This window comes from Deltaproteobacteria bacterium (assembly GCA_016210045.1).
In the GTDB taxonomy this organism is placed as follows: domain Bacteria; phylum UBA10199; class UBA10199.
The window spans coordinates 1-57,076 of the sequence record JACQUX010000004.1; the positions used below are offsets into that span (position 1 = coordinate 1).

The 57,076-nt window shown below is 60.9% G+C and carries 57 protein-coding genes (1 of these 57 cut by a window edge); 32 read left to right on the top strand and 25 right to left on the bottom strand.

Annotation, left to right across the window (positions count from 1 at the left end):
- Nucleotides 1–71: 71 nt before the first annotated feature.
- From HY696_00290 to HY696_00325, 8 genes are all read left to right on the top strand, one after another.
- Complete coding sequence (locus HY696_00290) at nt 72–341, top strand: hypothetical protein (protein ID MBI4236837.1); 270 nt, start codon at nt 72–74, stop codon at nt 339–341.
- A 208-nt stretch (nt 342–549) separates the two neighbouring features.
- Nucleotides 550–1,140, top strand: a complete 591-nt coding sequence (locus HY696_00295) for a hypothetical protein (GenBank protein MBI4236838.1) — start codon at nt 550–552, stop codon at nt 1,138–1,140.
- Nucleotides 1,137–1,397: an STAS-like domain-containing protein gene (locus HY696_00300; protein MBI4236839.1), complete on the top strand. Its 261-nt coding sequence runs from the start codon at nt 1,137–1,139 to the stop codon at nt 1,395–1,397. Before HY696_00295 ends, HY696_00300 begins: the two co-directional genes overlap by 4 nt.
- Before the next feature lie 57 nt (nt 1,398–1,454).
- A complete protein-coding gene (locus tag HY696_00305) occupies nt 1,455–3,977 on the top strand; it encodes a hypothetical protein (GenBank protein MBI4236840.1) in 2,523 nt (840 codons plus the stop codon).
- Nucleotides 3,978–3,986: 9 nt separating this feature from the next.
- Complete coding sequence (locus HY696_00310) at nt 3,987–6,134, top strand: hypothetical protein (protein ID MBI4236841.1); 2,148 nt, start codon at nt 3,987–3,989, stop codon at nt 6,132–6,134.
- 60 nt (nt 6,135–6,194) lie between these two features.
- Complete coding sequence (locus HY696_00315; GenBank protein MBI4236842.1) at nt 6,195–6,626, top strand: hypothetical protein; 432 nt, start codon at nt 6,195–6,197, stop codon at nt 6,624–6,626.
- Nucleotides 6,623–6,778 (top strand): hypothetical protein, encoded by a 156-nt coding sequence (locus tag HY696_00320; GenBank protein MBI4236843.1) that lies wholly within the window; start codon nt 6,623–6,625, stop codon nt 6,776–6,778. Before HY696_00315 ends, HY696_00320 begins: the two co-directional genes overlap by 4 nt.
- Before the next feature lie 174 nt (nt 6,779–6,952).
- The gene (locus HY696_00325; GenBank protein MBI4236844.1) at nt 6,953–7,459 is read left to right on the top strand and encodes a DNA-deoxyinosine glycosylase; all 507 of its coding nucleotides are present in this window, start codon (nt 6,953–6,955) and stop codon (nt 7,457–7,459) included.
- A gap of 12 nt (nt 7,460–7,471) precedes the next feature.
- Here HY696_00325 and HY696_00330 read toward each other — a convergent pair whose 3' ends face one another.
- The 4 genes from HY696_00330 to HY696_00345 all read right to left on the bottom strand — a co-directional run bounded on the left by HY696_00330 (nt 7,472) and on the right by HY696_00345 (nt 10,773).
- Nucleotides 7,472–8,215 carry a nucleotidyl transferase AbiEii/AbiGii toxin family protein gene (locus tag HY696_00330; GenBank protein ID MBI4236845.1) on the bottom strand — a complete coding sequence of 248 codons (744 nt, stop codon included), beginning with the start codon at nt 8,213–8,215 and terminating at the stop codon, nt 7,472–7,474.
- Nucleotides 8,193–8,822: a hypothetical protein gene (locus tag HY696_00335; protein MBI4236846.1), complete on the bottom strand. Its 630-nt coding sequence runs from the start codon at nt 8,820–8,822 to the stop codon at nt 8,193–8,195. The genes HY696_00330 and HY696_00335 overlap by 23 nt, the downstream gene beginning before the upstream one ends.
- A gap of 297 nt (nt 8,823–9,119) precedes the next feature.
- Nucleotides 9,120–9,743, bottom strand: a complete 624-nt coding sequence (gene lexA, locus HY696_00340) for a transcriptional repressor LexA (protein ID MBI4236847.1) — start codon at nt 9,741–9,743, stop codon at nt 9,120–9,122.
- Nucleotides 9,736–10,773 carry an integron integrase gene (locus HY696_00345; GenBank protein MBI4236848.1) on the bottom strand — a complete coding sequence of 346 codons (1,038 nt, stop codon included), beginning with the start codon at nt 10,771–10,773 and terminating at the stop codon, nt 9,736–9,738. The genes lexA and HY696_00345 overlap by 8 nt, the downstream gene beginning before the upstream one ends.
- Before the next feature lie 196 nt (nt 10,774–10,969).
- Between HY696_00345 and HY696_00350 the strand changes: the two genes are divergently transcribed.
- The 5 genes from HY696_00350 to HY696_00370 all read left to right on the top strand — a co-directional run bounded on the left by HY696_00350 (nt 10,970) and on the right by HY696_00370 (nt 13,060).
- On the top strand, nt 10,970–11,416 hold the full coding sequence (locus tag HY696_00350; GenBank protein ID MBI4236849.1) for a hypothetical protein: 447 nt from the start codon (nt 10,970–10,972) through the stop codon (nt 11,414–11,416).
- A gap of 103 nt (nt 11,417–11,519) precedes the next feature.
- On the top strand, nt 11,520–11,885 hold the full coding sequence (locus HY696_00355; GenBank protein MBI4236850.1) for a VOC family protein: 366 nt from the start codon (nt 11,520–11,522) through the stop codon (nt 11,883–11,885).
- Nucleotides 11,886–11,954: 69 nt separating this feature from the next.
- Nucleotides 11,955–12,272 (top strand): hypothetical protein, encoded by a 318-nt coding sequence (locus HY696_00360; GenBank protein MBI4236851.1) that lies wholly within the window; start codon nt 11,955–11,957, stop codon nt 12,270–12,272.
- Between the two features lie 291 nt (nt 12,273–12,563).
- On the top strand, nt 12,564–12,788 hold the full coding sequence (locus HY696_00365) for a hypothetical protein (protein ID MBI4236852.1): 225 nt from the start codon (nt 12,564–12,566) through the stop codon (nt 12,786–12,788).
- Nucleotides 12,788–13,060 (top strand): type II toxin-antitoxin system RelE/ParE family toxin, encoded by a 273-nt coding sequence (locus tag HY696_00370; GenBank protein MBI4236853.1) that lies wholly within the window; start codon nt 12,788–12,790, stop codon nt 13,058–13,060. Before HY696_00365 ends, HY696_00370 begins: the two co-directional genes overlap by 1 nt.
- Before the next feature lie 72 nt (nt 13,061–13,132).
- On the opposite strand, the gene HY696_00375 is transcribed toward HY696_00370, so the two are convergent.
- The 4 genes from HY696_00375 to HY696_00390 form a co-directional block, all read right to left on the bottom strand.
- Nucleotides 13,133–13,462 (bottom strand): hypothetical protein, encoded by a 330-nt coding sequence (locus tag HY696_00375; GenBank protein ID MBI4236854.1) that lies wholly within the window; start codon nt 13,460–13,462, stop codon nt 13,133–13,135.
- 166 nt (nt 13,463–13,628) lie between these two features.
- Entirely contained in the window at nt 13,629–14,075 is a 447-nt protein-coding gene (locus HY696_00380; GenBank protein ID MBI4236855.1) for a ribbon-helix-helix protein, CopG family, read from the bottom strand.
- A gap of 35 nt (nt 14,076–14,110) precedes the next feature.
- Complete coding sequence (locus HY696_00385) at nt 14,111–14,602, bottom strand: hypothetical protein (protein ID MBI4236856.1); 492 nt, start codon at nt 14,600–14,602, stop codon at nt 14,111–14,113.
- Nucleotides 14,603–14,901: 299 nt separating this feature from the next.
- Nucleotides 14,902–15,144, bottom strand: a complete 243-nt coding sequence (locus HY696_00390) for a hypothetical protein (protein MBI4236857.1) — start codon at nt 15,142–15,144, stop codon at nt 14,902–14,904.
- 132 nt (nt 15,145–15,276) lie between these two features.
- Here HY696_00390 and HY696_00395 point away from each other — a divergent pair, with 132 nt between their 5' ends.
- The 9 genes from HY696_00395 (at nt 15,277) to HY696_00435 (ending at nt 30,630) form a co-directional block, all read left to right on the top strand.
- Complete coding sequence (locus tag HY696_00395; GenBank protein ID MBI4236858.1) at nt 15,277–16,518, top strand: hypothetical protein; 1,242 nt, start codon at nt 15,277–15,279, stop codon at nt 16,516–16,518.
- A 157-nt stretch (nt 16,519–16,675) separates the two neighbouring features.
- Complete coding sequence (locus HY696_00400; protein MBI4236859.1) at nt 16,676–17,032, top strand: hypothetical protein; 357 nt, start codon at nt 16,676–16,678, stop codon at nt 17,030–17,032.
- A gap of 99 nt (nt 17,033–17,131) precedes the next feature.
- Entirely contained in the window at nt 17,132–20,821 is a 3,690-nt protein-coding gene (locus HY696_00405) for a hypothetical protein (protein ID MBI4236860.1), read from the top strand.
- Nucleotides 20,822–20,909: 88 nt separating this feature from the next.
- Nucleotides 20,910–23,480 carry a hypothetical protein gene (locus tag HY696_00410; protein ID MBI4236861.1) on the top strand — a complete coding sequence of 857 codons (2,571 nt, stop codon included), beginning with the start codon at nt 20,910–20,912 and terminating at the stop codon, nt 23,478–23,480.
- A gap of 79 nt (nt 23,481–23,559) precedes the next feature.
- Nucleotides 23,560–27,024 (top strand): DNA polymerase III subunit alpha, encoded by a 3,465-nt coding sequence (gene dnaE / locus HY696_00415; GenBank protein ID MBI4236862.1) that lies wholly within the window; start codon nt 23,560–23,562, stop codon nt 27,022–27,024.
- Nucleotides 27,021–28,256 (top strand): GTPase HflX, encoded by a 1,236-nt coding sequence (hflX, locus tag HY696_00420; protein ID MBI4236863.1) that lies wholly within the window; start codon nt 27,021–27,023, stop codon nt 28,254–28,256. Before dnaE ends, hflX begins: the two co-directional genes overlap by 4 nt.
- Nucleotides 28,257–28,328: 72 nt before the next feature.
- Nucleotides 28,329–29,912, top strand: coding sequence for a PAS domain S-box protein (locus HY696_00425; protein ID MBI4236864.1), 1,584 nt, complete (start codon nt 28,329–28,331; stop codon nt 29,910–29,912).
- On the top strand, nt 29,909–30,301 hold the full coding sequence (locus HY696_00430; GenBank protein ID MBI4236865.1) for a response regulator: 393 nt from the start codon (nt 29,909–29,911) through the stop codon (nt 30,299–30,301). The genes HY696_00425 and HY696_00430 overlap by 4 nt, the downstream gene beginning before the upstream one ends.
- A 53-nt stretch (nt 30,302–30,354) precedes the next feature.
- On the top strand, nt 30,355–30,630 hold the full coding sequence (locus HY696_00435; GenBank protein MBI4236866.1) for a hypothetical protein: 276 nt from the start codon (nt 30,355–30,357) through the stop codon (nt 30,628–30,630).
- Between the two features lie 24 nt (nt 30,631–30,654).
- Here the strand turns inward: HY696_00435 and HY696_00440 are convergent, their stop codons facing one another.
- Genes HY696_00440 through HY696_00460 form a run of 5 tightly spaced genes read right to left on the bottom strand, consistent with a single transcriptional unit; the run spans nt 30,655 to nt 34,694 of the window.
- Nucleotides 30,655–31,020, bottom strand: a complete 366-nt coding sequence (locus HY696_00440; GenBank protein MBI4236867.1) for a hypothetical protein — start codon at nt 31,018–31,020, stop codon at nt 30,655–30,657.
- A complete protein-coding gene (locus HY696_00445; protein ID MBI4236868.1) occupies nt 31,004–31,738 on the bottom strand; it encodes a hypothetical protein in 735 nt (244 codons plus the stop codon). Before HY696_00445 ends, HY696_00440 begins: the two co-directional genes overlap by 17 nt.
- Nucleotides 31,735–32,754, bottom strand: coding sequence for an NAD-dependent epimerase/dehydratase family protein (locus HY696_00450; protein MBI4236869.1), 1,020 nt, complete (start codon nt 32,752–32,754; stop codon nt 31,735–31,737). Before HY696_00450 ends, HY696_00445 begins: the two co-directional genes overlap by 4 nt.
- Entirely contained in the window at nt 32,751–33,947 is a 1,197-nt protein-coding gene (locus HY696_00455) for a nucleotide sugar dehydrogenase (GenBank protein ID MBI4236870.1), read from the bottom strand. Before HY696_00455 ends, HY696_00450 begins: the two co-directional genes overlap by 4 nt.
- A gap of 6 nt (nt 33,948–33,953) precedes the next feature.
- A complete protein-coding gene (locus HY696_00460; protein MBI4236871.1) occupies nt 33,954–34,694 on the bottom strand; it encodes a hypothetical protein in 741 nt (246 codons plus the stop codon).
- 75 nt (nt 34,695–34,769) lie between these two features.
- On the opposite strand from HY696_00460, the gene HY696_00465 reads away from it, so the two are divergent.
- From HY696_00465 to HY696_00485, 5 genes are all read left to right on the top strand, one after another.
- Nucleotides 34,770–36,176 (top strand): DUF342 domain-containing protein, encoded by a 1,407-nt coding sequence (locus tag HY696_00465; protein MBI4236872.1) that lies wholly within the window; start codon nt 34,770–34,772, stop codon nt 36,174–36,176.
- A 13-nt stretch (nt 36,177–36,189) separates the two neighbouring features.
- Nucleotides 36,190–36,594 (top strand): CBS domain-containing protein, encoded by a 405-nt coding sequence (locus tag HY696_00470; protein ID MBI4236873.1) that lies wholly within the window; start codon nt 36,190–36,192, stop codon nt 36,592–36,594.
- Nucleotides 36,595–36,738: 144 nt separating this feature from the next.
- Nucleotides 36,739–37,104 carry an RNA-binding protein gene (locus HY696_00475; GenBank protein ID MBI4236874.1) on the top strand — a complete coding sequence of 122 codons (366 nt, stop codon included), beginning with the start codon at nt 36,739–36,741 and terminating at the stop codon, nt 37,102–37,104.
- 41 nt (nt 37,105–37,145) lie between these two features.
- Complete coding sequence (locus tag HY696_00480) at nt 37,146–38,174, top strand: hypothetical protein (GenBank protein ID MBI4236875.1); 1,029 nt, start codon at nt 37,146–37,148, stop codon at nt 38,172–38,174.
- A gap of 83 nt (nt 38,175–38,257) precedes the next feature.
- The gene (locus tag HY696_00485; protein ID MBI4236876.1) at nt 38,258–40,342 is read left to right on the top strand and encodes an elongation factor G; all 2,085 of its coding nucleotides are present in this window, start codon (nt 38,258–38,260) and stop codon (nt 40,340–40,342) included.
- 74 nt (nt 40,343–40,416) lie between these two features.
- Here HY696_00485 and HY696_00490 read toward each other — a convergent pair whose 3' ends face one another.
- Entirely contained in the window at nt 40,417–42,093 is a 1,677-nt protein-coding gene (locus HY696_00490) for a hypothetical protein (protein MBI4236877.1), read from the bottom strand.
- A 292-nt stretch (nt 42,094–42,385) separates the two neighbouring features.
- Here HY696_00490 and HY696_00495 point away from each other — a divergent pair, with 292 nt between their 5' ends.
- Nucleotides 42,386–42,562: a hypothetical protein gene (locus HY696_00495; GenBank protein MBI4236878.1), complete on the top strand. Its 177-nt coding sequence runs from the start codon at nt 42,386–42,388 to the stop codon at nt 42,560–42,562.
- Here the strand turns inward: HY696_00495 and HY696_00500 are convergent.
- A complete protein-coding gene (locus tag HY696_00500; GenBank protein ID MBI4236879.1) occupies nt 42,549–43,868 on the bottom strand; it encodes a 2-oxoacid:acceptor oxidoreductase family protein in 1,320 nt (439 codons plus the stop codon). The genes HY696_00495 and HY696_00500 overlap by 14 nt on opposite strands.
- Complete coding sequence (locus HY696_00505) at nt 43,868–44,980, bottom strand: pyruvate flavodoxin/ferredoxin oxidoreductase (protein MBI4236880.1); 1,113 nt, start codon at nt 44,978–44,980, stop codon at nt 43,868–43,870. The genes HY696_00500 and HY696_00505 overlap by 1 nt, the downstream gene beginning before the upstream one ends.
- A 36-nt stretch (nt 44,981–45,016) precedes the next feature.
- On the opposite strand from HY696_00505, the gene HY696_00510 reads away from it, so the two are divergent.
- Together HY696_00510 and HY696_00515 are read left to right on the top strand one after the other, a co-directional pair.
- On the top strand, nt 45,017–45,367 hold the full coding sequence (locus HY696_00510; protein ID MBI4236881.1) for an SWIB/MDM2 domain-containing protein: 351 nt from the start codon (nt 45,017–45,019) through the stop codon (nt 45,365–45,367).
- A 29-nt stretch (nt 45,368–45,396) separates the two neighbouring features.
- Complete coding sequence (locus tag HY696_00515; protein MBI4236882.1) at nt 45,397–45,726, top strand: hypothetical protein; 330 nt, start codon at nt 45,397–45,399, stop codon at nt 45,724–45,726.
- A gap of 8 nt (nt 45,727–45,734) precedes the next feature.
- Here the strand turns inward: HY696_00515 and HY696_00520 are convergent, their stop codons facing one another.
- The 3 genes from HY696_00520 to HY696_00530 all read right to left on the bottom strand — a co-directional run bounded on the left by HY696_00520 (nt 45,735) and on the right by HY696_00530 (nt 50,139).
- Entirely contained in the window at nt 45,735–46,625 is an 891-nt protein-coding gene (locus HY696_00520; GenBank protein MBI4236883.1) for a hypothetical protein, read from the bottom strand.
- 254 nt (nt 46,626–46,879) lie between these two features.
- Nucleotides 46,880–48,496, bottom strand: a complete 1,617-nt coding sequence (locus HY696_00525; protein MBI4236884.1) for a ChaN family lipoprotein — start codon at nt 48,494–48,496, stop codon at nt 46,880–46,882.
- Nucleotides 48,493–50,139, bottom strand: coding sequence for a hypothetical protein (locus HY696_00530; GenBank protein ID MBI4236885.1), 1,647 nt, complete (start codon nt 50,137–50,139; stop codon nt 48,493–48,495). The genes HY696_00525 and HY696_00530 overlap by 4 nt, the downstream gene beginning before the upstream one ends.
- Nucleotides 50,140–50,299: 160 nt before the next feature.
- Here HY696_00530 and HY696_00535 point away from each other — a divergent pair, with 160 nt between their 5' ends.
- Nucleotides 50,300–51,034 (top strand): RluA family pseudouridine synthase, encoded by a 735-nt coding sequence (locus tag HY696_00535; GenBank protein ID MBI4236886.1) that lies wholly within the window; start codon nt 50,300–50,302, stop codon nt 51,032–51,034.
- 27 nt (nt 51,035–51,061) lie between these two features.
- Here HY696_00535 and HY696_00540 read toward each other — a convergent pair whose 3' ends face one another.
- The 4 genes from HY696_00540 to HY696_00555 all read right to left on the bottom strand — a co-directional run bounded on the left by HY696_00540 (nt 51,062) and on the right by HY696_00555 (nt 54,037).
- Nucleotides 51,062–52,315 (bottom strand): SUMF1/EgtB/PvdO family nonheme iron enzyme, encoded by a 1,254-nt coding sequence (locus HY696_00540; protein ID MBI4236887.1) that lies wholly within the window; start codon nt 52,313–52,315, stop codon nt 51,062–51,064.
- Between the two features lie 146 nt (nt 52,316–52,461).
- A complete protein-coding gene (locus HY696_00545; GenBank protein MBI4236888.1) occupies nt 52,462–53,160 on the bottom strand; it encodes a nucleotidyl transferase AbiEii/AbiGii toxin family protein in 699 nt (232 codons plus the stop codon).
- Nucleotides 53,129–53,530, bottom strand: a complete 402-nt coding sequence (locus tag HY696_00550) for a hypothetical protein (protein MBI4236889.1) — start codon at nt 53,528–53,530, stop codon at nt 53,129–53,131. Before HY696_00550 ends, HY696_00545 begins: the two co-directional genes overlap by 32 nt.
- 132 nt (nt 53,531–53,662) lie before the next feature.
- Complete coding sequence (locus tag HY696_00555; GenBank protein MBI4236890.1) at nt 53,663–54,037, bottom strand: YraN family protein; 375 nt, start codon at nt 54,035–54,037, stop codon at nt 53,663–53,665.
- A 77-nt stretch (nt 54,038–54,114) separates the two neighbouring features.
- Here HY696_00555 and HY696_00560 point away from each other — a divergent pair, with 77 nt between their 5' ends.
- Complete coding sequence (locus tag HY696_00560) at nt 54,115–54,306, top strand: 50S ribosomal protein L28 (protein MBI4236891.1); 192 nt, start codon at nt 54,115–54,117, stop codon at nt 54,304–54,306.
- A 154-nt stretch (nt 54,307–54,460) separates the two neighbouring features.
- On the opposite strand, the gene HY696_00565 is transcribed toward HY696_00560, so the two are convergent.
- Nucleotides 54,461–56,635, bottom strand: coding sequence for a bifunctional (p)ppGpp synthetase/guanosine-3',5'-bis(diphosphate) 3'-pyrophosphohydrolase (locus tag HY696_00565; protein ID MBI4236892.1), 2,175 nt, complete (start codon nt 56,633–56,635; stop codon nt 54,461–54,463).
- Nucleotides 56,632–57,076 carry the 3' portion of a guanylate kinase gene (gmk, locus tag HY696_00570; GenBank protein ID MBI4236893.1) on the bottom strand. It continues 128 nt past the right edge of the window, so only the last 445 of its 573 coding nucleotides appear in the window; the start codon falls outside the window, past its right edge; its stop codon occupies nt 56,632–56,634. The genes HY696_00565 and gmk overlap by 4 nt, the downstream gene beginning before the upstream one ends.

Here is a 57,076-nt window from a genome sequence, read left to right on the forward strand (position 1 = left end):
CATGCCCTAGCCAAGCAACATTTCGGCAGCGATTTGAAAAGCTAGCGGAGACTTCCCCGCTGGGGCATATCATGGCGGCTACGCCGCTTGTCGAGCGACGCGCTCACGTCGCGACCGATGAGGCCCGCTTCCTCGCGACGGCGCGGACGGTGGCCGCGTCGCTCACAACGGCGCGAAGTCGGCGGGCCTTTGCGGATGCCGTGTGGACGGCCTACTGTGAGGGCCTTGAGCCGGCGGCATGCCCTAGCCAAGCAACATTTCGGCAGCGATTTGAAAAGGTAGCGGAGACTTCCCCGCTGGGGCAGATCCTGGCGGCAACGCCGTTCGCAATCAAGAAATGACGTGCGGTGTCCCCGAATCGACTGTCGCAGCTCGTCACGCAATGCTGGCGTTTCTGCAGTGCGCGCTGAGGCGGTAATAATTTACGTATCGGCGCGGCGCGGCAAGGAGGATCATTCCCCATCCGTCCGCGCACAACCCGCCCCCACACCGCACGGCAGCAACGGCTAGCCACTAGTTTTTTCGCACGAGGGCTGATAGGGTAGCTTTGTGCATGACGTGATTCAGCAAGGTCTTGATTGGTACCTCTCGCCCACCAGCACCGCTGAGGTCGATTGCTGTCCAACGCGGGATGTCTTTCAGGCGCGGCTCGACAGTTATTACCGATCGCTGCAGCACGCGCAGCAAATTGAAGCAGCGGCACTGCTGATCGCGACCATCGGAGAAATTGGGAACAATGCGTTCGACCACAACTTGGGGCAATGGAGAGATCAACCAGGCTGCTGGTTCGCCCACACGCACGATGCGGATATCGAGTGGATCGTCCTCGCGGACCGCGGACAAGGGATCTTGGCGTCGCTGCATCGAGTCGATCCCACGCTCAACACTCATCAAGCGGCCCTAGAAGCCGCATTCGAACGACAAATCTCGGGACGCGCCCCGGAACAGCGAGGGAACGGATTGAAATTCGTCCGACGCATCATCAGCGGCCACGCGCAGCGCGGATTGAGCTGTATGAGTGGCGACGGCCTGCTGAGCTTCGGAGAACAAACGTCCGTCCTTCAGGCAGCACTGCAATCGACGGATCAATCCACAGCGCACACCGGCACCTTGACGATGATCGCATGGGGGACACGATGAAGATCACACTGGTCAAGTTCGGCGATTTGCTAATCTCTCGTCCGGCGGGGCGAGAGGCGGCACTCGTCGTCCAAGCGTATTTCCAACCGGCAACGCCGGACGAACCGATCGAACTCGATTTCACAGGGGTCCAGGTTGTGGCACCCTCCTGGCTCGACGAATTTCTCCAGGGATTGCGACGCCAGTTCGGCAATCGGGTTCATTGTCTCCCGTCGAACAACCCGACCGTCATTGAATCCCTCGCGGTCATGCAGTAACGAACGCGATCTCATTTTTTCCGCAACCTTTTCTGCGCATCCGTCGATAGTAGATCTATGGACACCGTCCGCAAAATCGCGTTTGTGATCAATGGAGATACCGAAGCGCGGCATCTAGAAAACGTGGACCGGAGCGTGCGAGAGCTGAAACGCATGGGCTATACGGTCTATGTCGCCAGCCCGGAGGCCCCGAGTACCGCACCCGACCGCTACGTCCCCGCGACGCACACGGCGATCCAGGCCTTGCTCGCCGACGTCGCGACCGATGCGAACGACGACGTCGTCCTCTACACCACCGGACATGGTGACCAGCAGGGCAAGCGCGGCACCCTCTGCCTGGGCCACGATTGTCGCACTACCGACTTGCTAGCACTGTTCGACGGCAAGGCCTATGGCTCCCGCGTCGTGGTGATGGATCAATGTTTCGCCGGCAATGAACAAAGTCGCTTCACCGACGATCCGAAGACACTGTTCATCACCGCCGGCGGCACCGGCGAGACCGTGTGTTGCGGCTTGTTCGCGCCGAAATTCTGGAGCGATCAGGTCCCCGATCCCGGCCATGACGGCGTCAGTTGGGATGACCGCTATGCGTTCGCCGTCGCCAGCGGACACGAACGCACCTCGACGCCGCAACGCATTCCCACGCTCGGCTACCGTTCCAGTGACACGCCGCCGTTCCCGGCGACGGTCCAAGCCATCGCCGATGGCACCGCGCTCGACGCGCAGTTGCGGCGCTTGCGCCCGGGGCAGTACGCATTCATCACCTTTTCGGCCACATGGTGCGAGCCCTGTAAACGGTATGCCCCGCATTTCGATGCACTGGCCGCTGAAGGGGACGGACAGGTGTTGTTTCTCCGCACCGAAAACGAGGACCTCGCTCGCGCATTCGATGTGACCGGCTATCCCACCGTGATGCTCGTCACCGGGCAGGGCCAACGGTATGTAGTGCCCAATGCCAACCGCGATGAGCTCTTCACTGAGTTGGCCGCCTTTTCGGTGCCGGTCGAGACCCGGATTCGCCGGCTGCGAGCCCGACTCGACAACACGGAGGCCGAGTGGACCGAAGTCGCAGACGTCTACGGCACGTACTCCGACTTGATTGCGGCGCTCCCTCCCCGGCAACGCAAGGCCGCACACACGACGTTTCATGCGCGCTTCGACGAAGACGTGCAGCAACTCGGCACGTTGATTCGCACGGACCCATGGATCTTAGAAGAAGACATTCAGGCCTATCTCACGATGTGGCGCAATCCCCATTGCGGGATGTCGCTGTCACAACGCGAATTGGCCGCATTCCGCACCACCATCTCCACCGCCACCGATGAAAAACAGCGGCAGCGCCTCTTGTCCCTCTGGGGTGGAACCGACGGCGGACTGGTCGCGATGCTACCGCCCGCCCGCCAACAGCGACTGTTGCGCGACCTGTCGGGCGAGCTGCTCCGCGCGGGTCAACGGGTCATCGCCGGCGCACGTCAGTCCTCCGCGGCTCCCCTCCTCGACACGACCGATGCACTGCCGGAGATCGTGGCCGCGACACTGCAATCCATCAACATCTCGAACGCCCCGGAAGTTCCCCCGTGCGCGGAATACACCGCAACGATCTATTTACGACTCCTCCGCCACGCCACCGGCAAACTGCGCCGCGACTTGCTGCACACGTTGCCGGCCGTCGCAGTTGAAGTCGGCCCACAGACCGCGCAGCGCCTCGAACGGATCGCGCTGACCGCGATCGAAACCTCGCCCAGCGACCAGGACGTCTTTGCCGCCGCCATTGCGACGTTGAGTAACGTAGCCTGGTATCAACTCGCGGACCCACGCTCCAGCGCATTGCTCCGAACCCGGGCGTTGGAAATCTTTCACCATCCGCCGATCCCCGGCACGACGCATTTGCAGTGGCTGTTCCGCCACGTCACCACCTCCAGCGACGCGGGGCAACGCAACGCGATCGCCGACGCGTGGATCACGGCCTACCAACAATGCCTCGTGGTCCCGGAGCAAGCCGAGGCAGTCTACGTAGACCTGATGCGCGCGATGTCCTGGGAGGATCAGCTCCGCCAATACGAGCGTCTCGTGGCCGCAACGCCCGGCGCCCTCGGCTACGCGATTCCCGCCGCACTCGTCATCGCCGATGTCTTCACCGCCGAAACGGTCGACACGAGTCCACTGACCACGACATCGCTGACCGAACAGTTGGGACTTGCGCTCGGCGAAACGCCCACCACCGCCGAAGAGATGCGCACCCGCGTCGCCCGCGCCCTCGAACCGCTGTTCGACGACGCCGGCTCGGGCCTCGCCCTGGATGCCGTCCATACGGCCATCACCCTCGCCGGCACCGATCAAAGCGTGGCCACGCGACAGCGCGCGATGCCAGCCGTGCTGACCTCTCTGGAAGATCCGGAGCTGCACGATCGGGCACTGGCGACGTACTCGTTGCTGCTCCAACACCTGAAGCCATCCGAATGCCGTGCTGCGCAGGACGCCCTCATCGCCAGCGGCCAATTTTTTCGACCCGACACGCCGCTCGACCTTGCGCTGTTTGCCCTGCCCTGCGACGCAACGCCGTCCGTCGATCCCCGATAAGGACGCTCCATGAACGACACGATCCGAGGACCGTTGATTGGGCGATTGAATACGCTACTGCAGGATCCGGCGCAGCGGATCACCGCGGAACAATATCGACAACTCGAACAAGCACTGTTTGCGGATGGCGTCGTCGAAGAAGTGGAAGTGGAACTCGTGCGTCCACTCCTCGAAAACCGCGGCCGCCGCTTGGTCGACGCGACCGATCGACAACGGTTCACGATCCTGCTCGAGGAGTCGGCGTTCAATTGGACACGCTATCAATCCAGCTTGGCCGCGCAGCGCCTCGCGCCGCGGACCGATACCGCGACGATGACTGCACTGCAGCGTGATGGATTGCCGGATATCCGAGCGCAGCTGAAAGCACTCGCAGCCCACACGGACGGCTCGTTCACGCTGACGCTCGAAAAAAACGGACGACCCGTGACCTGGCACTATCGCGGCGAAGAAACTTCGCCCGAACAACTCGATGCGCAACTCCGGCCCTGCAGTCTCTTCGAACTCTTTCTGGTGCTGGAAGACTATCGACATACGGTGCCCGAGGGTCCAACGCGAGAGGCGGCGACACAAGTGCTCAGCACGATCGGACGTTGGTTTCGCCACACACACACCTGGCGCGATTTCTATCGCCGCTATTACGCCGCCGGCCGTCGCAACAACGATCATGTCGAGGCGCTCGTCCAACAACAGCGCTCCACGCATCGCGTGGCGATCGGCGATTATCCCTACTTTTGGGGTGCCGAGCCGTCTGACGAGACGCGCGCCGTGTTGCAGTCGACGCTGGATCATCTCTTCGCGCAATATCCCGGCATACCGACCGTGCTGCGCGACTATCACGTTTCAATCGAGCTCTATTCGTGGGACGCGTTGATGCGCACGACGACCGAATTTCCGCAACCGCCACGCCGCACCAGCGGCGCCTCATACGCCACAGATCGTATCCAGCTCAACATCGACGCCGATCCGCAGACACTCGCGTATATCCTGACACACGAGATCGGGCATCGCGTCTATACGGCGCTGCTGGACCAATTCCACGCCGTCGACGCCGAATCGATCGGCGCGACGATCGAGCATCATTGGACCCATCTGGAGCAACAGACCGAGTCGGGGCTGCAACATCGCTTTCCCACCCACTACATGGCCACCGCGGCGCACGAATGGTTTGCCGAGGCCTTTGCGATCATCGCGTTGGGGACCACCGGATGGACGTTGCGGCAGAATCTACACAGCCTCATCGCCGGCCGCGCGATCGGCTACGCCGGGCTGTATCACGATTTTCAAATCTGGGACCCGGTCGGCTTTACGCTGATGGGCGGTGTCATGGCGGCCGTGCGCGATCCATTGCTGCGCCCGATCCTCGATCTCAACGAGACGGCCTTGAGTCGTTTGATGGACACGCCGCACGAGGCGACGTTCCTCGCAGAACGAGCCCAATGGCGCCACGACCCGCGCGCGGCGCTGACCGACCTCGATCACTTTTGCGCGCGACTGCTGGAGCACGCCACGGATCGGATCATGCGCTATGTGCTGGAGCGATTAATTGGCGACGCCGCACTCTCGACGACACAGCAACAACAGCTTCTTGAAACGACGACTCGGTTACATCGCTATTACGAAAATGATGATGAGCTCGTGCGTCTCCACGCGCGACTGACCCATCGACTCGGCCGTTCACAAGCCGCCTATGCGCTGTTGCATCGCTTCGAACAACGGTATCACGTCGATCTCGACCCGATCCGTGAAGAGATCGCGATCGACATCATCCTCCGGCCCGAGAGCGCTGCCAAAGATCGCCGCTTCATGTTGCAACACGCCGCGCCGCAATTGCTCCATCGGTTGCTCCAACATGTCGAAGCCGCGAATCGCGTCCCACGCACGCGTCCTGCATCCGCCCGGCCGGGTCGTCCGGCCTCCCCGACCCGCCCCTCTGCCCCCGATCCGCGCGACGCCGCCATTACACAACTCTTGGCGCTCGACCGCGCACTGCCATACGATTTCCCCGCCCGCGCGCGCCGTTTCGCAGAATGGCCGCAGTTCCACGCCGCCCTCCAACAACTCGTCACTCGCCTCGCCACCGATCCCCGTTTCACCGGAATCGCCACCGCTTTGCAACGCCGCTATCGGCTGACGGATCATGCCCGTATGCCGCGATAGTGAAAGTCGCTTGCGGCAGGTCGTCACCCGGTGATAGGGCGCAGCAATGGGAGGTCAGCGATGATGCGAACCATTGGCATAAAGCGCACGGCGGTATTGGTGACGGCCCTGTTGATCGGCGTAGGCTTGTGCTACGGCGGCGGCGCGTTTGGTGGCGGCAGCGCACCGACGCCGCAAATGCCGACCCATTGGAAAGTGATCTCCGACCATCCGGCGCCGGCGGCGGAAGTCAAAACCATCGGCCTGCAACTACATGCCGCCCTCCGTAGTGTGCGCAATACCATCTATGAAGTGAACGGCCGGCGCGTGCAGCTGAACGTCATTGTCGCCGCCGATACTGGAAACGCTGAGAAACTGCTGACGACGCTGAAAACCATGAAGACCGCCGACAGCCTATTACGAAAAGGTGGCACGGTGTATGAGTTTGTCGGTCCCAATGACGTGTTGCCGCTGATCCTGGAAGGCCGCAAACATCTCGAGGCGATTCCATGAGCACTGCAGAAGGCTTCCCGGTCAAACGGGCGCTCTTCTCCGCCCCCTACTGCTTGCAGCTCGCTGTCTCCGCTGCGGTCTTTTCTGTGGCCTGCGCGCATCTGTCGTTGTTGTCCCTGGCGCGACTGATGGCTTCAATCTGTAGAAAATAAAATGAAAGATCCCTCGTCAGATTCGTTATTCTATTCCCCTCATCCATTTTTAAATAAAAGAAATGACGATCAAAAAGAGTAAATCAAGGCCGCAGTCCGCGCCGAAAACGCCGCACGACGAAAACCCAGGGCATCAAATATTTAGGATTGATTGCGGGAGGAGGGGGGCGAGTTATGAAATCTCTGCCGCATGTCTGCTGCTTTGCCCCGATTGCCGATGCGTATGCGACCACGCTGATCCTCGGCAGTATGCCGGGGAAGGAGTCGTTGCGGGCGGGACAGTATTACGCGCATCCGCGGAATGCGTTTTGGCCGATCTTGGGAGAACTCGTCGGCGCCGCGCCCGCCCTGCCCTACGCCGAACGGGCGCACGTATTGCGCGCGGCCGGCCTCGCATTGTGGGATGTGCTCGCGTCGTGCGCACGCCCGACGAGTTTGGACTCCGATATCGACAACGGCACACTCGTCGCTAACGAGTTCGCCGCGTTCTTCGCGTGTCATCAGAATATCACGCGGGTCTTTTTCAATGGGACGAAGGCCGACGAGTGCTATCGGCGGCATGTGCTGCCGAATCTGCACGCTGTCGCGGTGCGCTACGCCCGCTTGCCCTCGACCAGTCCAGCGAACGCGTCGATTCCGTATTCGCAAAAGCTCGCGGCGTGGCGCGTGATTGTGGAATGAACATCAGCCGCATCACGCTGCCATCAACGCATCGACCAAATGCGCAATGCTGATTTTGATTTTGTGTTCCAGGCCGGCATATTCACTGGGCGCCAAATAATCGCCGAGTTGTTGGGCGATCGCGCGCGCATCCAGGTCGGCAGCAGCGGCGCGGAGCTTGTCACAGAGCGCTGTCAGGCTCATGGTTTTCGATTGCCCGGTTTTGGGGATCTTCTTGGCGTACTGGACGCAGGCTAAGCGCCCTTTCAGGGTCGGCAGATCGGGGAGCTTCCCGACGATCGTGTGCAGAAAATAGATGTCATAGAGATCGCGCAGCAAGCCGCGCTCGTTCCAAGCGCCGATCTTGTGCGCCAACGCCTGATCGAGTCGCATCACGCGAATGATACGTGGCGTTTGTTGGGCGGCGCGGGCAAGTGCGCTCGTGCTCAAGGGTTCGGTCAGGCAAGCGCTGGCTACATTGGCTTCAATCTGTGTGGAAAATTTCTGATACGAGATCAGAAAGCGGACGCTGGTCGAATGCATTTGATGCGTCCACCGCACGCCATCAAGCGATTGCAGCACACGCTCCATCAGCGGGACGATCTTTTTTTTCGAATCATAGGGCACAAAGACATAATCCAAATCATTCGTGTGGCGCGGGCAGTCGAGCAACCGCAGCACCATGCCCCCCTTCAAGATGGCATGGGAGCCCAGCGTGTTCGCCAAGGCCGTCATGATCCACAGCATTAGCCCTTCATTCGACGCGATCGACGGCATGCGCCAGGACTCCTTTCACGAATTGCACAAACCTCGGATTTTTGTAGCGACGCAGATAGCGGCGAATCCGTGCGCCGTTGAGTCGAGACATATCGACATCGCTGTAGATATCGAACGAAAAGCAATATCCGGATTGATAGAAGTAGAGCGTATCGAGCCAGGCCTTTTCGCTATCGGCATAACAAATCCCATTGGCAGTAGCACAATAGCCGAAGAAGAGATCGCGCGTGGGCGCGCCGAAACCGAAGTGAATCACGGAACCGACCGCTGAACGATACATGCGGCTGACGCCTTGCTTGACCGCATACACGGTTTTCTGAGGGATCGACCCAATCAGCAACGCACGCGCCAGGGCCGAGCCGCAACTGATATAGGAGTTGGGGGCCAGGCGTTGACTGACCATTTCCAGATCGAACGCCGCCGTCACGTACAGTCCGCGACAAAACCGTGTCAGTGTTCCCGTATGTTGGAGATCCTGAATCGCGCGTTGCAGACTTTTTTCATGGACGGTCCCGAGCAATGCGCGCAATTCATCGGTCGAAAATACGCCACGATGCGCGGTCTGGTGGGTGGTCAGCAGCGATTGGAGCTGAGCAGCTAATTTCATATCAACAGATAAGGTATAGTAATGTACTTTATCTGGCAATATGAATTTTTGCGCCTCTGCGCCGACCCGTCATCTGTGCTCCAGAGTGACTCCACTGAATCTGGGGTCAACGCTTGATATTTGACATCTGCGCGCACGGCCGAGGCATGTCAAATATCAAGCGTTGACCCCACGACAACACGGGTTACTGTTGGGAAGGCAAGCTTCGAGATCTCCCGTCACCACATAAAGACAGTACGCAGCGGGGTGATTGGGGGATCGTCGTTCCAGTGCATACACCTCGCTCGCAGGGTGGCGCTACAGCCGCCGTCGCAGCACGCCGACGCCCACGCCCTCAATCGTCAGTCGGTCGCGCCGCAGATCCAGTGTGATGGGATCATAGTCGGCATTGTCCGGCAACAGCCGCACCAAGTACGCACTGCGGCGCTGGAACCGTTTAACCGTGACTTCCGTGTCGTTCACGCGCGCCACCACGACAGCGCCGTTCGTCGCGCTCCGGGTACGATGCACCGCGAGCAGATCGCCGTCGAGAATCCCCGCGTCGCGCATGCTGTGCCCGCACACGCGCAAGAGAAAATCGGCGCGCGGCGTAAACAAGCGCGGATCGACGCGGTGATGCGCCTCGATCTGCTCGATCCCCAGTATAGGGGTGCCCGCTGCGACTCGTCCGACGACCGGCAGTGAGAATTCCGCCGCCCGCGCGCCCTGCGCCACCAGCCGGAGGCCGCGCGAGATGCCGGGTCGCATCGTGATGGCCCCCTTACGTTCGAGGGCGCGCAGATGCGCCTCCGCCGCGTTGGGCGATTGGAAGCCGAAGGCGGCGCAGATCTCCGCGCGCGTGGGCGGCACGCCGGCTGTTTCGATGTGCCGCCGAATCAGAGTGAGGATGTCGCTCTGCCGTCGCGTGAGTGGCTTATCCATCCCGCCCGCCTTCCGAATGGGCGCTCATCCAGGCATCCAGCGGGCTGGTGGTGCCACCGGCGGCCACCTTCAGCACATGCGTGTAGATCATGGTGGTGCTGACGTCGCTGTGACCGAGCAGTTCCTGAACGGTGCGGATGTCCGTGCCGCTCTGGAGCAAATGCGTGGCAAACGAGTGCCGTAAGGTGTGTACCGATACCGGCTTGGTCAGATCGGCCTGCTGTGCCGCGTGTTTCAGTGCACGCTGCATGCGTTGCTCGTAAAGGTGGTGGCGCCGTTTGACCCCGGAGCGAGGGTCGATAGATAACGAAGATGCGGGGAATACCCAGTGCCATGCCCAGGTTTCACCGGCCTTGGGATATTTTGCCAATAACGCCCCGGGGAGCTCCACCCCAGGATGTTGAGCTGCGCGATCTGCCGCCCAGAGCGCTCGGGCCTGTTGCCATTGTGTCCGCAGAGCGGGAATGATGGCGTGGGGCAGCATGACCACGCGATCCTTGGTGCCTTTGCCGTCACGGACCATAATGACATTCCGCTCGAAACAAATATCCTTCACACGCAGGCGCAACCCCTCCATCAACCGGAGCCCCGTACCATACAACAAGTGCGCGAGCAGTCCGGTGACGCCGCTCATGCAGCCTAACAATCGCTGAGTTTCCGTAACGGTGAGTACCGTGGGAATGCGCTGCCGTGTGGTGGGGCGTGCCAGTGTTTGCATCCACGGTAGATCCTGGTCGAGCACGTCCTTGTAGAGGAATAACAGCGCGGACAGCGCCTGCTTGTGCGTGGAGGCGGATATCCGCCGTTCTGTGGTGAGGTGCGTCAGAAATTGCTCCACCTCCAAGGCGCCCATCGTTCGCGGATGCCGCACCCCATGCCACCGGATGAAAAACCGCACCCAGTACACATACGCCTGCTCGGTGCGCAGACTGTAATGCAGATACCGAATCCGCTCCCGTAGCTGATCCAAGAGCCGTTTTGACGTCAAAGGGGTCTTGCAGGGTTTGGGGGCGCGGTTAGCACTGTACATAAATACAGTATACAGGAGGGCAGCTTTATGGCAAGCATCTTCCTGCGACATCGTGCCGCCAAGTTATATGTCACGGAGCCAGGTTATCTATCAGCGCGTGACATCTAAATTACGTTAGAGGTACGTACCTGGCTTGGCTGAGCAAAGCCGCGTGGGATCGTCCCCGCTGGAGGCGAACTCAACGAAGGAGGGCTGCATGGGACATCGGCTTTCGGTACTCGCACTCGCCACAGCTCTACTCACCGGTTGCGCGGCTGGAGGATTCGGTACGGCCCTTCCTGCGCCGCCCGACATCGCCATCGCGCCCCCACCGTCCGACCTCGCCCCCGAACTCGCTGCATTCTCCGGAAGCTGGGAAGGTATCTGGGACGGGGTGCTCCCCAGCCGACTGATCGTCGAACGAATTGACGCAACCGCCGCTCGGGTCGTCTACATTTGGGCGCGTGATCCGAATGGCTACTTTCAGGCAGGCTACTCACGACATAGCGCGAAAGTTCTTCCCGGCGGAAAGATCGAGTTTGGCGGATCCGGTCGTCCCTATTTCGTCTTCACTATGAGTAGGGATCGGACCAGCATCGCCGGAGAACGCGAGAGCCAGGGGCGCATCAATACGACCACGATGAAAAGGGTCGGCCAACAATAGAATCGACCTCTAACTTCGCAGTGCACCGGACCGGCGGCTCGCGTTGCTCGCCCCCGGCCGGTGACCGCGGCGTTGGGCCGTTTCAAACTAAGAGAACCGAAAAATGCTCGACCACATAGGGATTGATGTTCAGAACTACGAAAAGAGTAAAGCCTTTTATAAGGCAGCTCTGGCTCCGCTCGGCTACGAACTCATTATGGAAGTTCAAGGCTGGGCTGGCTTCGGTGTCGGTGGCAAGCCCGACCTCTGGATACAGGGTGGAAAGCAAACCACCCCACGCATTCATGTCGCGTTCCGGAGTGAAAATCGAGAAAAGGTTCGCGCTTTTTATGATGCCGCATTAAAAGCTGGAGGAAAAGACAATGGGCCACCGGGAATCCGAGAAATCTATCATCCCAACTACTACGGCGCCTTCGTTATCGATCTCGATGGCCACAATATTGAAGTCGTGTGCCACAACCCAGAGTAATCGGCCCAACAACCGGTTCCACGCGACCGGCTTCGCCGGCGCGTGAACCGGAACGTTAGGCGGCACAGCATGGCTCTCACCCGTTTCGCCATGATCATCAAGGGACCTGGCTACAATCCAGCAGTCCACCGCGTTTCTCTAACCTCACCAGAGTTCACGACGATTGTCGTCTGCGTGTCTTCTTTCGAGCAGGCGCTGCCCGTCGCCAACGAACTGCTGCAGCAGGGCGTCCAGCTGATCGAACTCTGCGGCGGTTTCACGCCCGACCAGGCGTCCACCCTGCGCGCTTCAATCGGCCAGCGCGTCCCGGTCGGTGTGGTGCGTTACTCGGTCGCTGAGCAACAGCACCTTGCCGTGCTCCTCGACAACCCGTCCTCCGAGACGTAGCGCCTGTCAGAGCACCCACCATCTTGTTCGTTCTGGTTCGTCCAGCCGCTTCGACCTCGGGATCGCAGAAGTGTCACGTTCGAAGAGCACCGTGCCGCCTAAATTACGTTAGCCGTTTCTGAAAGGTTATCAGTAATGCCGAATATTGTTTACATCCTGACGAATGAAACAATGCCGGGGCTGGTCAAGATTGCGCTAAAGCGCGCAGTCCCTTAGCTCCACGTTAGCCGAAATTTTTCAGGAACAGGTTTATTATTGTTTTTTCATTTTTTTTCATTATAATTCACGAATATGAGTGAAACATCGACTTTATCCACTATAATTGACACCCAAGTTAAGGAAGCCGTTATCAGCTTCTGCAAAAAACGTGGCATTAAGCTCCGTTACCTGATCGAGCAGGCCTTGCTCGAACAGTTAGAGGATGAAATCGACCTGGAAGCTTATCGAGCCAGGCGAGATGAGGAAACGATTCCCCTAGAGCAGATCTTGGCGAAGCGCGGCAAAAGGAAGCGATAATGGCTGCGTACAAGGTCGAATTCGTCAAAAGCGCCAGAAAAGAATTCGATAGGCTGCCCACAAAAACGCAGGCGAAGACGATTGAAGCCTTGAATCTGTTGTCCCAAAACCCCTATTCTGAATTGCTTAAAATAAAAAAACTCAAGGGCGCGGATGCTCTCTACCGAATTCGTCTGGGCGATTACCGGATCATTTATGAAGTCCGTAATGATCGGTTGGTTATTTTGGTCATTAAGATCGGTCACCGTCGAGAGGTATATCGCGGCCTATAGGCTGCTAATCGCCTAACAAGACGTTGCAGCGGAACCAGATACATCTGGGCACCGGCATGGCCGGCATGGGGGTCAACTCTCAACACCTGACACTTCGTTCCGTATCCACGCCAGTGTTGCTCTCAACCGTGGATCTGCGTGCGGGTGTTCCAACCGCTTAATGACCTGCAAAACCCCGCTGCCATCCCGGTAGCCCAGCTCACGTCCCACATCCATCGCTCGCTCGCCACCCCACTTCACCCGGATCCAGATTTGTATTCGGGGATCGGTTTCCTTGGCCACAATGTCTTTGAGCTGCTTCAGTCGTTCGCGGTGCGCCGCATGCTGCTCTGCCAGCGGATTTCCTCCTGCCCATCCTTGTGCTTCACCACTCTCGCGACCTTCTTCCATGAGGTGCTGCATCTCCAAACGGTATTTCCTTTGCGCCGCGCTCCTTCTGCTGTGCAGAGGAGATGTGGCGAAGTGTCAAGTGTTGAGAGTTGACCCCATTCTCAATGGCCCTGTCGGCTGAGCATCAGCAGCGCGGCAAAAAAGTTGCGTCGGTGTCCGAGGTCCATCTCGCCGGTGCTCATCTGGGATGGTGCGGATCGGTCTGACGCAGCAACCGGCGAAGCGTCTCCGATTTCGACAGCCGTTCACGCGCTGCAATGCGCGCCAGCCGTGCGAGATCGTCCTCGGTCACGCGGATGTTGAGAGTGCGCCAATGTTGGGTACGTCGTCGCTGTTGGTATCGCGCGGCGACGCGGGCGGCCGCACGGCGGAGATCGTGCACCGGTAATCGACGCCATTGGCGCTCCGGCGGCCATGTATCGAGACCATCCAATACTTGTTGCAGCGAACGGTGCTGTGCGACATCGCGCCGCCACCGGCAGATGACGGTCGGGCGATGCCGTAACAATCCGGGTAAGAGTTCGAGGACGCGGGGCTCGGACTCGCCGGCGGTCAGGATCTCCTCCAAGGTGATGCGCCACCGATGCGGGGTGAATTGATTATGCACGAGAAGGCGCTCATACATGAGCCGCTCGATCACACGTTGTACGGTGGGGAGGGTCATGGCGCGAGCCACCGCAGATCAATGCCCATGCGTTCGATTTGGAAACGGTCATCCGGATAGCGGGAAAAAAACTCGAGCACCAGCCGCCGGTCGCGCTCCCGATGAAAGCGACATTTGGAGGCGATCACGTATCGCGGCGCCGCCACACGCACGTGGACGTGCAGCCCATCATACCATTTTCGATAGATCGTATCCGGTGGCATCCAGATCAGATGTTGGTCGGGCTCGAGTTGCAGCCCGAGCGGTCGCAACAAACACTGCAGCTGTTGTTGGACGGGGTACTCAAGTGTGCCGATGGCATCGAGGTCCGTCGTCCCTGCGACGGGAAGATCAAGAGCGCTGAGTAGTAACGCCAGTTGTCCGACGATGCGAAGCCGCACCGGTGTCTTTGGCGCAATATATCCTTCGCGGTGCGCCTCTGCGATCTGTCCTTCGATCCATTCATCCAGGGCACCAAAGGTCGATCTGAGTGGCTCTGAAATCATCATTGAAAGAATAAGAGTTCCATAACGACAATGTCAATACATTAAACAATAATAATAATATCATAGTGATAACTTTGTATCATGTATCGCATGATGGGTGGCGTGGTGCGCGTGCGAACAGATCCGTTTGGAGTATCAACCTATCGATCAGAGAATAGTTTTCTCTGCAGCGCTGGCTCACGCCGTGCGCTCGATTCGCCACCCGAGGTTGCGGACAATAGCGCCCCGGGGGGATTGGGAGGGGCATGGGGGTCAACTCTCAACACCTGACACTTTGTTCCGTATCAACGCCAGTGTTGCTCTCAACCGTGGATCTGCGTGCGGGTGTTCCAACCGCTTAATGACCTGCAAAATCCCGTGCCATCCCGGTAGCCCAGCTCACGTCCCACATCCACCGCTCGCTCGCCACCCCACTTCACCCGGATCCAGATTTGTATTCGGGGATCGGTTTCCTTGGCCACAATGTCTTTGAGCTGCTTCAGTCGTTCGCGGTGCGCCGCATGCTGCTGCCAGCGGATTTCCTCCTGCCCATCCTTGCGCTTCACCACTCTCGCGACCTTCTTTCATAAGGCCTCTCCACCCGAAACCAACCCTCCTTGAAGGTTCGACCATTTTAATAGAATTGACCCTGACGTGTTTATTCTTTAGAACTCCCGCTAATCTGGAGAGGGGGGAATATGAAAATCATGGCCGTGTCGATGCCCTTCATGATGCTGTTGTCGTTGGTCGGACTCAGCGGCTGCACTGGTTCCGCTTCAACAGGGAGTGATGGCACCTCGGAAACCGCTGTTGCCGAAAATAGTATCTTGAGTCATGCACCAAGTCTGACGATCGACTTTGCCTCGACGAACATTGCCCCTTCCTTGTCCCCCACTCTGAAAACGAAGAAGGCTGCCAGTACGATCGGAGACCTTTCGGTCGGGGGGTGTCTTGCGTGGTCGATTCGCAAGAATGCAAAATATTACACATCAGCCCTGCAATATCTCAAGTGCCTCTACTCGGCGGCATCTCAGGCCGGCCTGATCGACCTAGAAGAAGGGGAAACGGTTTTCTTGAACCTGGAGCTCCCAGGAGCAACCCTCCCTACAAAAATTTCCGAATCAAATGGCCTAGTCACTATTAGTGTTTGTTATAACGATAGTCCGACGGAAAACATTCGATACACTCTTCAAGAAAGCGGTTCGGGCTATCTCGTCACTGGAACCTCTTTAATCGAAAATGGCAGCGGGGCCGGGACCTACGTTTACTCGGATGTCACCGTGGACACCTCGACCGCGTCTGTCGAGGAATATCTCTTCACGAACCATGTGACCAATGAAACGAGCGCCTCGCTCTGTTCTGGAGCCGGCGGCACTTCTCTCACAGAAGACGACAGTACGTGTTTTCTGCGAATTGAAGGACGATTGACCAATGATGCAACCAGTTCGGACAATCCGTTCAGCATGTTGTCCGGTGTTTTTTCCGAAAAAAATTCCGCGGGGGTGCGCACGACCGCTTCCGCCTATTCCAAATTCATGGGGGGCATTGGGGCGACGCTCTTTTCAGCCGGACTCCCCGACGTCAATAGTGACGTCAATGGCTCCACCGCCCTCGACTCCTGGGGCGCCGCCGATTTTGTCACGACAACGGATGCCGGTTTTGCCAGCACGGTCTCCGCCCAAACACTCGTTTCCCGCACTGCGACCCTCCCCAGCATCGATTCGGCCTGGGATTGTCAGGCAACCGGACCGACCGTCAGTCTCTCTCTTGCCAACTTTCAGTCAGCCATTGAGAGTTTGCGTTGTGCCGGAGAAACACTCAACAGCGCCGACATGACCAACTGTACCGGAGGAACGACAGAACTGACCGAAGTAGTGGATGGATACCTGTGCGACACGAACGATCCATTAATCGACACCGCAAGCCGGAATTGTTCTTAGGACGTGTGGACATTCAAAGGGTCGTCATTCTGAGCCGCAGGCGAAGGATCCAGTGGTATCAACCGGATCCTTCGCTCCACTCAGGATGACAGGTACTTGCCTCGTAAAGAAAATGCGCTTCCCAATTGATCGCTTACGCTATTTGTCCACACGCCCTATGAGCCCGATAATCAAATACACCAATGAACCGCTGGGCGATGTCAAAGTCATTCGCAAAGAGACGATGTACCGCGACTTGTGCCTCGACCCGTTCATCTTGTCGCCGGGCGCAGAGGTGATGCTCGATTTTAATGTATTCATGACCAACGAGTTTGCGGCGTTTTTCTCCCGCCATCCGAACATCACGCGGGTCTTTTTCAATGGGACCAAGGCCGACGATTGCTATCGACGACATGTGCTGCCGAATCTGCACGCTGTCGCGGTGCGCTACGCCCGCCTCCCCTCCACCAGCCCCGCGAATGCCTCAATCCCCTATCCGCAGAAGCTCGCGGCGTGGCGCGTGATTGTGGAGTAGCGTCGCCGCTCCGTGCGTCCTGTGGGGGAGATCGCCGCTGCGGCGGAGCAACTTTTGTGCTCCATGGCCGATAACTACTCCGGCAATAAAAGAGGCGGCATGGGCGATAAGATCAGGCAGAACGGCCATCCGGAAGTGCTGGTCATTGCGGCGACGAGCTTTCATGAGGCGTTAGCGCCGTGGCTGGCAGAACGACGGGCGCAGTATGACGTTGCAATCGTCGATCCGACCGTGATCGACGCCGCCTATCCGGTGCTGGAGCGGCCCGCAGCGATTCGGCAATATGTCCGCGATACGTATGCCGCAGGTCACGGACGGCTCCGCTTTTTGCAACTCGTGGGCGATGATCAGGGCACGAATGCGCCGGAAGATCTCCCGATCGGCCGCACGCCACAGGGCGCCGGCGTTACGGCGACTCCGCCGTCCGACGATTACTATGCAAACGTCGATGACGACCCAGCAGTGGAACTGGCTGTCGGGCGCTTCTCGGTCCAGACGGCACAGCAATTACAGGCCATCGTTCGGAAGACCATGGCCTACGCCGCTCGCCCCATCACGGCCGCACCGCTGACGTTCTACGCCGGACTGGGAAAATTCGGCACGGTCGAAGATCTGCTGATCGAGGCCTTTTTCTACGCGACGCTGCAGCAGATCCCGACACAACAGCCGATCGATTTGGAATATGAAGCAGAGGATTCGGCGTTTCATCATCAACGCTCGATCGGCGCGATGCTCGCCCAAGGCGCGCTAATCTTCACGTACGTCGGGCATGGGGCGCCACACGTCCTCGGCACGAAAGACCGTTTCGGCACCAAGGATCTCGCGGCGCTGACGATCGCAGGAATGCCGCCGATCCTCAATCTCCTGGCGTGTTCCGCCGGCTGTTTTGCCCAACAAGATTGCCTCGGCGAACAACTGGCGATCCATCCGAATGGGCCGGTGGCGGTGATCGGCTCCAGTCTGCCGATTCATCCGACCGTGCTCACGCTGTTCGGCGACGCCATGGCGAGTCGACTGACGACCTCTGATATGACGCTCGGCGAGGTCGTCCGCTTCGCGAAAACGGAGACGATGCGGACGCCGGGATTGCTCAGTCGCATCCTCGATGCCGTGCCGGCGCTCAGTCGCCGCATCGGCATTCCACACAGCATCGCGGACCTGGCGCGCCGCGAGGCACTGCAGATTACGCTGCAAGGCGATGCCACGCTGCCTTGGCGGACCAGCATCACGGCGAGCGCCGTGCCCTCGAGGCCCACGTCGCCGTTCGATCCCTGGGCCAAGTTCCCACGGCCTGCGCAACCGATCGCGGAGCGGATCACGCATCTTGATGCCGCGGCGATCGAGGCCCCAGCGACGCCCGACATCGTCGACACCCGCAGGCTCCCCGCGACGGAATTGGCCACGTTGCTGCATCTGCTCGATTACGTGACGTATCGGCTCGCCGCGCAGTTGCCACTCCTCGGCGGATGGCTGCCCATGCCGGGCACGATCACAATCGACCGCGGCGTGTTGACGATCCCGCTGCGCCACGCGATGACGATTTCAAGTGCGCTGCTGCCGGAATCGATCCGGACCCTGCTCTTCGCCAACGGCGGCCCGGGCGAAGTGCGCGTGACCACGCCGCTGCGCGGCATCGTGCGCGTTGCACAACAGAAACTCCGACTGGAACAGATCGAGGGACTCCAGGTCTTCTCGGCCAGTGCCGCCGTGGGCCATCCGATCCGCGCCATCGAATGGGATCTCACTGCGGGACAGCGACCCGTGATCACGCGCGGGCCCGCACTCATTCCACAGGCCGTCATCGACACGGCGAATCAACGACTCGCGGTCTATCGCACCGCGAACGGCTACCAGATACATATTGCGGCCGCCGGTCCCGAGTCACTTCCTTACTACACCCTCATGCGGCCCCAGCACGAAGGGGCCGCAGCGGCGCGCATTCTTTTACAACCGTTCAATCCCACGCACGATGCCCTGTTGCTCCCCTCGGCAGAACGCGCTGACGTGGTGTTGCTGCCATTACCGTTCGGCTGGGTTGCGAATCGCGTCGAGGCCGAAGGCGGCGGGGTACGTCTGCAATTGAGCGAGTTGACCGCCGGCAGCAAAGAAACCACGTACTTGATGATTCCGCTGGTCGCGGCGACAACCCACGGCGACCTCGATACGCTGCTACAAATCCATGGCACCGCACTCCAAACGGCGCTGCACCTGTCGCGCCCTCCCACCCTCGTGCCGATTCCGGCGTCGCCCGATGGGCTCCCGCTGGCGAACCTCCGCGTGGTCGCAACGGCCACCATGCAAGGTGACGCCGATATAGTCGCTGGAGGCACGCCGCTGATCCCGGCGCCGCCTACGCCGGTCAACACGCCGGCCGCGCCGACCCCCACGCATGCTGAAGGACCCGCGTTCTCGCTGGGCGGGACCATGTATTGGGGCGCGCAGGTCTATCTGGTCCTCGATACGTCGGGGTCGATGGGCGCCCTGCTCCCCCGTTTGGTCAAGAGTCTGGAGCTCGCGCTGGAGCACGTGCCCGGGATGTTCCGTCCGTTTCTGGAGATTGGCGTGCTGATCGAAGAGCGCGGCGCCGCGCGCGAGTTGCTCCCGCTCACCGCCATGACGGCGGCGGGGATGCGGCAACTGCGCCATGCATGCGATACGCTGACATTTCGTGGGGTCGACCAGTCGACCGAAGCGGCCGTATGGAAGGCCCATGCACGATTCGTGGAGGGTCCGACGGATCGACTCTGGCGGCAGATTATCACGATTACTGATACCGAAGGCGCAGCGCAGGCGCCGCATCATTCCCGCGTCGAACACTGGAGCCACATCACGATCGATCAGGGAACCATCCACGTCCCACCACTCGGACCGATTCCGTTAGCGGCGGCACATGCAGCAACTCCGTTGCGCGACGTGCTGCGCGGCCTGGGCGTCGCACCGCCGCGGATCGCCGAAATCGATGCAGTACTCGGCAGGCTCACCCCACACCGCCTCGACTCTGGATTGCAGAGCGAAGCGACGGCGCTGGCGGAATGGGCCACATTGCTCAATCGGCTCAGCGATCCGCAGCGCACGACCGAATTGGTGGCAGCGCTCGTGCCGTTGCTGCACACGCCAGTGGAACAGCAAACCACACCGGAATGGATGGTCCAGTGGTCTGTGGCCGCCATGAGTCTCTTGCCGGAATCCGTCGCCGCACCGCTGCTCCCCGCCATCGAGGCGCTGTTGCGGAGCAACGCGCGCGATCTCCCGATTCGCCTCGAGGCCGCACGCAGCATCGGCCGTCTGGCCCGCGCCGGCCATGCACTGGCCGTCACGCGTTTGGAACAGTTGGCGCGACACCCACTCGCGGAAACCCCGCTCGCGGCGTTCATTACGGCGGAGTATCGGGCCGTCGTGCGCCAGCGAGGCAACGACGCCTGCGCGATGACGCATTGGACGCATGTCCAACAGGATCCATTTGGCACCGATCCGCACATCGTTGCGGATTGCGGCCGCTCGGTCACGACCGTGCGCACGCTGCTCCACCAACTCCAGTATGGCCCTGCCAACGTCCGCGCGGCGGCACTCGAAGCAATTCAACAACTGCTGACGCCGCTGGACCCACACGATCAGCGCCCGACGGAGTTCCGACCGATGGTCGGCGCTACGTTTCGCACGTTGCTGCAACGGCCCAGCTTCCGGTCATACCAAAGCGACGCCGCGGCCATTGCCGAGGTCATTCGTCGGCTGCAGCTGGAACCGGAAACCGGGCTTGTGCCACCGGAGGCCCCGCATGACCCGCGTTAATCCACCACCCGGGGGCCTACCACCTCGGCGGGACGATGAGTCGTCAACCGGGCCACGCACACCCGCGCCGCGTCCGGCGGCCGGCTCCGTGCGCCGAGCGGCTGCGACGGAGGAATCGCCCGCGCAAGTCATTACGGCAGATCCGCGGATTACGGCCTACACGCAGTCGTTGTCCGACCCCGCCATACCGCGCCGCAGTCTGGGACGACTGCTCCATCGCGTCCAATTTTTTCCGGAGCGCCCGGTCCGACTGATCTTCCTGCTCGATCACATCGCCGATACCGACCGCACGCTCCTCCTCGCGTGGACGGAACAGTTCATCCACGAGGTCACCACGCTGACAGGAAATCCACCCGCGATCGGCATCGTCACACGAGGCGACGCCGCTGCGGCGCCGCATTTCCAACTTCCGCTGACGCGCATGGATGCCGCAGGTCGCGCCGCCCTGTTCGGCGCACTGCGTACTGCAGCGGCCGCAACCGCGCTCGACCATGCGGCGGCCGCGCGACTGGCACTCGCCGCGCTGGCACCAATCGACACTCCCGATACGGATCCCCAACTCAGCAACGACACCGTATTTGTCGTCGATGGCAATCTCTACGACGGCCGGCCGTCCTTTCTGGCGACCCGCACGATGGTGGAACAAGAAGGGGTCACGTTGTGGTACGAAGATCAGGCCGCCGACCGCTTCGCGCGGATCGGGCTCGTAGGCGCCGATGTCACCGGCGATGCGTTGCGCCGCGATGCACGGGATCAGATCACGCCGTGGCCCGAGACGATCGAACGACTCCGACAGTCCGCGGCCAATTTCGTGGCGCAACGCGGAAGCAACGGTGCGGCGGATCTCCTAGCAACGGCCGCCGCCACGACCGACTTCATGTATCGATTGGCCGTCGCCCGCGCGCTGTATCCCGATCGCCCCCTCGTCGCCTTATGTCGGGAATTGCAACCGCACATAGAAATCATGGATCCCCTGCTGGCCGACCTGCGCTGTGCCGTCGCCACATCTCCCCAATCGCGCTGCGAGACGTTCGTCGGATCGGCGCTGATCTTTCTCGATATCTTGCGTGATCTGCAAACTCCGGAGGCGCAGACCGCTTACGTCGAAGAGGGATTGCCGCTGTTCTTAACATTGCCAGACAATCTTTGGGCCTCCAATACGGTACAGATCGGCACCAATGATCCCCAGCGGATCGTCTCGTCGCTGCTCGACTATGGCGCCGTATCACTCGATCGGTTGATTCCCGCGCTCATTCACCCCATGAACGCGAAGCCCTTCCTCACCCGCTCGGATAGCAGAGAGGATTTCAGTTACAGTTACGCAATCCGCGATTACCATCTTCTGGATCGCTTTGCGAACGCCACCCCGGAACAAATCGAAACGATCACGCGCGCCGTGCGTGACAATTTTTCGGATCCGTTAGCCGGCGTCATCTGGTGCGCATTGTTCCGCGATCTGCCCGGCTTCGATCGCGCGGCGCCACTCGACGACGTCGCATTGCAGGCCCTCGTCACTGCAGAGGGGGTGCCGGTACTCCGCGGAGAAGATTTTCGCAAAGCGATGTACCTGATGAGCGATTATCAACTTTTTTCGGAGGCGATGCGGCTCGAATTCGCGAAGCGGTTGCTGCCGAAAATCTGGCCGCACACCGTGCCGTGGGGGCATTTTGTCAGCAGCCTCTCCATCGAGACACAGACCACTTTCGTACAGTGGATCATCGCGACGCACGCGGACAGCGTCGGCCTTGCGGAATGGCTCAACGTCCTTCTCGATCCCATTCCGCTCGGCAGACGCGCCACGCTCCTCCACGACGCCACCGCCGGAAAGACCTTCGGCGCCGAGGCCACGGCGATTTTGACCACCCACCGCTATCTGGCGGAAGAGCGGCTGGGGGGATTATTGGCGTATGCCACGTCGCTCCGCGACGCCGTGGAGAGCACGAAACCCACCATACGTCAGATCCCCGAGAGACCCGATGCGACGCCCGGTGTCATGCTCGCCACCGATTACGCATTGAATCATTTGCGGGTGGCGGTGAGGACGGCATCCGACGCGGCACGCCGCGACCTGCTCCAAACGATCATCATCATATTGGGATCCACAGCGTATTCATGGGCGCAACACGATGCGCTTGTCGTGCTCAACGAAACCCACTGGTACCCCACGGAACTCACGCTGTTGGCGGACACACTGCTGCAGCGCATCTCTACCGCAGCGCCCTATCCCACTAAGATCCGCGGGTTGGCCGAGGCGCTCGATCAATTGACCGAACGCGGAGTCACAACGCTCGCCGACTACGTCGTCGAACGGATCGTCGGCGCATCAGCCGTGCCGGCCATGCACCACTGGCCATTAGCCGCGTTCCTGTTCGAGACGGTCGATCGCTTCGCCGGCCTCACAGGACGTACCCCCGAGATGAGCCCCGCCGACTATGCCGCCTTTACAACATTGCAGGAACCACTCTTCCAGCTCGTGGCCCGTGCCGCCGATTCCGAACTCCGTCGCACTGCCCTCTATCGATTACAACGGCTCATGCATATTGCATCCGTGGCATCGATCCGCGAGCGCCTGCTCCGCCTTGCCGAAAACCCCATCGACCCACTCCACTCGCAGCTAGTCGCAACCATCCAATCCACTAGCCGCGCCACCAATCCCTAAACTTGGTTACCCTGTGACTCCAACTACACCTTAACTACACCTTGCGTCCCCCGGGGACTCTCGGTACAGACTGCGGCCCATGAGTGGCGGCGCCGGGTTTGTGCATCTGCATTGTCACACCTATTACAGCCTGCTCGACGGTGCGAATCCGATCGGCGCGTTGGCAGCGCAAGCAAGGGCGCACGGCATGTCGGCCTGTGCGATGACCGATCACGGCAATCTGTTCGGCGCGATCGAGTTTTATCAAGCAATGACGGCGGCGGGGATCCAACCGATCCTCGGCTGCGAGGCGTATCTGCTCCCCAAAGGCGCGTATACGGATCGCGATCCGCGCACCGGCGAAAACGCGCTCTGCCACTTGACGTTGCTCGCCCGCAATCTCGCGGGTTATCGCAACTTGTGCCGCCTCTCCAGCTACGCGTATCTCGACGGCTTCTATTACAAACCGCGGATCGACAAGGCGCTGCTCGCGGCGCACAGTGACGGACTGCTCTGTCTGACCGGCTGCCTCAACAGCGAGCTCGCGCGTCACTTGGGCGAAGGGAACATGGCAGCGGCACAGGCCGCGACGGAGTGGTATCTGCGGACGTTCGGCGAGGATCATGTGTTTTTCGAGATCATGCGCCATGACCTCCCGGCGCAACCGCAGGTCAACGGCGGCTTGATCGAACTGGCGCGCCGCTACGCGCGCCCGCTCGTCGCCACCAACGACTGCCACTACTTGCGCCGCGACCAAGCGGCCGCGCACGATGCGCTACTCTGCATCCAGACCGCGAAGATGTTGACCGATGCCAAGCGGTTGAAGATGGATTCCGATCAGTTCTACTTCCGCAGTCCCGATGAAATGCGCGCGCTGTTCGCCGATCTTCCCGACGCCGTGACCAACACCACGCTCGTCGCGCAGGCTTGCGCGCTGGAACTCGACTTCAAGACGTACCACTTTCCGAAATTTCACGTCCCCGGCGATCGCGACTTGCGCGACGTCTTACGGGAACATACGACCGCCGGACTGGCCGCGCGGTGGGCGGAGATCGTACTGCGCCAAGGCGGCGACACGGCGGAGTTGCGGACGCGCTACGAGGCGCGGCTCCAAACCGAACTGGAGTGCATCACCGCGATGGGATTCGCCGGATATTTTCTGATCGTCGCCGACTTCATCCAGTTCGCGAAGCAGCAAGGCATTCCGGTCGGTCCGGGACGCGGCTCGGCGGCCGGATCGCTCGTCTCGTACTGCCTGCAAATCACCGACATCGACCCGATCTATTTCGGCTGCTTCTTCGAGCGCTTCCTCAATCCGGAACGGGTCAGCATGCCCGATATGGACATCGACTTCTGCATGCGCGGCCGGGAGCGGGTGATTCAATATGTGCAACAGCGTTACGGCAACGTCGGGCAAATCATCACGTTCGGGAAGATGAAGGCGAAGGCCGTGGTGCGCGACGTCGCGCGCGTGATGGGATTACCATACGGCGAGGCGGATCGGATCGCGAAACTGATTCCGAACACGCTCGGGATCACGTTGGCGGAGGCCCTGGAGGCGGAGCCGCAACTACAAACGTTGGCGAAGAAAGACGAGCGCATCGCGCAGCTCTTGACCACAGCGCAGTCGTTGGAAGGATTTCCGCGTCACGCCTCAACGCATGCGGCCGGCGTCGTCATTTCCGACCGGCCGCTGACCGACTTCGTGCCGCTCTACCGTGGGACGAACGGCGAAACGGTCACGCAGTTCGACATGAAGGCGGTCGAAAAAATCGGACTCATCAAGTTCGACTTCCTCGGCCTGAAAACGCTGACGATCTTGCACGACGCGCTCGCGTTACTGCGCCACCAGGACAAACCGGTCCCGGATCTGAACGCGCTGCCGCTGAATGATCCGGACATTTTTGCCATGTTGGGACGCGGCGACACCCAAGGGATTTTCCAATTGGAAAGCTCCGGCATGACCGATCTCGTGGTTCGGCTGCAACCGAGCGTCTTCGAAGACCTCGTCGCGTTAGTCGCCCTATTTCGTCCGGGACCGCTGGGGAGCGGAATGGTCGACGACTTTATCAACCGCAAGCACGGTCGCACTCCGATCGAATATCCGCTGCCGCAACTCGAACCGATCCTGCGCGAAACTTATGGTGTCATTCTATACCAAGAACAAGTGATGCAGATTGCGAGCGCGTTGGCGAATTACTCGCTCGGTGAAGCGGATCTGTTACGCCGCGCGATGGGAAAGAAAAAAGCGGAAGAAATGGCCCAGCAACAAGCGCGCTTCCTGGAAGGCTGCGCGACGAACCACATTCCGCCGGCGAAAGCGGCAATGATCTTCGACTTGATGGAAAAGTTCGCCGGCTACGGATTCAATAAATCGCACAGCGTCGCATACGCGATGATTTCGTACCAAACGGCGTATCTGAAGGCGCACACCCCGACCGAATTTTTCGCTGCGGTGTTGAGCAATGAAATGGGTGCAACCGACAAGGTATTGCAATATTTACAAGACGCGAAGTCCCACGGGATCACCGTGTTGCCCCCGGACGTCAACGCCTGCGAGGAGCAATTCACCATCGTCGGCGAGTCCACGATCCGCTTCGGTCTGGCGGCGGTGAAAAACGTCGGCAGCGCGGCGATCGAGGCCATCGTGGAGGCGCGCCACACCGGCGGACCATTGCAACACCTGTTCGATTGCGCAGAGCGGATCGATACGCGACGAGTCAACCGCCGCGTCTGGGAGAGCCTGATCAAATGCGGAGCGCTCGACACGCTCGGCGTGGAACGGGCGACGTTGCTCGCTTCGCTCGATTTGGCGCTCGATTACGGCGCTGCGCGGCAGCGGGATCGGGCCTCGAATCAAGAGAGTCTGTTTGCCGGGGTTGCGAACGCGCCAGAGGCCACGCCGGCCTATATCGTCTCGCCGCCATGGGAGGAACGAGAACGCCTGGCCCACGAAAAGGCGCTGCTCGGTTTTTACCTGACGGGGCATCCGCTGGAGCAGTTCACCACGGTCTTGGAACAATTTGGCTCCGCGCGCACCGACACATTGCTGCAAGTCGGCGATCGCCAGCCGGTGCGGATCGGCGGCGTGGTCGCGGCGCGACGCGAGATCCTCACGAAGCGCGGCGAAAAAATGGGGTTCATCACGTTGGAAGACCTCCACGGCACCGTCGAAGTGGTCGTCTTTTCCGACCGCTACGTCCCAGCGCTTGCGCTGTTGCAGAGCGACACCCCGCTGTTCATCATCGGGACGACCGACGCCAATGAAGAAACGGTCAAAATTATCTGCGACGAAGTCTTCCCGCTGGAGGAAGCACCCACGCGCTTAGCGCGCGGTATCCATGTCCGGATGGACGCGGCAGAGACCGCCTCGCGCCACCTCGATCAACTGCGCAGCGTGCTGCAACGCTTCGTCGGGGAGTGCCCGGTCTATCTCCACCTCGTGGTACCGGAACAGAGCGAGACCATCCTGACGTTGCCACAAGTCCGGGCCGCACCGACGCTCGCGCTGCAACAGGCCGTCGCAGAAGTATTCGGCCGCGACGTCACGCGCTTCGAACTATGAGCCCCATCCCGGAACGGGTCTACCTGCTCGGCGTCCGACGCCCTGCGCAGACGCGCGGAGACATGCTCCGTTCGCTCGACGAGCTGCGCCGCCTCGTGGACACTGCGGGCGGCGTGGTGGTCGGTCACGCCACGCAGGAATTGAAACGCGCGGCCAGCGCCACACTCATCCATCGGGGTAAAGTGGAGGCCATCCGCAGCGATCTGATCGCCACCACGACCGCGCTCGTCGCCGTGGACGCGGAGCTGACGCCGGCACAAAATCGGAACTTGGCAGACGCCTGGGGCTGCAAAGTCCTCGATCGCACCGCGGTCATCCTCGATATCTTCGCGCGCCGCGCCCGCACCCGCGCAGGGCGACTGCAAGTCGCGCTGGCCCAGCTCCAATATCGTCTGCCACGGCTGGCCGGACACGGCGAAGCGCTCATGCAACAGGCCGGCCATATCGGCAATCGCGGTCCCGGCGAGACGAAACTCGAAATCGATCGCCGCCGCGTGCGCGAACAGATCACGCGCCTCCAGCGAGACTTACGACAACTCGGGCGCCAACGCGCATTACATCGCGAACGGCGCGGCAGTATTCCGCTGCCACTCGTGGCCTTGATCGGCTATACCAACGCCGGCAAATCGACGCTGTTCAACGCGCTGACCCATGAAGCGGTCTTGGTCGAAGACCGGCTGTTCGCCACGCTCGACCCCACGGTGCGCCAAATCAAACTCCCGTCTGGACGGACGATCCTCTGCACCGACACCGTCGGATTTATCCGCAACTTGCCCCACCAGCTCGTCGAGGCCTTCCACGCCACGTTCGAAGAAGTCGCCGCCGCCTCGTTGCTCTGCCATATCATCGACGCGAGCAGCGACGACGCCGCCGCGCAGTCCCGCGTGGTCGATCGCGTCCTGACCGAACTGCAGTTGCACGAGATCCCTCGCCTCACGGTGTACAACAAATGCGATGTCCTGCACCCGACTTGCACCCACGAAACCGACGCGTTGCTGACCTCCGCCACGCACCGCACCGGCCTCGCGGCGCTGCTCGACACCATCGACCAGCGGCTCCGCGCCGGACTCCATCCGGTGCGGCTCCGTCTCCCCTATGCCCAGGCCGGCGTCGTCGCCGAACTCTATCGGCTCGGCCATGTGGTCCGCGTCCAACACCGCGCGGAGGCAATCCATATCGAGGCGTTCGCTCCGGAAAAAGTGGTCCGTCGCCTGGCCTGTTATGCGGAGTAGCTTTCCGTTCCCCTGCACCCGGTCTCCATGCTACACTAGCCGCGAATCATGGATCCCTCTCAACCGACGCGGATGCATAACCCACTAGACGCGCCTCGCCGTTCGCGCCGCGCGCTGCCGTCCGATACCACGCCATTACGGTTATTATTGATCGTCGAAGGGCCGGCCGCGGCGCTGCGCTTGCGCTCTCAACTGGCCACGACGCCATTTCTCAATCGCCGTTTCCAATTCGAAGTCGCGACGTCATTAAAACAAGGATTATCCCGCCTCGCGGCGGAGACATTTAATGTCGTCTTGCTCGACTTGCATCTGCAGGAGAGCGACGGGTTCGACTCGATCGCCATGGTGCACACCGAGGCCCCCGACGTGCCGATCATCGTGCTGACCAGTACCGATGATGACGGCTATGCGATGGAGGCGTTGAGCAAGGGCGCGCAAGATTTCCTGGTGAAGGACACGCTCGACGGCCGACTGCTGGCGCGCGCGATCTGCTACGCGATCGAACGGCAACATTTGCTCGATCGGTTGGCGCAGTCGTCGGAAGAACGCTTCCGCGGCATCATCGAACACAACGCTGACGGCATGATCGTCGTCGATCTCCAAGGCATCGTCCGCTACGTCAATCCGGCGGCGGAGATGATCTTCGAACGGACGGAAGAAGAGATCGTGAATCGGCCTTTTTATTTCGCGCTCTCGGCGAACACGAGCATGGAAGTCAAAATCCCGTGTAAAGGCCGTGCAGCACGGGAGAAACTGGCGGAACTGCGGGTCACCGCGATCGAATGGGACCAGCGTCCGGCGTACCTTGCCGCGGTGCGCGACATCACGGAGTTGAAGCGCGTGGAACAATTGAAGGCGGAGATCAGCGAACACGAGCGCTTGGATCGGATGAAAGACGAATTCGTCAGCACCGCGTCGCACGAGCTCCGCACGCCGTTGGCGATCATTAAGAGTGCGATCGAAAACCTGCAAGATGGGATCGCCGGCCCGATGACGGCGGACCAACAACATTTCCTGAGCATCGGGCGGCGCAATACGGATCGACTCACGAAGCTCGTCAACGATATCCTCGATTTGTCGCGGCTCGAATCGGGACGCGTACCGTTGCGGCGTCGTGCCGTGGAACCGTATCCGCTGGTGATTGAGATCCTGCAACACTGCAAGATGATCGCGGCGGAACGGAATATTGCGATCGTCGAAGAGTTGCTCCCGGAACTCCCGGCCATCGACGTCGATCCGGACTTGATCGCCCAGGCGCTGACGAATTTGCTCTCCAACGCGGTAAAGTTCGCGAAACAACGCATCGTCGTATCGGCGACACAGCTGGAGTCGGGACCGGCGGCGCCCCGCAGCGCGGCTGAAAAGCCGCAAGGCCGCGGGATGCGTCTACCGGCGCGTGGCCTGAAGATCACGGTGCGGGACGACGGGCCGGGCATTCCGGCCACGTCGATCGGCCGACTCTTTAATCGTTTTGAACAGCTCCATATTCCGGGACCGCAAAGTGGAAACCAAAAAGGGACCGGCCTCGGTCTGGCGATCACCAAGGAGATCGTCCATCTGCACGGCGGTGCGATTTGGGTGGAGAGTCCGCCGGGCGGCGGCGCACATTTTCACTGCGTGTTGCCGTTGGCCGACCCCGCGGAGACAACGACATGACGCCGCCACCGCTCACGATTCTGATCATCGATGACGAACCGGATTTTACGGTGTTGTTACGCCCGCGCCTGGAACGCGCCGGATACCAAGTACAGGCCGCGTACGACGGTCCCGAGGGATTGACCGCCGTGCGCGCCTGCGCACCCGCGTTGATCGTACTCGATATCAGCATGCCGAGTATGAGCGGATTTGTGGTGTGCCAGCAATTGAAGGCCGCGCCGGAAACGGCGGCGATCCCCGTCATTCTGCTTACCGCGAAGGCGCAAGAACACGAACGCCAAACTGGCCTCGCGTGCGGTGCCGCCGCGTACTTCACGAAACCGTTCGACACCCCCGCCCTGCTCGCCGCGATCCAACGCCTGCTGACCGGAACGCACTCTGAAGATTGACGATCGAAAATGAACACGGTAGCAGAACCTCCATTAACCCAGGAGGGATGGCTATGCGTTCCATGTCACGTATCGTACTGAGTCTCTGTTGCGCCGGGGTCCTGATCGGCGGGGCCGCGTGTCAGAAGAAAACCGCAGGCGACGCGGGTACGGCAAAACAAACCGCGCAATGCACCAGCCACGACCAATGCGGCGAGACCAAGATCTGCGATCGCGGACTCTGCATTGAAGTGGTCCCGTGCCAAGCCGCATCCGACTGCGCCGCCGGCATGGTCTGCGCCGAAGTCACCAAAGTCTGCTGCCACGCCGACCCGGAATTGTGCATTTAAGGCCACACGGGCGGACACCCCCCGCTACTTCCCGTACTGCTTCACGGTATCGGAGGGCGTGGGGTCGGCGAGGCGAGTGCTGATCTCGCGGCGCAGCGCGGCGCGGACTTCGCAGAGTTCGATATCTTTCTGCACTAAGCGGCGCAGTTCCTCGACGTCCGGCGTTGCCGCGTGGGCCGCCAATGCATCCAAGCGCTGGACTAATTGCCGCAACGCGGTCACGCCATCTGCCGACTCCCCTTCCACGCGCGTCAGCTGACTGAGCGCCGTGTGCAACGCCTCCCGATCTGGCGGCGTGCGGCAGGCCAGCGCGGTCTGTGCGTCTTTCACCAGCCAAAGCTTGAGATTCGCTATCACGAGTTTTTCGATCAAGTCACCGATCGATTCCATAGCACCTCCGATTGACCACATTTTCATACTGCGCCCAAAACCAGCTGTCCTTTGTGACGATCATGCTCGTTTCGGGATAGTAGCGTTCGACCGAGAAACAGCGGCCCGCCGTCAGTCCCCACGCGCCGTGCGGGGCGAGGGTCATCGACCAGAGCAGATACGTCTCCGCCATCCAACTCCATGCATGACGGCTCCAACACTGTGCGAGGTGAAGCCCGGCTTCGCCCCTCCCCGCCCCCGCCGAAGGCGGGTCCGCCTCTGGCGGAGGCGGCGCGGCGAGAGGAAACCAGCGCGCCGCCATAGCCTGTTGCGGCGCAACGTGCAGGCTGCTGAGTTCCGGAATGGAACCATGGACGGCGACGGGACAAAACGACACGGCGCGGCCGCTGTCACGGAAGCGGGTTAAGAAATCGCTCCACGTCGCGGCGCAACACGGGATCATCCCCGGACGCAGCCACGACAGCACCTCGATGCCGCGCTCCGCCGCCAGCCGCACGCCGGCATTCAATCCGTGACACCACGCTGCGTCTGCCGCTTTACTTTGCAACAACGCCGTGGCCCGCGCTGCCGCAAACGTGGCGTCATCTTCCGTGGCCGTGGCATCGAGCACCACGTACCATTCAGAGGCGCTGCCCCAGTAGCGCTGCAACGTTTCGAGTGTGGTCCGCGCGAGCGTTCGTTCGGCCGCTGTATAATGCAGACAAAAGGCGTGCTTCATATCAATCCGCGCTCCACTTGCGTCTGGATCCACGGAATCAATTCATCCAGCATCGTATCGAGTGTCGTCGTGGCTTCAAACCCGAGCAACCGTTTCGCCTTCGCAACGTCAGGGATGCGACACTGGACATCGTATGGATATGGCGGATCCGACACGATGTGCAGCGGCCGCTGACCGTGAATCCGCCGCCAGATCCGCTCCGCCAATGAGCGCACTGTGGTCGATTCGGCGGTCGCGATGTTGAAGTCCTGATTCAACGCCTCCGCCCGCTCCACGCCCAAGCGGAGTCCGCGCGCGATGTCACCGCCATACGTGTAATGACGGATTTGCTGTCCATCGCCCAAGATGCGCAATGGGTCTTGGCCCTTCAGGATCTTTTGGATCAGGTCCGGCACGACGTGACTCATCGCTAATTTGATATCGCCGGAATAAACTTCTGCGGAGGCGCAAGCACGTCGCTCGCCGAGGCCGACACAATTAAACGGGCGGATAATGGTGTACGGGAGTTGATACTGCGTCCACGCGGCCCGCGCGAAATATTCGCACGCCAGCTTTTGAAATCCGTACGACGAACTGGGCGGTGGACAGACTTGTTCATGCCCTTCCGGCGTCGGGAATTGCGTCGCATTCTCGAACACCATTGAGGACGACAGCACGGTGATTTTTTGCAAACGTCCGCGGCGATGCGCGGCCAATGCGGCGTCGAACGTGGCCGCGACGATGCGCTCGTTTTCCGCCAACAAGTCGTACGCGAATTCGTGAAAATAGGAGATTCCGCCGATCCGCGCGGCCCCGGCCACGACGTGATCGCAGTCGGCTGCTAGTTCCGTCAACATGCCGACATCAGTCGCATCGCCTGCGACGAAACGAAAATGGGCCGGGTCGCAATGTTCCAACGTGACGGGACCATATTTGGAAAAATTGTCGAGCCCGACGACGTCGTAGCCGTGCGCCAGGAATTCCCGCACCGCATACTGCCCAATAAATCCCGCCGCCCCAGTAATCAGAATTTTCATAGTGGCTCCAAGGATTCCCAGATGTCCACCACACGCTTCCCGTGGAAATCGAGCGTGCGGTACGCGCGGTGCGGACAGCCGATCACGATCAGATCGCTCTTTGCGATCAGCTCGCTCTTGTCGACTAAACTCGCATCGCGCCAATATTCATCGGCGCAGAGCACCGTGGTGCCTTCGAACAGCAGCAGTTTCTTCAGTTTGAACGCGAGCGACTCGCGGATGTCGTCCACTTCCGGCTTGAACGTCATCCCGAGGATGCCAATGGTCAGTTGGGAGAGATCATGCTCACGCTTCAATTGATCGCGGAGGAAATCGGGCATCCCTTCGTTGACCAGCATCGCCGCGTGGCCCAAGAAAAAATGGTGGTGGTAAAAGGCCGCCAGCTGCATCGTGTCTTTGAAGAGGCACGGGCCGGCGGTAAAACCGGGGCGCGGAAAATCGGCGCCGCGCGGATACGCGTGGCGCATCGCATGGCCGATCTTACGAAAGTCGGCCCCATGCTCCGCGGCGATCATATAAAACTGATTCGCGGTCGCGAACTTCATATAGCGCCACACGTTGGTAAAGAGCTTGGTCAGCTCCGCCTCGATCGGCGTCAGCACGATCAATTCCGCAGTCAGCAACCCAAACAGCGCCCGCGCGACCTCTACGCCGCGGTCATCCATCCCGGCGACCAACTGCGGCAGCGACGTAATTTCGTGGAACGCCGCGCCCTCCGCCACGCGCTCGGGGCAAAAGCAGACGGCCGGCTGCTTTCCGGCCCGCGCCAACAGATCGCGCACATAGGCCGTCGTGCCCGGGAGCACCGTGCTGCGCAGAATGACCGTTTGCGTGTCTTGTAAATGCGGCGCCAAATCTTGCACACACCGCACCACCGGCGTGAGGTGTGGATTGATATGTTCATCGACCGGCGTCCCGATTGTCAGGATCACGATCCGCGCACGGCGCACGACGTCGATGTCGGTGGTAACGCTCAACGTGCGTTGCCGCACCCGCGCCAACACGGCGTCGGCGTCCGGCTCGCGATATGGCATCTGTCCGGCATTCACTTTAGCGACCGCTGCGGCATTGATGTCGTAGAGCACCACCCGCTGTCCGCGATCCGCGAGCAACAACCCGAGCGGCAATCCGACGCGTCCGCATCCGCCGACGATACAGACATCGTATTCAAATGTGTCCATGGATCTCCCCATCCTTCCTCACCCAATCCCTTCCGGGATTCGGCGCGGTGCAAACCCCGCGATCTCCGCATAATGGTCCCAAAACCACGGATCATTGGTATGCACGACGCTGCTCTCCGGAGTAAAGTTGTGAAAAATGAATCCACCTTGGTATGACACGGCCTCGTTGCGCCAGAACGGGAGCGACAGCATCCACATCGGATAGGCCTGGGCGCGCCATTCGGCATGCACCTGGTCGAGCGAACGGCTGAGATGCGCCTCGTTGAAGTCATTCGGACCGTGCAACGTCTCGTCGCAGCGCAGCGCGAAATACCCCGCGTCCACGGCCTGCGGGAGCCGGAAATGGAGATTGCAAAAGTCTGGATAGGGACTGTCCGGACGGCTGGGCGTCCACGTCATGCGTCGGTCCGTCACGGCAAAGCGCGCGACAAAGGCATAGAACGTGGCGGGATGAAGCGGAATCATATCAGCATGGAGAAACGACACCACCTCCATCGCGTCGCCCGCGGCCCACGCCACGAGTCGATTCAACGCTTGAATGATGCCGTGCGACTTGCGCGGCTCGTACGGAGCGCGTTCACAGTGAACGTCAGTGGAAAGACCACTGAATGCATCAATCGGCACCGAATCCGGCCCATCACAATAGAGATAGCAGCGCGACGTCGGCCACCACGCCCGCAAATAATTCAGCGTGCGCACGGCCACCGCCACATCGCGATGGCAGTTCATCACAAAGGCATGTCGGAACGTTCGCGTCATGGATACGAGTGGCGCCCTCCGTAGCACGCAGATCCTCCTTGAGCAATGCGAACCATCTACAGTACAAGCGCAGCTATGGATCCGCTCAACTACGGGACCGTGCAATGGAGTGACGACCATTTGTCGGCCACGCTCACTTGTCGCACGTGGGACCAATCGGAACCGGCGTCGTGGAGTGCGGACGAATTGACCGCAACATGGCTTCCGGCGCTGACTACTGTGGGCGTCGTATTCGGCGTCGACGCGACCACGCTCCACGCCACACTCGCCGCGTGGTTGGCCGACGGTGCCGAACGCACTGCGGAGATCGCCCACGGCGTCCTGCCGCTAGCCGGCCTCGACGGCCACATCAGTTGCATGGCCCCGCACCTCGTGACCGCCCAGCCCGCTAAGGGCGTTGCTGGACAGTCGCGGCCGTGGTCGAAATTGATCACGAACGTCGCGGCCGGGACACGCCTGGCACAATGCACACCGCCGACGTCGGGGACGCCGGGATATCTGGTGACTGGCGAAGAGATCCCCGCCACGCCCGGTGCGATGCCGTCGTGCGAACGGAGTGCACTCGTGCAAGAGGCCCTGCAACCGGACGGCACGATTGCTTACGTCGCGGAGGCGGATGGCGTCTTGCTCGCCCTCACCCCTGAGCAGATCCAACTCGTCACGGAACAAACGATTCCCCACGATCTGCACGATCCTGAAGGTGACGTCGTCGTCTGGGGAGACCTGACCGTCACAGGGTCAGTGCTACCCAACACGGTGCTGCGGGTGCGCGGACAGCTTCACGTTGCAGGGGCGATCGAAAGCGCATTCGTCGAGGCCGGCGGCGATATCGCGGTCGACGGCGGCCTGTTCGGCAAGGCGGAAGGGACCCAAGTGAAGGCCGGCGGGACTCTCAGCGCCAAGTTCGTGCAAAACGCGCGCGTCACGGCCGGCGGCGACATCACGATCCGCGATAGCGTCGTCAACAGCCAGCTCCTCAGCAGCGGCACAGTGGAAATTAGCGGGCAACGCGGTTTGATTCTCACCAGCCGCGTCGTCGCCGGCGGCTCGATCCTCGTCGACACGGCCGGCTCCACCGCCGAAGGCCCGCTCGCGTTGATCGCCGGTCACAATCCGACGTTTTGGCAATACAACGCGCGCCTGACGCGGGAGCTGGAATTTACCCATCGCCAACATGTGAAAGGCAGTTCGCAAGTTGCCAAAGATCGCACGCCGCCGCTGCATCGACTGCAAAACGATTTCGTTGCGCGGCGCCGCTGTGAGGCCTTCATTTATGAACGCATCCTGATGCGGCGCAAGGCCGCGCTCTACACGGAATTGCGCGGTAGCCAGGCGTTGCCGGTCATTGCGATTCGTCGCCAGGCCTTTGCCAACACGGCGTTCACACTCGGCCCTTGCACCCAAACCGTGAAGACCATACAACGCGCCGGCGTCTGTCGACTGTTGCTGCCGCATGCCACTTTGGTCTGGCAGGCGTCGTGAATCGGGGGATACGATGAAACCATTACTCGAACTCACCGTCGCGGATATCATGCATCCGAATGTCATTACCATCCCGACCGGCGCGTCCGCGGTCGAGGCGATCCGGATGATGGGAACACAGAAAATCTCCGCGCTAATCGTGGAACCGGAACACGCGCACGATGCTCACGGCATCATTACGCGCAAGGATTTAGTCATCGAGGCGATGGAAAATCTGGAGACACTGACCCATTTGAAGGTGGGCGACATCGCCACCAAACCGGTGATCAGCATTCCGCCCCACCTCGGGATCAAACACGCCGTCCGCTTGATGCGGCTGGTCGGCGTCCGCCGCTTGGCCGTCTTCGACGGTCCAAAACTCGTCGGCCTGATCAGCAACAGCGACGTCTTCCGCGAAGTACTGAAGCTGGGACACTAAAATACCCTTTGACACCTCCCGCTGCCTGTGCGACGCTTGTTCCCAGGTAGAGTTACGTGTCCGAACAACTTAACGAGCCATGGAATTGTCACACCGCAATAGCACTCCGCTGTTGCGGTGTTTTCATTCCGGCCAGGAGATCACATGGGTAAGCGCCTCTATGTAGGGAACCTCCCCTACGAAATCACCGAAGACGAGATTCGGCAGACCTTCGGGCCGTGCGGGAACATCACCGAAGTGCGGATCGTGACCGATAAGTTCACCGGTCGCTCGCGCGGGTTCGGCTTCGTCGAAATGTCGACCGACGAAGAGGCCGCACGCGCGGTTTCGGAACTGAACGATGCTCCGCTTGGTGGTCGCAAATTGATCGTCAGCGAGGCCCGCACTGAAGGTTCCGGCGGCGGCCGTGGTGGGCACGGGGGTGGCGGCGGTGGTGGCGGACGGCGGCGAGAAGGTGGTGGTGGTGGTGGTGGCGGATTCGGCAACCGGCGCCGCTACGGCGATCGCTAGCTCACACCGATACGCATCATTAATGTGACCAGGGGGGGCATATGCGCACCATATTGGCGTGCTTGGTGCTTGGGCTGTTGAGCGCTTGTGGCAGTACGACCGCGACGACGTCCGGAACAACCACGACCGACAGCGGCTCCACCGGGCTGCGCTTAGTGGCCAGCGGTGACTTTTCCAGCTCGGCCAGCGCGGCACTTGCCGCCCCACTCCAAAAAACCACCACAGGGACATGTTCCAGCTTGACCGCGCCGATCACGATGGACGATCCGGTCCTGGCCGACGGGCTCGACTGCGACGGCGACAGCGGCATTGTGGCGCATATCACGCCGTCTACCTATGCTATCGCCTTCAAAAAAATCACCCTCAACGCGGCGAGCGGTGGCACCTCGATCGACTTGCTGGCCGACACCGGCACGTTGGCCAATTCCGAAGTGGTCGACTTTACCGCCGCCGACAGCACCGAAAGTGTCATCACGATCGCCCCGAGTAGCCTCACCGCCGGGACTTACAGCGGGATCACGGCCGAGCTCTATTATTTCCAACTCACGTTTCCGGTCGGCGGCACCACACGCCACGTCCGGATCTACATGAGCGACGACGACTTCACAGCCGAAGGGAGTCTGGGCCATCACCAAGGCGATATCACGTTCATCGACGACAACGGCACCGAACTGGGATGGGTCGACGACACTTGGTCCGACAGCCTCAGTAGCAGCCGCGGTGAGGCACAAAACGGTGCCGGCGGGACCGATAGTCAAACGTCGCATGATCGCGGGTACTTTGGAAACGCCGAATTGTGGAATCAGACCGCGCTGCAACAGGGAAGCACTCAAGATATCTTCGTTACCACGCTCGACTTCGCCTCACCGCTGATCATTCCCGACCCGAGCACGATCTCGAATCTCACGACTGTCACGGTCACGTTCTCGATCGCCGACACCTTTTATTATGAAGACTTCGCGCCCCAAGGCACCGGCTTCGCGCCGGCGTCCGGCGGCGAGGCCAGCGCCGAAACCCGCGAATGGGCCCCGCTGGCGCCGGAAGGTTCCGTCAGCGTCTCGAGTTCGTAATTCGCCCGACACCTGACAGTCCCCCTTGACAGACCTATCCCCTCCTCTTCTAGAAAGTCGATACAACTACAGAGGAGGTCCGCATGCAGGTCTATCAGCCTGAGCAACTTCGGAATCTCGTGTTCGTCGGCGCGAAGGGCGTCGGCAAGACGAGTCTGCTCGATGCGCTCGCGTTTCATGGCCGTGTGAATTCTCGCCTGGGGCGCGTGGACGACGGCACTTCGTTTTTCGATTGCGACCCGCATGCCATGAAGCGCAAGGCCACGTTGCATTGCGGCTTCGGCGCGATTGAATGGCATCAGCATAAGATCAATCTGATCGACACCCCCGGTTTTGCGGACTTCTTCGGTGAATCCGTCGCCGGCATCACCGCGGCCGACGTCGTCGTGCTCTGTGTCGATGCCGTCAACGGCGTGCAAGTTCACACCAAACGCCTCTACGACACGGCCCGCGCCTGCCACAAACCGGTCGTGCTCCTCATTACCAAGCTCGATCACAGCCAAGCCAATTTCGCGCGCACGGTCGCCGGTTGCCGCGAATCGCTCGGCGCGCGCACCGCGCTGCTGCAGCTCCCGATCGGCGACGGTCCCGCATTGCGCGGCGTCGTCAGTCTGCTCCATCTGAAGGCGTATCAGACGGTGGACGGCAAGACGACTACCAGCCCGGCAGACGGGGACTTGTTGGCCCAAGCGCAGGAAGCCCGCACGGAAATTATGGACGACGTCGCGGAGACTGATGAACGACTGATGGCGAAATATCTCGAAGGACAACCGCTGAGTGACGCGGAATTGCACCACGGGCTCGTGGAAGGGATCGAGGCCGGCACGTTGGTCCCGATCGTTTGCGCCAGCGCCCATACGCTGTGCGGTATCGAGGCCTTGCTGAATATGGCCGTCGATTGGCTCCCCGCGCCGACGGAAATTCCGCCGCTCACGTGGCACCGACTCGGCAGTGGCGATCCGGAGCCTCTCCGGGCCGATCCAAACGCGCCGTTGGCGGCGCAGGTGTTCAAAGCAAGCTTCGATCCCGGCCTCGGCGACATTTATTTCTTTCGCGTAGTGCGCGGCACAGTGCAACACGGGGATGATGTCTACAACGCGACCGCACAGACCAACGAGCGGATGGGACATCTCTTTGTGTTGGAAGGTCGCGAACGGGTCGAAGTCCCGCTGTTGCGCGCCGGCGATGTCGGTGCCGCAGTCCGATTGAAAGTGACCGGCGTCGGCCATACACTCTGCCGCAAAGACGCAGCCGGCACGTTTCCGCCGATTCCGTTCCCGGAACCGATGGTGCAGCTCGCGCTCCATCCGAAGGCCAAGGCCGATCAAGGCAAACTCGGGATGGCGCTCTCGAAACTCGCCGCGGTCGATCCGTGTCTGCGTGTCCAAATCGATGCGGAATTCCACGAAACGATCATCTCAGGTCTGGGCGAGATCCATCTCGAAGTCCTGTTCGAACAATTACACGAACGCGGCGTGGAATTCGAAGTCGGTCGGCCGCGCATCCCGTATCGCGAACGCATCCTGAAACCGGTGCGCGTCCAGGGCAAATATAAACGCCAATCCGGTGGGCGGGGCCAATACGGGGATTGTTGGATGGAAGTCTCCCCACTCCCGATCGGTCAAGGGATCGTGTTCGAAACCCATATCTTCGGCGGCGCCATCCCGTCCAAATATTTGCCGGCGATCGAAAAAGGGGCGCGCGAGGCCGCGCAACAAGGCCGTCTGGCCGGGTTTCCCGTGGCGGATGTGAAGATCAACGTCGTCGACGGCAGTTATCATGACGTCGATTCGTCCGACCTCGCCTTTCAAATTGCCGGATCGTTAGCGTTCAAACAGGCCGAAGAAGACGCCGGAGAACTGCTCACCGAACCGATCATGCACGTCGAGATCACGACACCGCAGACACACGTCGGCGACATCACCAGCGACATCAGCGGACGGCGCGGCCGTATGCTCGGAATGGATACAATCGGCGAAAACACGGTGATTCGCGCCAGCCTCCCGCTCGCGGAACTGTATAAATACGCTACTCACTTACGAGCCATGACCAGCGGCGCGGCCAGTCATACGATGAGTTTTTCCCACTACGACATCGTGCCAACGGCCGTCGCGGAGCGCGTGATTCAGGAGACGAAGCAACAGCGAGAAGCCGGCCAGAAAGACTAGTGGCTGGTGACTGGGGAACGGATCACGAGTCACCGCTTTTTACCAGTCACCAGCCACCAGCCACGCTTTTTCCGTTACACCTCACTCGGTGCGGTCGGCATCGTGAAGTCGATGTCTTCCAGATCAATCAGTTCCGACGCCAGCGGCGCGGTATCGGCGGCGCGATCATTACTGAACGTGCTGCTGCCGCTGCTGGTGGCGTTGAAAATGAATCCGTCGCCGGCGGCCGCGACGCAGGAATTCTGCACGGCATACGCAATCGCCGAGTTTTCCGCCGTCGTCGTGAACTCCGTCGCGCCGGCCGCGCGTGACATGAGCTGTTTTTGCGCCTTGCTCACTCCACGCCCGGCGGCCAACAGACTGGCTGCGGAACGCGAATCGGAATTGGTGCCGGACGAAATGGCCCCGTTCGGCCCCGCCCAATTGCAGACGAAGCCGTCGATGGCACCGACGCCGCTCGCGGACGCAATATCGGGCCCGAAGCCGTAATACGCAGATCCCGACGCGCTGCCGTCTTCCGCTCCCGTCACGCTCATATCAAAAACGCGCGTCCGGCCGTCGGCTGCGCCCGCTTGCCAGGCGTAGGCCACCGAACCCAACCCGTTTTCCGGATTGATGCTGAAGAGTCCGTAATTCCAGTTGTGGACCCAGCCGCTCGTCGTCGTGCCGGGCAGAAACTTATCATCGGGATCGATAGCGTAGCTGGCATCGAAGGGATTGGCGTTCTCTCCGCAAAAGTCGGCGAAATTAAATTGGTACACCACGGAACTCGCGGAACTCTTCGCGTACAACACAGACCCCGCCATCACGCCGGCACCGGGATCTTCCATTTGTCCGCTGGACCCGCACCCCTGGATATCGTCGAACATGATCCGGGTGGCGATTTTGCCCTTGTACGTACTGTTGTCCGCTGATGTGGGGATATGCTTCAAGATGATCTCGCCGCTCTTGGAGTCCCCGTTTTGAAAGCTCATCGTGATGCCGATCGTCGAGAGATAGACGGGATTGCCGTCGGCATCGTTCTCCAATCGTTGCACTGTCGCCGTCGTAATCGTTAACCCTGTCACGCTGACATTCGAGGACATCGCCGCGCCGACATCCACCGTTTCACCGACGGCCGGCGGTTCCAATCCCGCCTTCTTCCCCGCGCAGGCCATCGCGCCGAAGATCTTGATCATGTTATCGACTTTGCTCGCGACCTTATCCACCAGCGCGTTCATCATCGCGGCGGCGCAGGCCTGCGTGCCTTCGGTCTCGTTCCAAATCCCGACATCCGATGGCGGGAGCCCGCCGTTCGCGCTCTGTGGCGGATTCGCGCTGGCCGCATCGGGATGTCCGGTGTACGTGATCACCGGCCCATAACACGCCGGTTCGGTCACCGTTGGGATTTCCATCGTGAACGCGCACTCCCCTTCGCCGGAGACGAGCGCTTGTAACGCCTCTTTCTTGGCGCCATAGTCGGGACCGGCCGGATCGCCCGGTTTGTCACCTGGGACCGGATCGACTTTCGCGAGCGACTTTTGCGCCGAGCGCGATTGGCTGCTCGCAGTGCTGGCCGTCGGCGAACTGAGCACGACATCCGTCGGGACCGTGGTCGTGATCCCGCTGGTCGTACTCCCGCCACTGCTACTGGATCCACCGCTGCTGCTCGAACTACTACTACTGGTATCCGACGAGGTCCCCGACCCTCCACATGCCGCCATCGCGACGATGGAAAGCAACGCCACGGCCAAACGACCGGTTGTACGCATAAGCCCCCCTTGTTGTCCCGAAATCCCCCGCCCACGAATCACTGCAGTACCGTAGAGTGTACTGCATTCCATGCGCCGCTCCCAAATATTTTTTTCCTGTAGAATAACCAATGATCGATGTCATGCCTCGCGCCGCCCAACTCAGCGGCGTGCAAATTGACCCAGTGACGTGTCGCCTCGGGTCGTTTTTTACCTGATCGACGCTGCTCTATCCCGCGCAACTCCGCGATTTCCCGACGCCGCACTTGCACTCTCACTGCGGCGCGCCGCTTGCACTTTGCAGAGATTCACTATGCGCCGATGGTGGTTCAGATTGTTGGTGGGCATCCTCGTCTGCTGCGCGGGATGCGGCGGCTCCGCGCCGAATATAGAGACCCTCACGCCGATTCCGATCGAACTCCCGAGCGCGACGACACCAACGCCGACGCAATTCGATCTGGCAACGCTGGATGTCGTCACGTTGCAGTAGCGCCCTCCGCAACCGGTGTCCCCGCGCCACACTCCAACGCCCGCAATTGCGCTGCACGCACGCGTTCATCCGACAGCAGCGCCAATTCCGCGCGCAATGCCTCAAGCGGGAAGATCGGCCGCCGTTGCAACCACTGCGCAACAGCGGCCATGGCCCAACTCAACCGGTCGATACCGGCCAGGGCCAATCGTGTCACGGGTGCGGGACTCGGCGGCAGCGCCAAACCCTCCACGGCCAGGATCCAGGCGGTCGGCGCCAGTTGCGGCAACACCTCCTGAACTTCACGCAAGCCTTCAGCTGAGAGGATCAACACGGCGTCCGGCGGTTGGCTCCCCACAGCATCGAGCGGCTCTCGGCCGAATTGCAACGTCGCGAGGGCATGCCCGCTCTGCACCGTGACCGGGAAGTCGTCTTGCGCGCTGACCCACAGACCGGAACGGATCGCCGCCCGCGCCACGCGCCCTGCGGCGGAGAGGATTTTCATCCCCGCGCTTCCCGCAATCACGAGGCCATACGTTGGGGCCTCCAAGCGATGCGACCATTGAATGGACAGGTCCTGCGGTGCGGCGACCGCCGCTTCCGCAGTCGGTTGTATACGCAGCGACTGCGCATATTCGGGAAATGCCGTGCAACGCAAGACGCCGGTTTCTAAACCACCTGCGGCCAAACGTGCTTCCAACGCGGACTTTTTGTACGCGTTCGCGGGCATGTAATGCGCAGTACAAATCTCCCACAGATCCACAAACGCAAACCCGTCGTGACGAAACGCCTGCGCGATCAGCGCCTCGAACCCTTTCTCCACCGCCTTCGCCCGGGCCACGAACGTCCCGCCCGCCGCAGTCACGAGCGCGGCCAAATCAAACGGCCGCTCCACAGCCCCTAGCGGCGTCGTCGGCGTCTTGGCCCCGCAATGCGTAGTCACGCTGTGTTGCCCGCCCGTCATCCCGAAATTATGATTATTGCAACAGAGGACTTTGATCCCGATATTGCGCCGTGCAGCGTTGATCAGATGATGCCCGCCGATCCCGCATCCGCCGTCGCCCACCAACACCAGCACGAGCAGATCGGGTCGCGCCAACTTGATCCCGCTGGCATAGGTGAACGAACGGCCGTGGAGTCCATGAAAGGTGTGGACGGCAAAATGTTTGTCGGCGAGTCCGACGCAGCCGATATCGGAGACCAAGACCGTGCGCCGCGGATCGGCCGCGACGGCTTCGAGGGCCTTAGCAATCGCGTCGAGCACGAGAGAATGCGAACACCCCGGACAAAATGGATAGGGTTTGGTGGCGGGATCGATAAACGGCATCAGACCACCTCCGCCAACAGCTGTTCCGGCGTGAGCGCACGACCATCGATCCGCGTGACGGACCGGATGCTCCGATCGGCAAACAGCCGTTCGATCTCTTGCACATATTGTCCGAGGTTATGTTCCGGCACGACAATCCGCTGATGGCTCCCCACTGCGTTCCGCAATGCGACTTCAGGAACCGGCCAGAGCGAATGTACCACGACGAGCGAGAGTTTTTCCCCGCAAGCCCGTGCCAATCGGACGGCCGCACGCGCACTGCGTGCTGCGGCCCCATATGCCACGATCACAGTCGCCGCATTCGCATCGAGGTCCACCGCAACGCGTTCCCACGAGCCCGCGCGGGCCGAGACTTTATCGGCCAGATGTTGCAAATTCGCGGCACAGGCCGCAGCGCGTTTCACTAGCAGACCGCGCGCGTCGTGCACGGACGTGTTGATGCGCGTCAGCAGATCGCCCCCGATCGGGGCAAACGGCGGCACGTCGGCACTCTGATCAATCCGATACGGTTGAAATTCCGACAACTCCTTCGCCAGCGTCCGTTCGACCAACGCCGGCTGCGGCGTCCCATCCCATGCAACCGTTTCTCCATTCATGACTAAATCCCGACACGTCAGCAGGAATACCGGGGCGCGCAACTGTTCGGCGCGATTAAAGGCCTCGATCGTCAACGTATACGCATCCATCGGCATCGACGGGGCGAGGACCACCATTGGATATCCGCCCGGCGCGGCCCAGCGAACAAACTCAACATCGCCTTCCGCATTCGTCGTTGCCCCACCAGTCCCCGGACCCATCCGCTGCACCGCAACGATCACCAGCGGCAATTCCGCCATCTGCGCAAATCCGATATTCTCGGAATAGAGTGAGAGTCCCGGACCGCTGGTCGCGGTCATCGCCTTGCGCCCCGCCGCCGCCGCCCCGAGACACATCCCGATCGACGCGATCTCGTCTTCACCTTGAATCGCTATGCCACCTCGTGGCGGCAACTGCCGCATCATGCCGCCCAGGATCCCGGAGGCCGGCGTGATCGGATAGCCTGCAAAGAAATTGCATCCCGCATCGAGTGCGGCGCGGACGATCAATTCGGCCCCGGTCACAAATTCGCGCATGGCGGGCCTTCTTGCCATACAACGCATGCCCTGCCTATGCGCCCAGTCATCCCCGAAGACTCCCCATGTTTTCGCTACCAATCCGCGGCGACTCCCGCTATGGAAGTCCGCCAAAGGAGGAAGTACCCTATGCCGAAGAAACCGAATGCCGGATTCATGAAACCGCTCCAGCCCGACACTGCCCTCGCGGCCGTGATCGGCGCGGCCCCGCTGCCGCGCACCGAGGTCACGAAGAAGCTCTGGGAATACATCAAGAAGCATAATTTGCAGGATGCCAAGAACAAGCGGATGATCAATGCCGACGACAAACTCCAGCCGGTGTTCGGCGGGAAGAAGCAAGTCAGCATGTTCGAAATGACCAAGCTTGTCGGCGCTCACTTGCAGTAAGCGCGTCGGTGCGAGAGCGGAGTGCTCCTATGGAACGGTCCGCGTCCGTGATTCGTGTTGTGACCTTCTTGGTGTGCTTTGCGATGAGCGCCAGTGTTTTGGCGACACCGCCGCCGCACGCCCCAGCGCACGGCTGGCGTGCGAAGAACCGTTATGTCTATTATCCGCAAAGCCAGGTCTATTTCTCCCCCGACCGTCGGCTCTATTTTTGGATGGAGGGCCACGACTGGCGGGTCGGCGTGCAGCTGCCCCCACGCATCGTCATCGATTCGCAACGCAGCATTTCACTGGAACTCGAGGCGACCCGCCCCTATCTGGAACATCCCGACACCCTCCGCCGGCACCCGCCGCACCGTTAGCAGGCGGATCAAATCGCACCGTTCGTCGTGTCGTCGGCCGGCCACAACCCGCCGGACGCGGCGATCGTTTCCGATACGTGCTGCATGGACGTGAGCGCGGCCAGATAGGCATCACGCGCCGGATTGTTAGGAAGCTGTTCGACTTTAAAGCAGGGGCGGGGCCATGTTACAGGATTATCTCCCAACCCTTCCCAATAGTGTACGCCACAGTCCCGCCCGGGGACCCGTCCCGCCACGAGGGCCCGACAAAAATTGATCCAATGTACTTCGGTCCATGGTGTCCAATAAGAATTCTGTGGACTCGGGATAAGAATACCGCGCTCGGCATGAAAGAGACTGTCGGCTGTGTCCCCGTAGCGGATACGGTACCAAGGTGACGCCGTGGCATCGGTGATGGAGTACACTACAACATACTGGGCCGGATCGAGACGCGCGATCGCGTCATACATGCCATCTGTCGTCAGTCGTGGGACAGCGCCGCTACCGCGTGCAGGCGCGCCCTGTATCACCACCGCGCCCGCATTCGCTCTACATCCCCCAGCAGTCAATACAGACGGCGCTGCAAACAGACCCGGCGACAGACGGGGCCAGCGCTGCAGGCCGAGCACGACCCCAACGCCCAGTAACATCACTACCGCAGTCACCCCCCCGATGACTTCCCCCGGCGTGCAACCCGTCGCCCCCAACACCACGCCACCAGCGAGTCCCAAACGCCCGGTCGCAACCTGCCGCGCGTACGACAGCGGCGCCGTCAGCGACCGCAGCCATTGGCCCGCAGTGCGGAGTTCAACACTCCCACGCCGCGCTGACGCGCACTCCGTCCCGTGCGCTGCTGTTGCTCTTTTCCCCAGAACCTGATTGGCAATCCCTCGTAGCGTCAGTGCTGCACTGCGCGGCATAAACAACCACCCTTCCCATCCCCCGCGCACAGCCCAATCATACAAACATTACCAGGACAAGAAAAATCACCCCCAGCGAGCGGCGTATGGAGGGCCGCAGCACAAGCGAGGCCGGGGGCTCTCGCCATAGGGCGCTGGGATAGGGGGGACCCGCTGTTGCGGGGGGGAAGGGTTGACCCTTCCCTCCTGCGCCCTGTGGTGAGAGCCCCCGGCTTCGCGCCCCCAGCCCCGTGCGAAACTCCCACCTGAGCACGTCACATCCGCCGCGGGATCTTGGTGCCGCGCAAGTGCAAGCGCAGTTCACGGTAGCGTTGCAGCGGGTCGCCGGCAGCGGCCCACGGGTCACACAGCAGATCGCGTAAACGCTGCTTACCCAAACGACGACTCATCACGGCATAAAACATTTGGTCGCCGAGCATATAGCCGATCGCGTGCGTCACCGCAAAGAAGAGGTCCGGCGACAATCCTTGAATCAACGATGCTAACTGCGCCGGCGCGCGCGCCAAACGGGCATTGGCGACCACGATAAACGTGGCGACGTGCGCCTCTAGCGCGCGGTTGGCCGGCACCTGCGGTTGGCTGGCGAAATAGCGTAATAGCTTCCGAAATTCGGCGACGTGCCAACATTTGCGGCGGTGGTTGATCAACTTCGATCCGAAGAATCCGATCGCCTCGTGCAAGACATTGGCAAAAAAGGCGTCGACCGCCGTCCGAGCTGGCTCGCGGCCGGCGCACAGGAAACGGAGATAATGCGCCGCCTCTTCCGCCGCGTGATTCAACGAGAGATTGGCCAGATAGACAATCCGCCGCTGCGGCACGACATAACTCTCCGCGCGCAATACATGGCGCCGGATCGCCGCCACTTGGGAGCGCGTAAAGGCCGGATCGTCGGCGAGCAATTGCAAGAAACTCAAATCGCCGCAGGTGTAGACCGCGACATCCTCCCAATCCGCCGGCAACGGGACTTGCACAAATTTGGCGAGATGCTGCACCAGTTCCACGAACTGATGCTTCGCGTCGGCGAAATCGATCTCCCCTTCTTCATGCTCCAACCAATTCAGATACGACTGCTGGCACACCACCGGCGGGGTGTGCATCCGACAATAACAGCGTTCGCTGATCTGCACGGCCTGCACGAGGTGCTCGCGCCCCTCCCGAGCCAGCTGCCAATAAATCGCCTCGCTGTTTTGACAAAGGATCAGATCGCGGCGGGACAACCCACGCGCCGCCAGCGCAAGCAAAGTCTCGGCCGGCAGATGTTCCGGGGCCAAATGCAAGTCGCCGATCAACACACACACCTGTGCGTCAGGATGGCGACGGCACACTTCCGCCACCCACGCGCCGGTCGCAACATCCCGCGCGTGCAAGTCGGCGTCGTCGGGCGCCGCATCGATCCCGTACACGGGGACTTGGTGATAGCGCGCAAATTCGAACAGCGGCCGAAAATGCGGCCATAAGTCAAAGACCCAACGACGCCGCAGCCCGACCCGATGGACGAATTGTTCTTCCGTCACTTCCTGGCGTAAAAAGCGCTCCACCCACGGTTGCGCGCGACGATGCAGCAGCTCCAATCCGATCACCAACGGGCGGCCCTTGCTCACGACGGCCTTCAACAGTCGCAAGAAGGAACGCTGCGATTGCGCACAGGTGTGATAATCGCCGACGTATAGCAGATCGGCCTGGCGCACGGCGCGGAGCAAGGTCTCGTTGGAGACCACACGCTGATAGGTCGCTAATGCGCGCTGATAGCGGCGCTCATAGCGGACAAATCCGGGTTCCCGCACCGTGACCGATTGCGCGATCACGGCCTTATTGCGCCGGTACAAGCGTTGCTGCAATCGAAGCAGCTCTTCGCGCGGCGACAAACTCATCGGAACCAATCTCCGAACCGATATTCCACGCCGATCCCGGCCATCCACTGATGGCGATGATCCCCCGGCGTGAAGTTGAATTGACGGACGTATTCGTAGCCCGCGGTGGCATGCAGTTTCGCCCGCGCGGCATAGGCGTAATCCACATCGAGCTGGGCCCGATACCGCTGCTCGCTCGGCAAATCGGTGGCGACAACGACCTGATTCGGTCCGCCACCACTGCCGATCGTCTGGGAATAGGTGTTGCTGTCGCGGCGCTCATACCAGAGTTGCAGTTGCGAAAACCAGGCGTCGTTCCACTCGTGATTCAGTACGGCCCGCACGCTGCGCCCGTCGGGACCAAGCGGGTCGCCGATGATTCGCCCATTCAGCGTATAGCCATCGGCAAACACGCCATGGCGATAAAACAGGGCCGGGAGATCTCGATATTCCAGCCGCAACTGCCACCGACCGGCGGCATCGAGCCGCGGCACATGCACACCGAGCAAATAGCCGGACACATCGGTGAAGTTCGCCCATACGTCGGTTCGGCCGATATCGTCGAACACGCCTTCAACGTAGACGGCTGTGCCTCGCAGTTTCGGCACTTCCCATCGCAGGTTCAATCCCGCCCGATGATCGGCCGCATTGCTCCCCTGCCCGCGAAATCCGGATGCGCGCACGAAGAAAAACTCGGTGAGCGGATCGTACCATTGCATGGCCGGTGCCCCTTGTCCGCCGACCAGATACGTATGGAACAGACCGAATTCGAGGGCCCGATGCGGCCTCGCATTCGCGGCGAACCCGATCATGAACGGGTGTGAAAAGGCATTCTCCGGGCCCAGATTCGCAACGAACAACGTGTAGCGGGATGGACCCAAGTACCGCAAGATCCACGGATGCGTGAAGGGGTGGGCGCTGGAGAGCTTGATCATATCGAGCGGACGGGCATGCGAGGAGAGCAAGATGCCGCCGACGTCGGTCATGCCCCACGCGACTTCATTTCGGCCAACTTCAAGCTCCACGCCACCGACCACCACGTGGCAATTGGCCGCCTGCAACACCGCGCTGGCTGCTGTATCCGCAATGGTGCGGTCATGACCGACCCAGAAGCGAGGCCGTACTAGACAATCGAGGTACCGCCCCCCTTGCAGATATTGCTCCAGCTCCACGGCCAAGTTGGTGCCGTGCACCAGATGTCGCCCGCCCTGATACGACGTGAATCCATTCGCCACGGCATTGAGCGTTCCAAGCGCATTGTCTTGAGGCACCGTCCGATCGAGACTCTGTTGCTGTCGCAGTTGCGCCGTCACCATCCCCAACGGATTCCAGCGCCATCGCGGTTGCGCGGCACCGGTCCGCACCGCGATTTCGTCGGCAAATTCCTGCCGCAGCCGATCGAGCGTGGCGCGGACATACGGTGTCACCTCCGCGCCGTCCACAAGGTGGGCTTCGGCCTCCAAAATCAACCGCGCGAATTCTTGCCGGGAATACGGACGTTGCGCCACAATGGCCGTGCGGATCTTGCGGTGGGCCGACAACACGTCCAGTTGGCGATAGCTCGGGTTGCCGAGCGGCACCGTCCGCGAGGCCGCCGTGGTGGTCCACGCAGTCCATGGCACTAACACGACTGCACAGCAGATTAACCAACTGAGTCGGCGCAAGAAGGGCTCCCCCTCACCCAACCCTCTCCCCAAAAGGGAGAGGGAGGCGGATGCCCCGCAACAAGTTGCGGGGCTTATTCATTGCCGGCCCTTATCCTGGGCTGCTTCTGAATTGTCAATCAAAGCTGGTACCCGAACAGGCGGCGCAGTATGCGGACGTATGGCCGTGACCGGACTCGACTCGCAGATCCTCTTTGAAGACGCGGCGCTCGTCGTGTTGAACAAGCCGAGCGGACTCTTGACCCTCCCCGATCGTTTCGATCCGAAACAAGAAAACTTGCGCCAATTACTCATCCAGCGCTACGGGACCATCTTCGTGGTCCACCGCCTCGATCGCGGCACCAGCGGCGTGATCGTCTTTGCAAAAACCGCCGCCGCGCATCGCCACCTGAGTCGCCAATTCGGCGCCCATCAGGTCCACAAGTGCTATCACGCATTGGTGCACGGCGTACTGCCCCAACCGGTGCGGGAGATCACGTTGCGACTGGCCCCCGACCCGCGCCGTAAAGGTCTGGTGCACACCCACCGGTTCGGCAAAGCGGCCCACACACGTGCCACGTTGTTGGAATCGTACCGCACCATCTCGCTGCTGCAATGCGAACCGCGCACCGGCCGCCAGCACCAAATCCGCGTCCATTTGCACGCAATCGGGCATCCGCTGTTAGTCGATCCCGAGTACGGAAAAACGGAGACATTCCAGCTCTCCGCATTGAAGCCGCATTATCGACTGGCCGCCGGCACGACCGAGCGCCCACTGATCGCGCGCCTCACGCTGCATGCGTTCCAATTGACGCTCAATCACCCGCTAACCGATGCACCGATCACGTTTGAAGCCCCATATCCTAAAGATTTCCGGGCGACGGTCCAGATGCTGCGGAAGTATGGGAAGGGATAGACACACCATCCCGCGCTGCGGCGTCCATTACGTCCGCTGACCCAACAAGTACCGACCATGTGCCGTGAGCGCCAGCTGGAGCACCGGACGCCCCCGATAGGCAATGGTCTCCGCAGCGACGACTTGGCCTTTCACCAACGGAATAATCACGCTGCGCAGATCCGATGACACCACCCCCCGCGCCTGCAGCGAGGCTTTCAACACCGGCGTCACTTGCGGCGCCGCCATCAACGCCTCGCAGACCGCGCGTTGCGATGGCGTCAGCGCGGCGACGCGCCTCATCCCAATGGGTGGCAACTTCAATGTCCGCACGGACGCACTCTCGCCACGCGCCACGGACTCCGTTGCGAGCGATCCCAGCGCGAGTCGAAGCCCGTGCCAACTGACATCGCATCCATTCCAACAGGCCTGGCCGGACCGCGCACCCGCCGGATTCGGCTTTCGCCCCGAGCCAACACCCGCGCGATAGACATAGGCCCCATCCCGTCTCGGGACTTCGTCGTACACGATCGGCGCGACGAGTGCGCGGCGTGACGGCAGCGGATAGGCAGCAAAACGATCCAACACCCATTCTTTATGGTAACCGAGCATCCATTCGACACCCCAACTCGATGCCACCACCTGCGCAGTCCCATCTGACGTCCAGACCGGCCATTGTTCCGGGCCAATCTTCGTCCAGCCACCCGGATAGAGATATCCCGTCGGTGTGGGATACCGGCGAACGCCGCAGAGACGCCCCATTCGCCAGGCGTCCGACAACGCCTCCGGCACGTCACCGCGATCGATCGGGGGGAAGATCTCCGACGTCGTGGGATCACACAGATGTTCCAACAACAGTGGTCCCAGCGTCAGACACCGGCGCACATCGCTCGCCGTCACAAGCGTGTTGCGGCGATCGTTGCGCTCAAACGGCAGGCGCTCCAATCCACCACGCGCGGCATACTCCCACTCCGCTTCACTCGGGAGCCGCACCGCACGCCGACTGAAGCGTGCGACGGCCGCCGCAAAGTCGCGGGCCGTCGGATAATCGATTCCCCGCACCGGTAGCTCCGGAGACGCCGTCGCGCAGCTCGCCGGAATCGGCAGCCGCGCCTCCCGCGCAATCGCGATAAACTGACGATTATTCACCGGGCGGCGTCCGATCACGACCTCGTGCGGAAATTCGATCCAATGCGGGCGATCCAGATCGTGATGCCCTCGCACCGTCCGTCCGGGCGGCACTCGCACGAACTCGAACCGCGTGCCCTTCACGGTCATCTGTTGAACGAGGACCCGTGTCATAGCGAGTCCACCGGGACGCCCGCAAATCCCTGCGCAGCCCACGACACCGTTTCGGCTCCCAGCACTACTGATCTTCGTGTCTTCATGGTTCACTATATCGACGCCGCGAGAAAAAAGTTGCCTATATAAAGTCGGCGATCCCCCCATTACACGATTCTCACGCTCAACGCCTTGGCGTCGTCCAGCAGTGCGTCGTGCAAATGTTGGAAGCTGGCTTGTACGTGCGGCCAGGGGACGTTGGCGAGGAAGTATGGAGGGGCCGTCGGCACCGTTTGGATGTAGCGGAGTTGATAGGCCAGCACGAGCGCGTCCAGTCCGGCGTCTTTCCGTTGGCCGAGCGCGAGGAGTTCGGCGGGCGGAAGGTTAATAGCCGGTAACAGATAGAACAGATCGAGATAATCTTTCACTTCATTGCGATTGATAATGCAGCCAAGTTTGTTCGCGACCAGATCGGGGAGGCTGTCGATCCAGATGCGGTCGACGCAGAGTTTTTCCCCGACGGCGGGTGGATGATCAAAGACGAGATCTAGTTTGAGCGGTTCGTGGCCGCGATAGTGCAACAGGAATTGCGAAAAGTCGGGGAAGCTCCGCACGAGCTCCACTCGTTCGCCGGGAAAGAAATCGGGCTGTTGTAAGAGATTGCGAGCGGCAGTGAATAATGCACGATCGGCGGTGAATAGGTCAATGTCGATGGAGACACGATGGCCGAAATAAAATTCCGCGATACAGGTGCCGCCGGTCAGAAAGAGTCCGCGCCAATCCTGAACCGCAAAGAAGTGCACGATGGCATTCCACAGTCGGTCCCCGATCACGTTATGTCGTTTGACGCCAGTAGGCGATCGCATGTTCCCATGGCTTTCGTAGCGCCGGCCGCAGCCGCGCCTGTTTGAGAAGTGGCACTAATTGCCGCCACGGCACCGCGCGCAACAGAACGTGCGATGGCAGGCGCTCGAACAAACGCGTGACCGCCCAGGCATGTTCCGGATGCGCAGCGTTGCGCAGCCGCTGCAGAAATGCGGTGTCGGTGAGATCGGACCGATCCCAAAGCAGGCCCCGCTCGCGAAACGGAATCGCGGCCAGCGTTTTCAGTGAGAATTTTTCAGGCGTTTGAGCAGGCGGCTGATGTAACGCGCAGTACGCATCATAATCGATGATCACGAAGCCGTGCTTGCCCCGTTTTTGGTCCATCACTAATAATGGCTCGTCTCGTTTCATCGCACGGAGGCGCTTCAACGAAAGCTTCTGCAGCTCGGTGATGCTCAAGATGTGTGATGGCTGAAAACCCGGCATGCCGACAGTGTAGCGCATATAATAGGTAGAATACCACCTATATTTATGATCTGGGTTTTACAACGCCCCGTCATCCGCTTCGAAGGCGTCGGGGACCCATTCGATTGCGGGTCTGCCGGAGGAGAGGTCGATGCCAAGGACGGAGAAATGACACGTGGCGGTGGTGGGGTGGCGATGGCGGTACCACTGGGCGGCGCGGACGATCTGCTGCTGCTTGCGCGGGGTCAGTTGCTCTAACGGGTCGCCAGCAAAGTCGGTTCGCCGCGTCTTCACCTCGACGAAGTGGCGTTCGCCCCCCCGTTCGACGATCAAGTCTACCTCCCCGACCCGGACCCGGAAGTTCCGCGCAACGACGCGGAAGCCCCGTTGTTCGAGAAATGCGGCTGCCAGCTGCTCCCCCAAAGCCCCGATCTGCTGTCGCTCATGCGGCATGGCACCTCCCCCTTTCCCCTTGCCAACCCGGCGATCCCCTGCTAGAGGCCGCGGACCCAAGCAACAGAGGAGTCGTTATGGCATATCGATGCGAACTTTGTGGGAAGGGCCCGGCTACCGGCAATACGGTCTCGCACGCGAATAACAAGCGGCGGACGCGGAACCTGCCGAACCTCCAACATGTCCGTGCCAATCGCGGCGGCACTATTCGGCGCATTCAAGTGTGCACGCGGTGTATCCGGAATGGCGCCGTTCAAAAGGCTGCTTAGAACTCCTTGCAAAACCTACTGCGCGACCCAATGGCGGCGTTGCGCCACCCAGCAATCCTCACGTACAACTTCGTACGCTCCGGTTGCTGGGGCCCGACGCGCCTTGCCCTTGGGCCGCTCGTGACGGTTTTGCAAGGAGTTCTCATTTTAAAATCTAACCCTTCACCCGCTCCACGGTAATCACGCCCTTCACCTTTTCCAGGCCGTGCAGCACCTGCCGCAGTTGCTGCAGGTCGTGGATCTCGATCTCGAAGGTATTGATGCCCTTTTGATCCTCCAGCGTCTTGGCATGCGCGGCCACGATATTCACGCCCTGATCGGTAATCGCCTCGGTCAGGCTGGCCAACATCCCCGGCCGATCGACGCACTCCACGCGCACTCGCGCAATCCGCGTCGTCCCTGCTTCGACATCCCACTCCACCGGAATGCAGCGCTCCGGATCGCTCCCCAACACATGGGTGCAATCGCTGGTGTGCACGCTGACCCCGCGACCCCGCGTAACAAAGCCGACGATCGAATCGCCCGGGACCGGATTGCAACACTTGCCGAACGAGATCAGCACGTCGCTGATCCCACTGATTCGTACCGGGCTGCGCGCGCGACGGGTCAATTTGCCGACGATCTTAGAAAACGTGGATTGCTGCGGCGGCGGTTGCGGCGGCGCCGCCGGCGTCATTTGTTGGAATTGCTCTTTGGTCACGACCGCGCCCAACACCTCGGCTGGTTGGACCTTGCCGTAACCGATCGCGGCCAATAAGGAATCGAATTCGCGATACGCTTGATCTTGCAGATAGCGCGCAATCTCCGGCGCCTTAGTCAATTTGGCCACGCTCCAGCCAAACGCCGCGCCCGCCTTTTCCAGCAGCTCCCGACCGATCGCCCGTGCCTGATCGTGTTCGTCCTCGCGCAATACTTGGCGGATCTTGGCCTTCGCGCGCGACGTCTTCACGAATCCGAGCCAATCTTTATTCGGTCGCTTCTGCTTCCCGACCAAAATTTCGACCGTATCGCCGCTCCGCAGTTGATAGCGCAGCGGCACAATCCGGCCGTTCACTTTCGCGCCGATGCAGGCGTGGCCGACATCGGTGTGAATGGCGTACGCGAAGTCGACCGGCGTCGCGCCGCGGGGGAGTTCCATCAATGTCCCCTTCGGCGAAAAGGCGTAGATATCGTCGGCGAACAGATCAAGTTTAATCGTATCAAGGAATTCGGCGGGCTCATTCAGTTCGCGTTGCCATTGCAACAGCTGCCGCACCCATTTGAATTTTTGTTCGTCCCGCGAGCGGATGTTCCGCCCGCTTTCTTTATAGCGCCAATGCGCCGCAATGCCGAGTTCGGCGATTTCGTGCATCTCCCGGGTGCGGATTTGAAATTCGCACCGTTCCCCGTGCGGCCCCATGACCGTGGTGTGCAGCGATTGATAATTATTCTGTTTCGGCATCGCGATGTAATCTTTGAAGCGTCCGGGCACCGGCCGCCATAACGAATGCAACACGCCCAGCGCCTCGTAACATTTCGCTAAATCATCCACGACGATCCGAAATGCGACCAAGTCGTGAACTTCGTCGAACGGGATGCTCTGCCGCTCCATCTTGCGATGGATGCTGTACATGTGCTTCTGACGGCCTTGGATCTCGCACGCGATCTTGTGTTGCGCGATCTCGCGCTCCGCGATCCCTTGCACCTCTTTGATAAAGCGCTCGCGATACGCGCGTCGCGACTCCACGCGCTCGCTAATGGTGCGGAAGACATCCGGCTTGAGGAAGCGAAAGGCGAGGTCTTCCAATTCGATTTTCATTTGCTGCATCCCGAGTCGATTGGCGATCGGGGCATAGATGTCCATCGTTTCCTGCGCGATCTCCACTTGCTTCGCCTCGGCCAAGTGTTCCAGCGTGCGCATGTTGTGGAGTCGATCGGCCAATTTGACCAAGATGACGCGAATGTCTTCGGCCATCGCCATGATCATCTTGCGAAAATTTTCGGCCTGTTTTTCTTCACTGGTGCGAAAATGGAGTTTGCCGAGTTTCGTGACACCGTCGACCAATTTGGCCACTTCCTTGCCGAACAATTTTTCCAACTCTTCGAGCGTCGCCACGGTGTCTTCGATCGTGTCGTGCAAGATGCCCGTCGTGATGCTGGCGACATCGAGTCGCATCGCCGCCAACAGGCCCGCAACTTCCATCGGGTGGATCAGGTACGGCTCGCCGGAACGCCGCGTTTGCCCTTGATGCGCCTTCGCCGCAAAGACATACGCCCGTTGAATCAGTTCCACATCCGCTTTCGGCTGATACGAGGCGACTTGGTCGATAATATCATGCACGCGAATCATGCAGTCACCGTGGTCTCGGTCGCGTTCATGATGGCCAAGATGGCCGCGACCGTTTCGTCGACCGTGTGATTCGTGACGACGTGATCGTACACCGCTTGTTCCGCGATTTCGTCGGCGGCCTTCGCCAGCCGGCGTTGGACCGTGGCGGCGTCATCGGTGCCACGCCGCCGTAACCGTTCCGCGAGCACATCCATCGACGGGGGGAGGAGAAAAATCAGCGTCGCCTGCGCATCCGCGGCCTTGACCGCTTTGCCGCCTTGGACATCGATGTCGAGCAAGACATCTCGCCCTTGCGCGCGCCAGATTTCAATCGGCGCGCGTGGGGTGCCGTAGAGGTGTCCGTGCACCTCAGCCCATTCTAAGAATTCCCCCGCAGCGGCCATGCGGTGAAAGGTCGGCGCATCGGTAAAATAATAGTGCCGACCGTGGACTTCACCGGCA

Bases quoted from the DNA above. Each gene is read 5' to 3' on its own strand.
- HY696_00290 (MBI4236837.1), top strand. From the start codon at position 72: ATGGCGGCTACGCCGCTTGTCGAGCGACGCGCTCACGTCGCGACCGAT.
- HY696_00300 (MBI4236839.1), top strand. From the start codon at position 1,137: ATGAAGATCACACTGGTCAAGTTCGGCGATTTGCTAATCTCTCGTCCG.
- HY696_00305 (MBI4236840.1), top strand. From the start codon at position 1,455: ATGGACACCGTCCGCAAAATCGCGTTTGTGATCAATGGAGATACCGAA.
- HY696_00310 (MBI4236841.1), top strand. From the start codon at position 3,987: ATGAACGACACGATCCGAGGACCGTTGATTGGGCGATTGAATACGCTA.
- HY696_00315 (MBI4236842.1), top strand. From the start codon at position 6,195: ATGATGCGAACCATTGGCATAAAGCGCACGGCGGTATTGGTGACGGCC.
- HY696_00320 (MBI4236843.1), top strand. From the start codon at position 6,623: ATGAGCACTGCAGAAGGCTTCCCGGTCAAACGGGCGCTCTTCTCCGCC.
- HY696_00325 (MBI4236844.1), top strand. From the start codon at position 6,953: ATGAAATCTCTGCCGCATGTCTGCTGCTTTGCCCCGATTGCCGATGCG.
- HY696_00330 (MBI4236845.1), bottom strand. From the start codon at position 8,215: ATGCCGTCGATCGCGTCGAATGAAGGGCTAATGCTGTGGATCATGACG.
- HY696_00335 (MBI4236846.1), bottom strand. From the start codon at position 8,822: ATGAAATTAGCTGCTCAGCTCCAATCGCTGCTGACCACCCACCAGACC.
- lexA (MBI4236847.1), bottom strand. From the start codon at position 9,743: ATGGATAAGCCACTCACGCGACGGCAGAGCGACATCCTCACTCTGATT.
- HY696_00345 (MBI4236848.1), bottom strand. From the start codon at position 10,773: ATGTACAGTGCTAACCGCGCCCCCAAACCCTGCAAGACCCCTTTGACG.
- HY696_00350 (MBI4236849.1), top strand. From the start codon at position 10,970: ATGGGACATCGGCTTTCGGTACTCGCACTCGCCACAGCTCTACTCACC.
- HY696_00355 (MBI4236850.1), top strand. From the start codon at position 11,520: ATGCTCGACCACATAGGGATTGATGTTCAGAACTACGAAAAGAGTAAA.
- HY696_00360 (MBI4236851.1), top strand. From the start codon at position 11,955: ATGGCTCTCACCCGTTTCGCCATGATCATCAAGGGACCTGGCTACAAT.
- HY696_00365 (MBI4236852.1), top strand. From the start codon at position 12,564: ATGAGTGAAACATCGACTTTATCCACTATAATTGACACCCAAGTTAAG.
- HY696_00370 (MBI4236853.1), top strand. From the start codon at position 12,788: ATGGCTGCGTACAAGGTCGAATTCGTCAAAAGCGCCAGAAAAGAATTC.
- HY696_00375 (MBI4236854.1), bottom strand. From the start codon at position 13,462: ATGCAGCACCTCATGGAAGAAGGTCGCGAGAGTGGTGAAGCACAAGGA.
- HY696_00380 (MBI4236855.1), bottom strand. From the start codon at position 14,075: ATGTATGAGCGCCTTCTCGTGCATAATCAATTCACCCCGCATCGGTGG.
- HY696_00385 (MBI4236856.1), bottom strand. From the start codon at position 14,602: ATGATGATTTCAGAGCCACTCAGATCGACCTTTGGTGCCCTGGATGAA.
- HY696_00395 (MBI4236858.1), top strand. From the start codon at position 15,277: ATGAAAATCATGGCCGTGTCGATGCCCTTCATGATGCTGTTGTCGTTG.
- HY696_00400 (MBI4236859.1), top strand. From the start codon at position 16,676: ATGAGCCCGATAATCAAATACACCAATGAACCGCTGGGCGATGTCAAA.
- HY696_00405 (MBI4236860.1), top strand. From the start codon at position 17,132: ATGGGCGATAAGATCAGGCAGAACGGCCATCCGGAAGTGCTGGTCATT.
- dnaE (MBI4236862.1), top strand. From the start codon at position 23,560: ATGAGTGGCGGCGCCGGGTTTGTGCATCTGCATTGTCACACCTATTAC.
- hflX (MBI4236863.1), top strand. From the start codon at position 27,021: ATGAGCCCCATCCCGGAACGGGTCTACCTGCTCGGCGTCCGACGCCCT.
- HY696_00425 (MBI4236864.1), top strand. From the start codon at position 28,329: ATGCATAACCCACTAGACGCGCCTCGCCGTTCGCGCCGCGCGCTGCCG.
- HY696_00430 (MBI4236865.1), top strand. From the start codon at position 29,909: ATGACGCCGCCACCGCTCACGATTCTGATCATCGATGACGAACCGGAT.
- HY696_00435 (MBI4236866.1), top strand. From the start codon at position 30,355: ATGCGTTCCATGTCACGTATCGTACTGAGTCTCTGTTGCGCCGGGGTC.
- HY696_00440 (MBI4236867.1), bottom strand. From the start codon at position 31,020: ATGGAATCGATCGGTGACTTGATCGAAAAACTCGTGATAGCGAATCTC.
- HY696_00445 (MBI4236868.1), bottom strand. From the start codon at position 31,738: ATGAAGCACGCCTTTTGTCTGCATTATACAGCGGCCGAACGAACGCTC.
- HY696_00450 (MBI4236869.1), bottom strand. From the start codon at position 32,754: ATGAAAATTCTGATTACTGGGGCGGCGGGATTTATTGGGCAGTATGCG.
- HY696_00455 (MBI4236870.1), bottom strand. From the start codon at position 33,947: ATGGGGAGATCCATGGACACATTTGAATACGATGTCTGTATCGTCGGC.
- HY696_00460 (MBI4236871.1), bottom strand. From the start codon at position 34,694: ATGACGCGAACGTTCCGACATGCCTTTGTGATGAACTGCCATCGCGAT.
- HY696_00465 (MBI4236872.1), top strand. From the start codon at position 34,770: ATGGATCCGCTCAACTACGGGACCGTGCAATGGAGTGACGACCATTTG.
- HY696_00470 (MBI4236873.1), top strand. From the start codon at position 36,190: ATGAAACCATTACTCGAACTCACCGTCGCGGATATCATGCATCCGAAT.
- HY696_00475 (MBI4236874.1), top strand. From the start codon at position 36,739: ATGGGTAAGCGCCTCTATGTAGGGAACCTCCCCTACGAAATCACCGAA.
- HY696_00480 (MBI4236875.1), top strand. From the start codon at position 37,146: ATGCGCACCATATTGGCGTGCTTGGTGCTTGGGCTGTTGAGCGCTTGT.
- HY696_00485 (MBI4236876.1), top strand. From the start codon at position 38,258: ATGCAGGTCTATCAGCCTGAGCAACTTCGGAATCTCGTGTTCGTCGGC.
- HY696_00490 (MBI4236877.1), bottom strand. From the start codon at position 42,093: ATGCGTACAACCGGTCGTTTGGCCGTGGCGTTGCTTTCCATCGTCGCG.
- HY696_00495 (MBI4236878.1), top strand. From the start codon at position 42,386: ATGCGCCGATGGTGGTTCAGATTGTTGGTGGGCATCCTCGTCTGCTGC.
- HY696_00500 (MBI4236879.1), bottom strand. From the start codon at position 43,868: ATGCCGTTTATCGATCCCGCCACCAAACCCTATCCATTTTGTCCGGGG.
- HY696_00505 (MBI4236880.1), bottom strand. From the start codon at position 44,980: ATGCGCGAATTTGTGACCGGGGCCGAATTGATCGTCCGCGCCGCACTC.
- HY696_00510 (MBI4236881.1), top strand. From the start codon at position 45,017: ATGCGCCCAGTCATCCCCGAAGACTCCCCATGTTTTCGCTACCAATCC.
- HY696_00515 (MBI4236882.1), top strand. From the start codon at position 45,397: ATGGAACGGTCCGCGTCCGTGATTCGTGTTGTGACCTTCTTGGTGTGC.
- HY696_00520 (MBI4236883.1), bottom strand. From the start codon at position 46,625: ATGCCGCGCAGTGCAGCACTGACGCTACGAGGGATTGCCAATCAGGTT.
- HY696_00525 (MBI4236884.1), bottom strand. From the start codon at position 48,496: ATGAGTTTGTCGCCGCGCGAAGAGCTGCTTCGATTGCAGCAACGCTTG.
- HY696_00535 (MBI4236886.1), top strand. From the start codon at position 50,300: ATGGCCGTGACCGGACTCGACTCGCAGATCCTCTTTGAAGACGCGGCG.
- HY696_00540 (MBI4236887.1), bottom strand. From the start codon at position 52,315: ATGACACGGGTCCTCGTTCAACAGATGACCGTGAAGGGCACGCGGTTC.
- HY696_00545 (MBI4236888.1), bottom strand. From the start codon at position 53,160: ATGCGATCGCCTACTGGCGTCAAACGACATAACGTGATCGGGGACCGA.
- HY696_00550 (MBI4236889.1), bottom strand. From the start codon at position 53,530: ATGAAACGAGACGAGCCATTATTAGTGATGGACCAAAAACGGGGCAAG.
- HY696_00555 (MBI4236890.1), bottom strand. From the start codon at position 54,037: ATGCCGCATGAGCGACAGCAGATCGGGGCTTTGGGGGAGCAGCTGGCA.
- HY696_00560 (MBI4236891.1), top strand. From the start codon at position 54,115: ATGGCATATCGATGCGAACTTTGTGGGAAGGGCCCGGCTACCGGCAAT.
- HY696_00565 (MBI4236892.1), bottom strand. From the start codon at position 56,635: ATGATTCGCGTGCATGATATTATCGACCAAGTCGCCTCGTATCAGCCG.